The sequence below is a fragment of the Zobellella maritima genome, assembly GCF_003075035.1.
Taxonomy (GTDB): Bacteria; Pseudomonadota; Gammaproteobacteria; order Enterobacterales; family Aeromonadaceae; genus Oceanimonas; species Oceanimonas maritima.
In genome coordinates this window covers 114519-172189 of sequence record NZ_QCZE01000003.1, presented here as the reverse complement: position 1 = coordinate 172189, position 57671 = coordinate 114519, and the positions used below count along the sequence as shown (strand labels likewise).

Here is a 57671-nt window from a genome sequence, read left to right as displayed (position 1 = left end):
ATGGTTTCCTTTAGCGCATGGGAGTTGAAGTCGCAATAGGGGCACTTCTGCACACACCAGGGGATATGCACATACAGGCTGAGGGGGGGCAGCTGCAGCATCAGGCTTCCTGTTGCAGTAACGCCTGCAACTGCTGTAACGCCTTGGCCCTGTGACTCAGCCGGTTTTTTTCGGCCGGCGTCAGCCGTGCCGAGGTGGTGCCGGTTTCGGATACCAGGAACACGGGATCATAACCGAAGCCATGGTCACCGTCGGCTCGCTCGGCAATGGCGCCGTGCCAGTGGCCGGTGCAGATCAGCGGCGTTGGGTCCTCGGCGTGGCGCAGATAGACCAGCACACACCAGAAGGTGGCCTGGCGTTGGCTGGCCGGCACGCCCTGCAACTCGGACAGCAATCGCTCGATATTCTGTTGATCCGTGGCATCCGGGCCGGCAAAGCGTGCCGAATAGACGCCGGGACGGCCGTCGAGGGCTGCCACCGTCAGCCCCGAGTCATCGGCGATAGCTGGCAGGCCGGTGATGCGGGCCGCATGGCGGGCCTTGATAATGGCGTTTTCCACAAAGGTGGTACCGGTTTCTTCGGCATCATTCACCAGGAACTCGCTCTGGGGCAGCACCTGCATGCCCAATTCATTGAGCAGGCTCTGCAGTTCGGCAACTTTCTTGGCGTTGCCGGAGGCCAGTACTATCTGTTTCATCTCTGATCCGTTCGAACACAGTAATGGACGTGATGATAACACCGGGGGCGGGGGGATGGGGAGAGCAGCATTTATACCTGAGCCCGTGCTGGCACGGGCTCAGGTACGTCTGGGAACTCAGTCTACGTAGAAGGTATGTCGGAAAGAGAAGCTGGCGCCTTGCCCCGGGCCCTGGATATCGATGCTGAACAAGACGTTGTCTTCGTTACGATAGGGATATTCGGCGATATAGTAGATGGCATCTCCCTCGCGTACTTCCTGAAACTCAAGGTTACGCACGGTACCGAGCAGATTTTTGCCTTCTCCCGACAGGTTGACCGATTGGGGGGCTCCGCTTGCATCCAATACCGCTATGTTGAGCAGGCCATTGAAGCGGCTGCGTTCTATGTTATAGCTACGGGCAACCTCGGGGGTTAAAAAGGTTGAGGCAAGGGCACTGTAATGAACCGTCCAGTTACCCACCTTGGTTTCGGTGGCCTGGCTAAGGGGGGCACTCAACAGCAACACCAGGGGGAGAACAAATTTCCACATAACGGCTCCTTGATGAAACATTTATCAGTATGAGTTTAGGCGCTATCGGCCAGGAGGTCAGCAAGCTCAGCGGGGATTTCCCTGGGCCGGATGACCTTGAGTCGTTTATGCCGGCTGGTCTCGCCACTGATGATGGTAACCTGGGATTTGGGTACCCGGCAGCGCTTTGCCAGCCATTTGAGCAGATAGGCATTGGCCTGGCCATCGACCGGTGGTGCGGTAATGGCCAGCTTCAGTTCGTCCCCGTGGCGGCCGGCAAACTGGTCCCGGCTGGCCTTGGGCTGCAGGTACAGGCTGAGCAGCAGCACATCGCCTTCCAGCCTGACGGCCTGACTCAAAGCTGCCACCAGAGCGGGCCGAACATGTCACCCATCAGCCAGTTCAGGGCCTGCAGGGCGATAAAGGCCACCAGTATGGATAAATCCAGGCCACCCATGGGGGGGATCACCCGACGGATCGGCGCCAGCAGAGGCTCGGTCAGCTGCAGCATCACATACTCGATCTGGCTGCGGCCCTGGCTGACCCAGCTCAGCAGGGCGCGGATGATCAGGATCCAGAACAGCATGACCCCGGCCTTTTTCAGCACCGTCACCAGGCTGACCAGGGCGACCGTCGGCCAATCCGCATAGAGCAGGTTCATGGCTTTGAAGATCAACAGCTTGGCAAGGGCGACCAGCACCGCCAGCAGCACGGCGGCGAAGTCGATGCCGAAGAAACCGGGCACCAGGCGACGCATCGGGGTCAATACCGGGTTGGTGGCCTTTACCACGAACTGGCTGAAGGGATTATAAAAATCGGCCCTGGCCATCTGCAGCCAGATGCGCAACAGCACCACCATCAGATAGAGGTCGAACAGGGTGTTGATCAAGTAATAAGCGGTATTCATCTGGGGTCCTTAGAGTTGCGCTTCCAGTTCCCGCGCACGGGCCACCGCCGCGGTCATGGCCTGGCTGACCACTTGATTCAGGTCCTGCTCCTGGAAACGGCGGATCGCTTCGGCGGTGGTGCCGCCCTTGGAGGTGACCTGGGCCCTCAGCTCGGCCAGCGACAACTGCGGATTAGCTTCCACCATATGGGCCGCGCCCAAGGCGGTCTGTTGTACCAGCAGGCGAGCCTGTTCGGCACTGAAGCCTTGTTTTTCGGCGTGCTCGGCCATGGCCTCCATAAACAGGAAGAAATAGGCCGGTGCGCTGCCGGCGGCGCCGATCACCTGATTGATGCCGTCTTCTTCGGCAACCCACAGTGTCTTGCCCACACATTGCATCATCTGTTCACAGTAGCGGCGGTCGGACTCGCCGATATGCGCCCGGGCGTACAGGCCCGTCATGCCCAGCCCCAGCAGCGAGGGGGTATTGGGCATGGTACGCACCAGTTTGTTATGGCCACCGGTCATCTGTTCCAGGCGATCCAGGCTGACACCGGCGGCGATGGAGATCAACAGCTTGTCACCGAAGCCGCCCAGAGACTGGCTAAGGGTGGTCAGCATGGCGGCCATCATCTGCGGCTTGACCGCCAGCACCAGGGCCTCGCATCGGCTGGCTGCCTCGGCATTATCCTGGGTGACATGGATGCCGAAATCCGCAGCGAGACTATCCAGTTTCTCCCTCGATGGGTTGGCGGCCCAGATTGCATCGGCCGGATAGCCGGCCTGGATCAGGCCGGAGATCAGGCTGCGGGTCATGTTTCCCGCGCCAATAAAGGCAAGTTTTCTTTGTTCCATTGATGATCACTTTAGTTGCGGGTACCAAATATGGCCGTTCCCACCCTCACCAGGGTGCTGCCACAGGCCACGGCCATTTCCAAATCTTCGCTCATACCCATCGACAGAGTATCTACATCTGGGTAGATTTCTGCCATTCTATCAAAGAGTTGCTTTAACTCCAGGAACTGGGACTCGAGTCTGGCTACTTCATCTGTGTGCTCGGGAATGGCCATTAAACCCCGTAGTCGGAGTCCGGGCAAGTCGCTTATCGATGCAGCCAGGCTAAGCGCCTCGGCCGGGGCCAGGCCGGATTTACTGGTTTCACCGCTGACATTGACCTGTAGACAAATATTCAGGGGGGGTAAATGTGACGGCCTTTGCTCGCTGAGTCGCTGGGCAATCTTGAGCCGGTCTACCGTTTGTACCCAGTCGAAGTGCTCCGCCACCTGGCGGCTTTTGTTGGACTGTAGCGGCCCGATCAAATGCCAGCACATATCCGGGTATTTATGCGTTAATTGCTGGATTTTTTCAATTGCTTCCTGCACATAGTTTTCACCGAACTGCCGTTGGCCGGCGGCATAGGCTTGTTCGATATCGGCGATGGGCTTGGTTTTACTGACGGCCAGTAGATGAATGTCATCAACAGGGCGACTAGACTCACTTGCAGCCTTCGCAATTCTGTCCTGAACTAGCTGTAAGTGCTGTGCGATGTTTTTCATATCATTGATAACCAAAAGAGACGGGGACCCTTTATGGATATTACGGAATTATTGGCGTTTAGTGTAAAGCATAATGCATCGGATCTGCATCTTTCATCTGGGGTTCAGCCCATGATCCGGGTAGACGGAGAGGTGCGCAAGCTGAGCCTGCCGGTACTCGATCATCGGGAAGTGCACCGGTTGGTCTACGACATCATGAATGATCGTCAGCGCAAAGAGCTGGAAGAAAGCTTAGAAGCGGACTTTTCCTTCGAGTTGCCGGGACTGGCCCGTTTTCGGGTTAACGCTTTTCATCATGCCCGGGGACCGGCAGCGGTGTTCCGGGTGATCCCCAGTGAGATCCTCAGCCTGGAACAGCTGGGCGCCCCGGATATCTTTCGACGCATCGCCGAATACCCGCGTGGCCTGGTGCTGGTGACCGGCCCTACCGGCTCGGGTAAGTCGACCACCCTGGCAGCCATGGTCGATCACATCAACGAGAACTTCAACAAGCATATACTGACCATCGAAGACCCCATCGAATTTGTGCACCATAACAATAAAAAATGCCTGATCAACCAGCGGGAAGTGCACCGGGATACCCACTCTTTCAACAATGCCCTGCGTTCGGCCCTGAGGGAGGACCCGGATATCATACTGGTGGGGGAGCTGCGGGATCTGGAGACCATACGCCTGGCGCTGACCGCGGCGGAAACAGGGCATCTGGTGTTCGGCACCCTGCACACCTCCTCGGCTGCCAAGACCATCGACCGTATTATCGATGTGTTCCCGGGGGCAGAAAAGGACATGGTGCGTTCCATGCTGTCGGAGTCCTTGCGGGCGGTGATCTCCCAGGCCCTGCTCAAGCGTATTCCGGATGGCCGCATCGCGGCCCACGAGATCATGCTGGGGACCACCGCCATCCGCAACCTGATCCGCGAGGACAAGGTGGCGCAGATGTATTCGGTGATCCAGACCGGCATGTCCCACGGCATGCAGACCATGGATCAGAGCCTGAAATACCTGGTGACCAGCGGCCTGGTGGCGCCTGTGGATGCCAAGGTCAAGGCGGTGGATCCCAACGCTTTCTGACATTGGGCTCATAGCCCAGTAAATAGGAGGCGGTCAGCCAGTGCTGGCGTCGACCGGCCTTGTACCGCATGATCGCGGTCATATTCCATTCTGGAGGTGATGATGGAACTGAACTCCTTGCTGAGCACCATGGTGGAGCAGAAAGCATCGGATCTGTATATCTCGGTGGGGGTCGCGCCCACCATCAAGGCCTGGGGGCAGTTGCAGCGGTTGGGCACCGAGCCGTTGACGGAGGCCGAGGCCCTGACCCTGGTGGAGTCGACCATGAATGTCGAATGGCGGCAGCGTTATCACCAGCAGAAAGAAGCCAACTTCGCCATCACCCGGGACGGCATAGGCCGGTTCCGGGTTAGTGCCTTCTGGCAGCAGGACAGGGCCGGCATGGTGCTCAGGCGTATCGAGAGCAGCATACCGACCTTCGAAGAGCTTTGTCTGCCCGAGGTGCTGAGAGAAGTCACTATGGCCAAACGGGGGCTGGTGCTGTTCGTCGGTGGCACGGGGGCGGGCAAGTCGAGCTCCCTGGCGGCGATGATCGGTTACCGCAACCGCTATGCCGACGGCCATATCCTGACCATCGAAGATCCGGTGGAATTTGTACATCAGCACGACCGTTCCATTATCACCCAGCGGGAAGTCGGCATAGACACTGAATCTTTCGATGCGGCTCTGAAAAGCTCCCTGCGCCAAGCGCCCGATGTGATCCTGATCGGCGAGATCCGCTCGGAAGAAACCATGGGTTATGCCCTGTCCTTTGCGGAAACCGGCCACCTGTGCATGGCCACCCTGCATGCCAACAACGCCAACCAGGCGCTGGACAGGATTATGCACCTGGTTCCCCAGGACAAGCACCGTCAGCTGCTGTTCGATCTGTCCTTCAATCTTAAGGCGATTGTGGCCCAGCAGCTGGTGCCCTGCATGGACGGCAGTCAGCGGCGCGGTGCCTTCGAAATCCTGCTCAATACGCCGCTGGTGGCGGATGTGATCCGCAAGGGAGACATGCACCGGCTCAAGGAGATCATGTCGAAATCCAGGGAGCAGGGTATGCAGACTTTCGATCAGGCATTGTTTGACCTCTATAGCCAGCGCCATATAGGCTACACCGAAGCGCTGGCCTATGCCGACTCGCCCAATGATCTGCGGCTGATGATCAAGTTGCACGGCGGCGGCGGCGGGCTGGATTCGGGTTTGCTCGACAATATCACCATAGAGTCTTAGAGGATTTGCATGCTGATTGTGGTTTCTCCGGCCAAGACGCTGGATTTCGATACACCGCCGGTGGTGGCCGACCATACCCTGCCGGCCCTGCTGGATCACTCGATCCGCTTGATTGAACGGGCCAGACAGTTGACGCCGGTGCAGCTGAGCCGGTTGATGGGGATCAGCGACAAGCTGGCCGGGCTGAATGCGGCCCGCTTCGCAAGCTGGCAGCCCGACTTTACTCCGGACAACGCCAAGCAGGCGCTGCTGGCATTCAAGGGGGATGTCTACACGGGGCTGGATGCGGAGACCCTCGGCAAGGAGGATTTTGCCTTTGCCCAGCGGCATCTGCGCATCCTGTCCGGACTGTACGGTCTGTTGCGGCCGCTGGATCTGATGCAGGCCTACCGGCTGGAGATGGGGACCCGGCTCGACAACGAACGGGGGAGCGATCTGTATCAGTTCTGGGGGGATATTATCACCGAGCAATTGAATCGGGCGCTGGCGAGCCAGGGAGATCGGTGGCTTATTAACCTGGCTTCCAACGAATATTTCAAGGCGGTACGCCCGGGGCAACTGGACGGCCAGATAGTGACGCCCGTGTTCAAGGATTGCAAAAATGGTCAGTACAAGATCATCAGCTTCTACGCCAAGAAGGCCAGGGGCATGATGGCCCGTTACATTATTGAGCACCAGCTGACCGAGGTGAGTCAGCTGACCGGCTTCGATACAGCCGGTTACTACTTTGCGGAGCAGGAATCGTCCGCCACCGAGCTGGTATTCAAGCGGGACGAACAGTAACGGGGATAAAAATGAAGAAGAGTTGAACCTTTCTTTCCGGCAGCGCTCTTATAGTCAGTGTCTACTGAATTTTATTGTTCCTCTTCTTCATTTTTGACCGGCCGATTGGCCGGTTTTCTTTTTTAGAGTAGATAGCCTCTTGCAAGCTGCTGCTGTCTGGCTTCTGCCAATCCAACGAAACCAATGAGCCCTTTTACTGGGATTGGTATTATTCTTCCCCGGTGTCTTTGGGAGTCTTGGTTGCAGCGGATGGTTTGCCAGTTGCCCATTTCGGCTTGCCCTTGGCCTTGCGATCCTTGAGCCGCACCTTCTTCTTTTCCTGGGGCTTGTCGGCCACCTTCTTGCCGGTCAGCTCTTTTTTCTTGCGGGGAGCCACGCTGGCTTCCTTGTGCCTGGGCCTGAGCTCGTCGATCACCCGGCGTTTGAGCCTTTGTTCCGTATAGCGCTCGACCTTGACCACCATAGGCATGTCGTGGGCCTCGACCAGGCTGATGGCGGTGCCTTTGCGTCCGGCGCGGCCGGTGCGGCCGATGCGATGTACATAGACATCGGCGGTGCGCGGCATGTCGTAGTTGATCACATGGCTGACTTCGGGCAGATCTATACCCCGGGCCGCTACATCGGTGGCAACCAGGATATTGACCTTGCCATTACTGAACCGGCGAAGGGCTTCAAAGCGCTTGTCCTGCTCCATCTCGCCCCTTAACCAGGCGCAATCCAGGCCTTCCTGCTGCAGGCGGCTGGATAATTCGGTCAGGCGATCGCGGGTTTTCACAAAGACGATGCTGCGGGTCACGTCTTCATGGGTCAGCAGGTGCTTGAGCAGGGCGAACTTGTGTTCGGGGTTATCCGCCAGGTGCAACCACTGGGTGATTTTCTTGCGCTCACTGCGCGGTGGTTCGGCGGTGATATTGACCGCCTCCTTGAGCAGCTCGTCGGCGAAAGACATCAGCCCCTTGCCTTCGAGAGTGGCAGAAAACAGCATGGTCTGACGGCGCCAGCGGGCCTCGGCGGCAATGCGGTCGACATCATTGATAAAGCCCATATCCAGCATGCGGTCTGCTTCATCTAGGATCAGGATCTCGATATCCCGACTGTCGAAGGACTCTTCTTCTATATATTGCAGCAGGCGGCCGGGGGTGGCGACGACGATATCCGTGGTCTTGGTCAGGGCCGGCAGGTGGCTGTCGGCCTTGACGCCGCCGGTGATCACCTCGACCCGCAGTGGGGTATCCTGCAGCATGGCCTTGGCATCATCACCGATCTGCTTGGCCAGCTCCCGGGTCGGGGTCAGCACCAGCACCCGTGCCGGACCGGCCTGGCGACGGGGAAAATCCAGCAGGTGTTGGCAGGCGGGCAACAAAAAGGCGGCGGTTTTGCCGGTGCCGGTTGGCGCCGATGCCATGATATCCCGCCCGCTCATGGCTTCGGGAATGACCTGGCTCTGAATGGTGGTCGGCTTGGTATAGCCCATGCGCGTCAGGGCGCGTACCAGTATGGGGTCTAACTCCAGTTGCTCGAAGGTCAAACTGCTCATGGTGGATCTCGTCGGCCTAAAAGGCGGGTATTATAGGCGAACTCGAACAAAAAAGCCTGACAGGAATCACCGACAACCATGGCCGGCAGAGGTTTTACTTTTAAACAATTTCATATCAATCACGATCAATGTGCCATGAAGGTGGGGACCGATGGCATCCTGCTCGGCGCCTGGACGCCGCTGGGGGGAGCCCGGCGCATCCTGGATGTGGGCACCGGTTCCGGCCTGGTCGCCTTGATGCTGGCCCAGCGCGGCGGTGCCCGGGCCCATATTACCGGTATCGAGCTGGATGCCCGGGCGGCGGCGCAGGCCAGGGATAATGTGGCGGCCTCTCCCTGGCCGGACAGGGTCGAGATAGTGACCGGCGATCTGCAGTCCTACCAGGCGGCCCCTTTCGAGTTGATAGTCTCCAATCCGCCTTACTTCAGCCACGGCCAGTCCTTCGACTGTGCCGCCCGGGCCGGGGCGCGCCACACCGGTAGCCTGGATTATCCCTCCCTGTTCCAGCACTGCAATCGTTTGCTGGCCGAAGATGGTCGATTGTCTCTTGTTTTGCCCTACCAGGCCTTGGATGATGCTTTAGCCCTGGCGGAGGTAAATGGCCTGCATCTGATCGAAAAACAAAATGTGATAACTAGGAGTGGTAAACCGCCTAGAAGGTTTTTATTGCACTTATCCAGAGTTAAAGGCTGTCTATTTGAGGATTGTATGGTTATTAATTCTGCAAATGGTGGTCAAGGTGAAACATTTACTAAGATGGTCTCGCCCTTCTATTTGAAGATGTAAATTTCGTCTTGAAGATAATTTTCATATCATTATGCTACCTCCAGCTTCGACGTGTGCCGGTTTTTAGTATTTTCCAAGCAAGAACCGGTAGCACGTCGTTTTGTTTTTAGTGTTTGGTTTCCAAATGAAACAGGCCGCACGCGAATAGCCAAAACCGAGGTGCTCCTTGAACAAGTCGTTATCTACCTTCGATGTATTGGGCTTAGGCTTTATGACCTTTGCCTTCTTTTTGGGTGCCGGAAATATTATTTTTCCGCCCCTGGCCGGGTTCCTGGCCGGTGAAAACCTTGGCAGTGCCATGTTCGGTTTCCTGATCACGGCAGTCGGTCTGCCGCTGGCGGGGCTGGTCGCCGCTGCCCTGGCCGGTGGCGGCCTGCCGACCATGGGGCGTGATTTGCCACCTGTGGTGATCGCCATCATGGGAAGCGCTATTTTCATTATTATTGGCCCGGCGTTTGCCGCTCCCCGTACCGGCCTGGTGGCGTTTGAGATGGGCGTCAAACCCTTCCTCGATAATCCGGGCCAGGCTAGCCTGACGCTCTACACCATTGTCTTTTTTGGTGTGGCATTGCTGCTGTCCCTCAGTCAGGGTCGGTTGCTGGAAGCGGTGGGCAAGCTCCTTACCCCCATACTGCTGCTGTTGCTGGTGGTGCTGGCCGTCTCCGTCTTCGTCAATCCCCAGGGTACCCAGCCCGAGGTGACCGAAGCCTATCTGAGTCAGCCGTTCGTGAAGGGCTTTATCGAAGGCTACAATACCATGGATACCTTCGCTTCCCTGCTGTTCGCCATTCTGATCCTGGATGTATTGCGCAAGAAAGGAGTGACCGACAGCAAGGCTCAATCCCGCTATCTGTTGATGGCTGCATTGATCGCCGCCGCCGGCCTGGGCTTCGTCTATACCTCTCTGTTCATCCTGGGTGGCACCAGCCTGGGTGTTGTGGAGTCTGCCGGCAATGGTGGCGAGATCATCAGCGCCTATGTGCTGGCCCTGTTCGGGACCCCGGGTCTGTGGGTGCTGGCGGCCATTGTCACCCTGGCCTGCCTGACCACGGCGGTGGGGCTGATCTCTTCCTGCGCCGATTATTTTCATAATCTGACCGGCAAGGGCAACTATCGGGGCTGGGTGGTGCTGATTGCCGCTGCTTGTGCCCTGGTGGCCAACGTGGGCCTTAATACTCTGATCAGCGTCTCCATTCCTATACTGGTGGCGCTCTACCCTGTGGCCATTGCCCTGGTGCTGGCGACTTATCTGCGTCCGTTGATGAAGTCGCCGGTATTTGCCTTCCGTCTGATCATAGCGGTGGCCTTTGTCTTCGGTCTGCTTGACGGCATGCAGGCCGCCGGCCTGAATATGAGTGCTTTCGACTTCCTGCCTATGTTCGGCGTTGGCATGGCCTGGGTACTGCCCACCCTGGCCGCCGCTGTGCTGGGGCTGGTGACCGGCAAGACCGAGCAAAAAGCCGTCGCCTGACCTCATTAGTACTTCGGCTTTACCCTCAAGGGCGGCGCAAGCCGCCCTTTTCAATGGCTGCTTTCTGGCGCTGTTTGTTATGGATCCAAGGTCTGCGTGGATATACCTCATTAAAATACTCGCTGTGACTCGTACCGGCAGCTTAACCTGCTGGCCTGGCTCTCAGTGCGCCCCCCTGTGCAGGGGTGGCCGAAAGGACCCTAGCCTAAAATCGGAAACTAAACGCTGTAGTCGTGGCGGGTAGGCTAAAATTGGCCTACCGGGCGCGGAAAGTGGCCGCGGTGTCAGCCGAGGCGCTGGCTTATTGCGCAATCACCAGGGATGACATATGAAAGCAAATGCCTGTGCCTCATTGGGCAAGTATATGGATCTCTTGCTCGATGCCATTTGTGTGGTGGATAAAGAAGGGCGCTTTGTCTATGTGAGCGCAGCGGGCGAGCGTATTTTTGGGTATTCCCCGGAAGAAATGATCGGCAGACCCATGATCGAACTGGTCTTTCCCGAGGACAGGGAACGGACCCTGCAGGCTGTCGACGAGATCATTTCCGGCGAGCCTCAGCCCCATTTTGAAAACCGCTATGTGCGCAAGGATGGTCAGGTAGTCAACATCATGTGGTCTGCCCGCTGGTCGGAAGCTGATCAGTTAAGGATTGCGGTTGCCAGGGATATTACCCGATGCAAGCATGCAGAGCAGATTCAGGCGGCGCTGTACGCCATCTCCGAAGCCGTTCATGAGGCGGATGACCTGGGTACCCTGTTTCAGCGAATTCACAAGATCATAGGCGCGTTGCTGCCGGCCACCCATTTTTACATTGCGCTTTATGATGAAGAGCATGGCAAGGTGAGCTTTCCCTATCATGCGGGTGAGCATGACTCCTTACCCTACCTCCAGCACATCGACTCGGTTACGCTCTGCAACCGGGTCATTCGGGGTGGCCAGGCCTTGCTGCTGAATCCGGAGGATGAGCCGGGGTTTCCCGAGGCATCGGGTGGCCATGATCTGAACAGTTCGTTGGGCGTTCCGCTTCAATCCCGCAATGGCACTATCGGTGCGCTGATTGTGCAGAGCCGTGCCGAGCATGCCCGTTATACGGAAAAGGATCGGGAACTGCTGCAGTTCGTATCCAGGCAGATTGCCGATGCCATCGAACGCAAACAGATGATGGCCCGCCTACAGCATATCGCCCTCTATGATCAGCTGACTCGCCTGCCCAATCGGGCCCTGCTCCATGATCGCATACAGCTGGCGCTGGCCAAGGCGCGGCGCAACCAGGGACAGCTGGCCCTGCTCTATCTGGATATGGACAAGTTCAAGGAGGTCAATGACACCCTGGGCCATGCAACCGGCGATCTGTTGCTTGACAAGGTTGCCCGCCGGCTCGAGCTGTGTGTGCGGGAGTGCGACACACTGGCGCGGCTGGGGGGCGACGAGTTTGTGATATTGCTGGAGTCGATTGAATTGCCGGAGCAGGCCGCCCTGGTGGCGGCAAAGATCCGTCATGCGTTCGACCGCCCCTTTGAACTTGCGGGGCGGCAGTTGCGTATGCTGGCGAGTATCGGTATCGCGCTTTTTCCGCTTCATGGCAGCAACGAGGAGCAGCTGTTGCGTTATGCGGATGAAGCCATGTACTCGGCAAAAAAATCAGCTGTTCCGGGGCGTAGGGCGATCTGGGCATCTTCAGGTCCCGGGGCCGGCAGCCGGTAAGCCGCGGCAGTTACAGGCTGGCCATTTCTTCCAGTATCTGCGCCACCCAGCCCTGGATGCGGGGGTCCGTATCGTCGTACTGGTTGGCTTCGTCCAGCGACAGGCCGACGAAGTACTCGCCATCCGGAGTCAGCGCCCTGGACGCCTCAAACTCATAGCCCCGGTTGGGCCAATAGCCGACCAGGGTGGCTCCGCGGGCGACGACCTTGTCATGCAGCATGCCGAGTGCGTCCTGAAACCATTCTCCGTAGCCGAGCTGATCGCCCATGCCAAACAGCGCCACTATGCGGCCATCCAGGTTCAGCTCGTCTACTTCATCCCAGTGGGACTCCCAGTCTTCCTGCAGCTCGCCGAAATCCCAGGTGGAAATACCCAGGATCAGGATGGGGTAATCTTCGGCACGCTTGAGCGGCGTATCCTTGATATTATGCAGGTCGACCAGTTCAGCACCGAGCTGGTCACGTATTTTTTCGGCGGCCATTTCGGTATAACAGGTGGTTGAGCCGTAAAATAATCCGATATTCATAGCCGTTGACTGATAAAAAAAGAATGGCCAATGATAACAGAAGCCTGCCGTTTGGGCAGGGGCCGGGAGCACAGATGTCTTATCCACTGGTAGATCAATTTGTCGATGCGCTCTGGCTGGAGAAAGGCCTGGCGGACAATACCCTGAGTTCCTATCGCAGCGATCTCAGCCATTTCGCAGCCTGGCTGGATGAACAGGGCTCCAGCCTGCTGGCGGTGGATGGCCTGGGGTTGCAGCAGTATCTGGCCCACCGGCTGGATCTGGGTTTCAAGGCCAGCAGCACGGCGCGCATGCTGAGCGTGCTGCGGCGTTTTTTTCAGTATCTGCACCGGGAGCAGCTGAGGACCGATGACCCCAGCGTGCTGATCTCCGGCCCCAAGTTGCCCAGGCGATTGCCGACCGATCTAAGCGAAGCCCAGGTGCTGCACCTGTTGCAGGCACCGGATATAGCCGAGCCGCTGGAGCTGCGCGACAAGGCCATGCTCGAACTGCTTTATGCCACTGGCCTGCGGGTCTCGGAGTTGGTGGGGCTGGGCATGGATAACCTCAGTCTGCGCCAGGGGCTGGTGCGGGTCACCGGCAAGGGCAACAAGGAGCGGCTGGTGCCGATGGGCGAAGAGGCACTGTACTGGCTGACCCTGTACCTGAAAGCGGCGCGGACAGAGTTGTTGGGTGGGCAGTCTTCGGATGTGGTGTTTCCCTCCCGTCGGGCACGGCAGATGACCCGCCAGACCTTCTGGCACCGCATCAAGCTGTATGCACTGCGTGCCGGCATCAACGTCGAACTGTCACCTCATACCCTGCGGCATGCCTTCGCCACCCATTTACTCAATCACGGTGCCGATCTGCGGGTGGTGCAACTGCTGCTGGGTCACAGTGACCTGTCGACCACCCAGATCTACACCCATGTGGCCACCCACAGGCTCAATGCCCTGCATGAAGAGCATCATCCGCGGGGGTAGTTCGGCTGTGCAGGCCCTTTTCCGATAAACGGGCCTCTGAGCCGAACCTGCCGGCGATTGCAAATCCCCCCCTGCAGGGTTAGTGTTGTGCGCCTGTATTCGTTAGCCCAGGCAAATATCCCCATGCTGCCCATTCGTCGTCGCCAGCCCGCGGCCCATCAGCTGCCCGCCGATCTTTCTCCCCTGCTGCAACGGTTGTACGCCAGCCGCGGTCTGGTGTATCCCGAACAGCTTAACCTGCAGGCTGGCGCCCTGCTCAAACCCGGTTTCAAGGGCATGGCGGAAGCGGTTCAGTTGTTGCAACAGGCCTTGAATGAACAGCGTAATATCCTGATCGTCGGCGACTTCGACTGTGACGGCGCCACCAGCTCGGCGCTGATGGTCCACGGCCTGCGGGCCATGGGGGCGCAGAAGGTCAATTATCTGGTACCCAACCGCTTCGATTATGGTTATGGCCTGAGCCCGCAGGTGGTGGATGAAGCGATCGGACTGGGCGCCGAGTTGTTGATCACCGTCGACAACGGTATCTCCAGCATCAGTGGAGTGGCGGCGGCCAGGGCGGCAGGCATCAAGGTGATCGTCACCGATCATCACCTGCCCGGCGAGGAAATCCCCGATGCCGATGCCATCGTCAACCCCAATCAGCACGGCTGTGACTTTCCATCCAAAAATCTGGCCGGGGTCGGGGTGGCTTTCTATCTGTTACTGGCGCTGCGTTCGGCGCTGAATGGCAGTGGCTGGTTTACGGAGCAGGGTATCACTGCACCCAATATGGCCGATTATCTGGATTTGGTGGCCCTGGGCACGGTGGCTGACGTGGTAGCGTTCGACGGCAACAACCGGGTGCTGGTGCATCAAGGGCTGCAACGCATGCGTGCCGGGCGGTTGCGTCCGGGCATACAGGCGCTGCTCGATATTTCCGGGCGCAGCCAGCAACGGCTGGTGGCTACCGATCTGGCCTTTGCCCTGGGGCCCAGGCTCAACGCGGTGGGCCGGCTTGACGATATGTCGATGGGCGTGGCCTGCCTGCTCAGCGAAAACCTGGATGAGGCCCGCAGGCTGGCGGCCATGATGGACGAGCTGAACCGGGAGCGCAAGACGATCGAGGCGAGCATGCAGCAGGAGGCGCTCGCTACCCTGGCGAAGATCAACCTGGGGGAAGGTGCCTTGCCGGCTGGCCTGGTGCTGCATCAGGACGACTGGCACCAGGGCGTGGTCGGGCTGGTGGCCTCACGCATCAAGGAGCGTTATCACAGGCCGGTGATCGCCTTCGCTGAAGCTGGCGACAACGAGCTGAAGGGCTCGGGGCGTTCTATTCCGGGAGTGCACCTGCGGGATCTGCTGGAAGCCATCAACAGCCGCCATCCGGGGCTGATCACCAAGTTCGGCGGCCATGCCATGGCGGCGGGACTATCGCTGAGCAAGGATGCCCTGGCGGACTTCAAGGCGGCATTCGAGGCGATCGTGGATGACTGGGTCAGCCCGGAACTGCTGGCCGGCGAGATCCTGACCGACGGCGAGCTGTCGGCCCATGAGTTGACCCTGGAGCTGGCCGAGCAGCTCAGGTTTGCCGGTCCTTGGGGACAGGCCTTTCCCGAGCCCCTGTTCGATGGCGAATTCCGGCTTGTCCAGCAGCGGTTGGTGGGGGAGAAGCACCTCAAGCTGGTACTCAGCCCGGACCAGGGGAAAACCCTGGTGGATGCCATTGCCTTCAACGTGGATCTGAGCGTCTGGCCCAATGCTGCCATCCAGAAAGCCGTGCTGGCCTACCGCCTGGATGTCAATGAATGGCGTGGCAAACGCCAACTGCAGCTGCTGGTGGAGCAGTTGGCGCCGGCCTGAGTTTATTGCCGTAAAAATCGCCGTGCCGTGCTGCGTTCGGGCGCTATTTTGGGTAGAATATGGGCCCTGTTTTGGCCCGGATGTATCTGCCGGCCAAATATTCATTTTCATGCAAGAGAAAGATCCATGTTTGAAGTAAACCCTGTGCTGAACAAACTCAAGGAGCTGTCTGAACGGGCAGGGCTCCTTAGGGGGTACCTTTGACTATGATGCCAAGAAAGAGCGTCTGGAAGAGGTAAATGCCGAGCTGGAACAGCCGGATGTGTGGAACCAGCCCGAGCGTGCCCAGGCACTGGGTAAGGAAAGGGCCAGCCTGGATGCGGTGATCGGCACCCTGGATGCATTGGCGCTGGGCATCGAAGACATCGGCGGCCTGGTCGAGCTGGCGGTCGAGGAAGAAGACGAAGAAACCTTCGAGGAAGCCAGGGCCGAGCTGGATACCCTGGAAAAACGCCTGGCCGATCTGGAATTCCGGCGCATGTTTTCCGGCGAGCATGACGCTGCCGATTGTTACCTGGATCTGCAGTCCGGCTCCGGCGGTACCGAAGCCCAGGACTGGTGCAACATGGTGCTGCGCATGTATCTGCGCTGGGGCGAGGCGCGCGGTTTCAAGACCGAAATCATCGAATTGTCCGAAGGTGAGGTCGCCGGCATCAAGTCTGCCACCGTCAAATTTACCGGCGAATATGCCTTCGGCTGGCTGCGTACCGAATCCGGGGTACACCGCCTGGTGCGCAAGTCACCGTTCGATTCGGGTGGCCGCCGGCATACCTCCTTCTGTTCTGCCTTCGTCTACCCGGAAATCGACGACGATATCGAGATTGAAATCAATCCGTCGGATCTGCGGGTCGATACCTACCGTGCCTCCGGTGCCGGTGGTCAGCACGTTAACCGAACCGACTCCGCGGTGCGTATAACCCACGAGCCGACCGGCATAGTGGTGCAGTGTCAGAATGACAGATCCCAGCACAAAAACCGGGATCAGGCGATGAAACAGCTGAAAGCCAAGCTGTATGAATTCGAGCTGCAGAAACAGAACGCCGAGAAGCAGGCGCTGGAAGACAGCAAGTCCGATATCGGCTGGGGCAGCCAGATCCGCTCCTATGTGCTGGATGATGCCCGCATCAAGGACCTGCGTACCGGGGTGGAAACCCGCAACACCCAGTCGGTACTGGATGGTGACCTGGACAAGTTTATCGAGGCTAGCCTCAAGTCCGGACTCTAATTTTCCATGCCGATCCGTCGGGAGCAGGCTCAGCCACGCCAACACGCAGCAACTACTTCCCAGTATGCTCGGCGATGGCAGCTGACCGCCATGGATGGCGGGAATGTCGAAAACGCAGGAGCATTTTTCGACCTGCCATCGACGGTTGGCTTAGGCAGATCCTGTACCCGCCTGGAGCAGGGTCTCCAATAAAGATTCAAACAAGGCTTTATCATGACAGAGCAGCTACAAGACGAAAACAAACTGATCGCCGAACGCCGCGCCAAGCTCGAGCAGATCCGCAAGGATTGTCCGGCCAACGGCCACCCCAACGATTTCCAGCGGGAGCACCTGGCTGCCGATCTGCAGGCCGAATTCGGCGGACAGGACAAGGATACCCTGGAAGGCCTGGCCAAACAGGTGTCGGTTGCCGGCCGGGTCATGGCCAAGCGCGGCCCCTTCCTGGCGCTGCAGGATATGTCCGGCCGCATCCAGGCCTATGCGACCAAGCAGGCCCAGCAGATCCTTAAAGATCAGTACGGTGGCCTGGATATCGGTGACATCGTCGGTGTCAAGGGGACACTGCACAAGTCCGGCAAGGGCGACCTGTACGTCAATATGGACGAATTCCAGCTGCTCACCAAGGCCCTGCGTCCGCTGCCGGAGAAATTCCACGGCCTGTCGGATCAGGAAACCCGTTATCGCCAGCGCTATCTGGATCTGATCACCAACGAAGAGTCGCGCAAAACCTTCCAGGTGCGCTCCCAGGTGATGGCGGCCATCCGTCAGTTTATGAGCAGCCACGGCTTTATGGAAGTCGAGACGCCGATGATGCAGGTGATCCCGGGCGGTGCCTCTGCCCGTCCCTTTATCACCCATCACAATGCACTCGACATGGACATGTATCTGCGCATTGCTCCCGAGCTGTATCTCAAACGCCTGGTGGTGGGTGGCTTTGAGAAGGTATTCGAGATCAACCGCAACTTCCGCAACGAAGGCCTGTCCCCCCGTCATAACCCGGAATTCACCATGATGGAGTTCTACTGGGCCTATGCAGACTACCGGGATCTGATGGACTTCACCGAGGATATGTTGCGGACCGTGGCCACCCAGGTGCTGGGTTCCAGCCTGGTGCCCTACGGCGAGGAAACCTTTGACTTCGGCCAGCCGTTCGTGCGTCTGAGCATGAAGGACGCCATCCTCAAGTACAACCCGGAAGTGACCCTGGACCAGCTGGCGACCTATGAGACTGCCTGTGAGGTCGCCAAGGATCTGAAAATCAAGGTCGAAAAATCCTGGGGCCTGGGCCGGGTGATCACCGAAATCTTCGAAGAGACCGCCGAACACCGCCTGATCCAGCCGACCTTTATTACCGAATATCCGGCCGAGGTATCACCGCTGGCGCGTCGCAACGATAACGATCCCAGCATTACCGATCGCTTCGAGTTCTTTATCGGTGGCCGGGAAATCGCCAATGGTTTCTCCGAGCTGAATGATGCGGAAGACCAGGCCCAGCGCTTCCAGGAGCAGGTCGAACAGAAGGACGCCGGCGATGACGAAGCCATGTTCTACGACGAAGACTATGTCACCGCCCTGGAGCACGGCCTGCCGCCGACCGCCGGTCAGGGTATCGGCATCGACCGTCTGGTGATGTTGCTGACTAACTCCCACACCATCCGTGACGTCATCCTGTTCCCGACCCTGCGCCCCCAGCGGTAAATTCGGGTCGTGTAGCGCTTAAAAAGCCGGTCGAGATGACCGGCTTTTTCTTTACCGCTACGGCATGCCCCTCATAGCCGCGACGGGTGGCTGTCCGGATCCCCCTCTTCGTGGGGCTTGTCGTCATGGGTGACCCCATGGTGAGGCGTTTCCGGCGTCTCCCAGCTGCCGTCCTCGGTCCAGGGATCGTCTTCCGGGAAGGCCTCTATATGGATCTCCTTGACCTCATAGTCGGGCTGATAGCGTAGATCGTAGTGGGCGGCCCTGACGATCGAGATACAGAGCAGCAGGGCGACCAGCAGTAGTGGAACGCCGCCGATCACGCTGGCCGTCTGCAGGGTCTGGAGCCCGCCGAGAAACATCAGCACAATCGGCATCACTGACAGCGCGAAGGCCCAGAACACCCGGTTCCAACGGACCGGTTCTTCGTCGACCTCCTTCTGGACCACGGCGGCGAGGATATAGGAAATGGAGTCGAAGGTGGTGGCGGTGAAGATCAGCGCCAGCAGGGTGAACACGAAGATCACCATATTACTTAGAGGCAGTGTCTTGAGCATGGCGAAGATGGCCGCCGTCGGGCTTTCGTTGTTGAGGATGGAGATCACATCCAGGGTACCGGAAAGCTGAAGGTAGATGCCGTAATTGCCGAGCACCATAAAGAAGGCGAAGCAGCCAAGGGTGCCGAAAAAAATAGAGCCGGCGACCATGGTCTTGATGGTACGGCCACGGGAAATACGGGCGATAAAGAGCCCGACACTGGGGGCAAATACCAGCCACCAGGCCCAGTAAAAAATGGTCCAGTCCTGAGGGAAATGGGTATCCTTGAAGTCTGCAAACTGGGCGAACGGCTCGGTCCAACTGGCCATGTGCACCAGGTTGTCCAGCACGCGGCCGAGTGCGTCCAGGCCCGTGTTGGCCATAAACAGGGTGGGGCCGGCGAGGAAGACAAAGACCAGTAGGGACAGAGCCAGCCAGAAGTTGATATCGGAGAGCAGGCGGATCCCTTTTTTCAGGCCGACGAAGGCGCTGTAGCCGAAGATGGCCGTGCACACCAGCAGCACTGCTATCTGGGTCGTCAGGTTTTTCGGCACCCCGAATAATTCGTGGACTCCCTCGTTGATCAGCGGCGCGGCCAGGCCCAGGGAGGTGGCGCCGCCACCGAGCATGCCGAAGATAAACAGCACGTCGACCAGCTTGCCGAGACCGCCACGGGCGTGTTTCTCCCCGAAAACCGGCATCAATGCTTCGCTTATCTTCAGCACGCTGTGGTTGCGGACATAATAGAAGTAGGCGATCGGCAGTGCCGGTATCAGGTAGATGGACCAGGCGAGGGGGCCCCAGTGAAAAATGCCGTAGGCCACGGCCCAGCGGGCGGCTTCTACTGTTCCGCCTTCCACCTGGAAAGGGGGAGCCTGGAAGTAATAGGCCCACTCGATCATTGACCAGTAGAGGATCGAGGCGCCGATGCCCGAACAGAACAGCATGGCCGCCCAGGAGAGGGTAGAGAACTCGGGATCTTCTTCCATATCGCCCAGCTTTATCTGGCCGATCTCGCTGAAGATGATGTAGACCATAAAGCCGCCGGCGCCCAGACCCAGCATCAGGTAAAGAATCCCCAGCTTGTCGGTGACAAAGCGCTTGGCCATCAGCACCCAGGCTTCACCTGTTTCCGGGAACAGGATCAGCGGCACCGTGACCGCGAGTAAAAGAAATAATGCACCGAAGAAAGTCGGTTTATCGATGACATGCCATCCTGTGTATGTACTCAAGGTCGCTCTCCCTGTCTGATGATTATTCGACGCATCCCGAGAGTAAGTTTAATCCTTCCGGCTGATTAATGGTGGCCCGGCTGTCCGGCCGCAAACCACATCCAAGGATGCTTTTCTCTGTCGGGATATCAACTCTTTCTGTAAACCTTAAAACTTTGTGAGGGCTCTCACGCTGCCGGTCATTTATTTGAATATCTGGTTGCTGTGCTGTTTTTAGAATGTAAAATCCTGCAGCTTGTTATCTGTCTGGTTTACCTATCTGTAAAAATAACTAATAGCAGATCGATTATTCAGGTTTTACTGAGGAATACATAATGAAAGGTTCACTGTCCACTCGTATCTTCGCCGGCCTGTTCGCCGGCCTGATCATCGGCAGCATGATCCAGTACCTGTTTACTGGAGTCACATTCCTGAATGAAAGTGTTGTCGGCCTGGCCGATGGGGTGGGCGGCATGTTTGTGTCGCTGATCAAGCTGATGGTGGTGCCCCTGGTGTATATCTCCATCGTCAGCGGCATCTGCGAGCTGCGCGACATCGCCAGCTTCGGCCGATTGGGCAGCAAAACTTTCGGCCTGTATATCATCAACACCATACTGTCGATAACCGCCGCCATTATCGTGGGGGTTGTGTTCCAGCCGGGAATGGGCGCCAGCCTGCCCAATGGTGCCGGCGGCGCGGTCGAACTGACCACCACCGAGACCCCGGATATCGGCGCCATGCTGGTCGGTATCGTACCCAGCAACCCGATCCAGGCCTTCGCCTCCGGTGATATGTTGCAGATCATCTTTATGGCGATCCTGACCGGTCTGGCAATCCAGGCCATGGGCAGTGCCGCGGCTCCGGCGATCAGGACCTTCCGTATCGCCAATGATGTGATGATGAAGTTGGTCGGCCTGGTGATGACCCTGGCGCCTTACGGGGTATTTGCGCTGATGATCAGTCTGGGGGCGACCCTGGAAGCCGATACCCTGATGTCGGTGGCCGGTTATGTGGCCCTGGTGGTTGCCGTGCTGGTGTTCTGGATCCTGGTGGTCTATCCGCTGGCGGTGTGGTTGACGACTGGCGTCAGGCCGGGTGAGTTCCGTCGCGCGACCCGTGAGCAGTTGCTGTTTTCCCTGTCGACCGCCAGTTCCAACGCCACCATTCCGGTGACCATGCGTACCCTGACCGAAAAACTGGGGGTTTCCAGGGCGATTGCCGGTTTTGGTGTTCCCCTGGGGGCGACCATCAATATGTCCGGTTCGGCTATCTATATCACCCTGGCCGCCATGTTCGCGGCCAATATTTCGGGCACGCCGATTGCCCATGGTGATCTGATCACCGTCGGTATTACCGTGCTGTTGATGTCCGTCGGAGTGGGCGGGGTACCCGGCGGGGCCGTGGTGATGGCCGGGGTACTGCTGCACCAGATGGGTCTGCCGGTAGAAGCCATGGCGATCATCATGGCGGTGGACCGTATCAACGATATGTTCTGCACTTCTTCCAATGTGGTGGGTGATACCGCCGTCAACACCATAGTGGCAAAGATGGAAGGCAACCCGGACAGCCTGGGTGAACCGGCCGGACAGACATCCGCAGCAAGCAAGTAAGCATAAAAAAACCGCCGGGAGGCGGTTTTTTTATGGGACAGAACGGGGTCAGGGTCGCGGCTTTTTTAACTTGTGCAGCAGCCGTTTTTCCTCATGATGGTATAGTCGGCTGATATTCTGATGGTGACGCAGGATGATCAGGCAGGAGAGCAATGCCACTGCCAGCGTGTATTCGGGTTTGATAAAATAGACATAGAGCGGGGCCAGCAGGGCGGTTATGATGGACGCCAGCGAAGAATAGCCGAACAGACCCAGGCTGAGCAGCCAGCTCAGTAGCAGCAAGCCGGCCATATCCATTCCCAGGGGAAGCAGTGTCCCCAGCGCAGTGGCGACTCCCTTGCCGCCCTTGAAATGAAAAAACAGCGGAAACATATGGCCCAGGCAGGCCGCCATGCCGACCAGGGCCAGATACAGGGGAGCGATATCCAGAAACCAGGCGAGATAAACCGGCAGGGTGCCCTTGAAGATATCCAGCAACAGTACCCAGGCGGCGGCGCTGCGGTTACCGGTACGCAACACATTGGTTGCGCCCGGGTTTCCCGAGCCGTGGCGGCGGGGATCGGGAAGGCGATAGAGACGGGATATCAGGACAGCGCTGGAGACAGAACCGCCTAAATAGGCAAAGATGATCATCAAGACTGTGATGGCCGTCATCTAATCGGTTTATACCCCTGAGTCATTCGGTTATTATGGCGGCCAAGTTCAGGGCACTGTTACAGTGTCACGCGCCGCAGCTCGCCACAGCTTAACAGAAGATATTGATGATGGATAAAGTGTTTGTACAAGGTCTGGAAGTGCTGACCACCATAGGCGTCTATGAGTGGGAGAAGGGCATTCGCCAGAAAATCCGGTTTGATCTGGAGATGGGATTCGATAACCGTCCAGCTGCCGCAGACGATGATATTCACAAGACGCTCGATTATGCCGCCCTCTCCCACAAAGTCTCGAGCTATAGCGAGCAAAACCATGTGGAGCTGGTAGAGACCATGGCCGAGCGCATTGCCCAGCTGATCCTCGATGAATTTCCGGTGCTGTGGGTCAAGGTGCGCTTGACCAAACCATCCGCGGTGGCCAATGCGGCCGGGGTCGGTGTTGAGATTGAACGTTTTGCCGCCCGCGTGAGCAAGTTGTAACGCCGGTCATTAAAGTGTCATCCCCCGTCATTAGTATCCTGTTGTCGCAGGAGCCTGGAGTATTGTAATCATGGAAGTGCATGTGGTGTTACTGGCCCTGATCCAGGGCATAACCGAGTTTTTGCCGATCTCCAGTTCGGCCCATCTGATCTTGCCCTCTGTCTTGCTTGGCTGGCCGGATCAGGGCCTGGCCTTCGATGTGGCCGTACATCTGGGCAGCCTGCTGGCAGTCATCTATTATTTCCGGGAGGAAGTCAGGTCCATGGCCTCGGCCTGGTGGGCGTCGCTGAGGGGCAAGGAGCTCAATGCGGAGGGACGGCTGGCCTGGTGTATCCTGCTGGCCACCATCCCGGCCTGTGTGGTCGGTGTCTTGTTTGGTGACCTGATTGGCCTGTATTTGCGATCCGGCTGGGTGATTGCGGGCGCCACTATCGTCTTTGGCCTCCTGCTGTGGTGGGCCGATCGCATGGCCCGCCTGCAGAAGGATGAGTATCAGTCCGGTTGGCGTGGTGCCTTTATCCTGGGGTGTGCCCAGGCGCTGGCTTTGATCCCGGGTACCTCGCGCAGCGGCATCACCCTGACCGCCGGTTTGATGCTGGGGCTGACTCGCAAGGCCGCCGCTCGATTCTCCTTTTTGATGTCGATCCCCATTATCTTCCTGGCGGGCAGTCACCAGGCCAAGGGTCTGTCTGCGGTGGACATGACCATGGCCTGGTCTGCGATGGGCCTGGGAGTAGTGGTATCCTTTCTCAGTGCACTGGCCTGTATCCACCTGTTTATTGCGTTACTGTCCCGTATCGGCGTGCTGCCTTTCGTACTCTATCGTCTGGGCCTGGGAGCGCTACTCATCTGGGTAATGTCGACCCAGGCTTAAGTTAACAATTCGGTCAGCTTCTGCCTGCGGGCAGCCTCGATGGCCTCGCCAATGGCGGGGCCTTTCAGTCCCTGGGCGACGAACGGCCGGGCAACAATGGTCCTTAGTTGAGTCAAGAGTTGCCATAGGTGTTCGCGCTGGGGGAAGGGCAGCTGTCCGAAGCCGGTGCGGCCCTGCCAATCGGATTGTACGCAGATCAGCAGTTCGGCAAAGCGCGCCGGCTTGCGCCAGGCGTCGGTGCCGTTGAACAGCTGCAGGATCGACTCAACCTGAGTCGGACCGGGCTCGGTCAACTGATGGAACAGCACATGCCAGCGGCTCATCAGTAGCGCCAGCTCTCTGTGTTCATTCGGCACTTTCAGCCGGTCGCACAAGTCATTGATGGGGACCAGCCCCAGCTCACCGTGCCGATGATGGCTGGGCCATTTTTCCGGAGGCGTCAGGGCCTTGCCGAAATCATGGCAGAATGCGGCAAAGCGGCAGGCCTGGCTGCCACCCAGCTCGGCGGCTCGCTTGAGTACCATCAGGGTGTGCAGCCCAGTGTCGATCTCCGGGTGCCATCTCTTCGGGCCCGGTACCCCAAACAGGGCGTCCAGCTCGGGAAACAGCAACTTGAGGGCTCCGCACCGACGAAGGGTTTCGAAATAGACCTGAGGATCTGTGCAGGCCAGGGCTTTTTCGGTTTCCCGCCATACCCGCTCCGGCGTCAGGGCGCCCAGCTCACCGCCGGCGGCCATCTGGCCCATCAAAGCCAGGGTTTCGTCTGCAACCACAAAACCCAGGCCGGCAAAACGGGCGGCAAAGCGGGCCACCCGTAGCACCCTCAGTGGATCCTCGGCGAAGGCGGCTGACACATGGCGCAATACGCGGGCCTCCAGATCGGCCTGGCCCCCATAGGGGTCATGCAGCCGTCCCTGAGTGTCCCGGGCGATGGCGTTAATGGTCAGGTCTCGCCGCATCAGGTCATCTTCCAATGTCACTTCGGGGCCGAAGTCGCAGATGAAACCGGTATATCCCAGTCCCGATTTGCGCTCGGTGCGGGCCAGGGCATATTCCTCTTTGTTCGCGGGGTGCAGAAAAACCGGGAAATCCCTGCCAACCTGGGTGTAGCCCAGTTCAAGCAGCTGTTCCGGTGTCGCACCCACCACCAGATAATCCCGCTCTTTGACCTGCAGGCCCAGCAGTTCATCCCTTACTGCGCCCCCCACCAGATAAACTTCCACGATTTCAGGCCTCCTCTCGGAAAAGGATCATTATAACGACTGGCGTTGAAAAAAGGCGCCTTGGCGCCTTTTCTTCTTGCGGCTGGCTTGTAGCACAAAGACAGCCTTGGCGCTCAACGCTTTCGCTTTATACCATTCCCGCTCAGCCTTCACCCAATGACAGCAGGGTGGCGTTGCCGCCGATCGCCGTGGTGTTGTTGGATATGGTCTTCTCGGTGATAAAACGGGTCAGGTAGTGGGGACCCCCCGCCTTGGGGCCTGTGCCGGACAGACCCTGGCCTCCGAACGGCTGGACGCCGACCATGGCGCCGATCTGATCCCGGTTGATATAGACGTTGCCGGCATCTATGCCTTGTGCCACATACTCGGCAAAGGACTCGTTGCGGCTGTGGATACCCAGGGTCAGGCCGTAACCGGTGTTATTGATATCCTTGATCACCTTGTCGATATCCTTGGCCTTGAAGCGCACCACATGCAGTATGGGGCCGAACTGTTCTTTCTCCAGCTCGCCGATGGTGCCGATTTCCAGCGCCGTGGGTTGAATATAGAAACCCTTGTCGCAATTTTTCCCGAGCCTGGCCTGAGCGATGACTTTCTTGCCGGCGGACTGCATCTTGTCCAGGTGAGCCTGCAGGCCTGCCTGGGCGTCACGGTCGATCACCGGGCCCACGTCGGTGGACCAGAGTGCCGGATCGGTCACACTCAGCTCATGCATGGCGCCTTTCAGTATGTCCAGCACCCGCTCGGCAATGTCTTCCTGCAGGTAGAGTACCCGCAGGGCGGAGCAGCGCTGACCGGCGCTCTGGAAGGCGGCGCGAACCACGTCCCGTATCACCTGCTCGGGCAGGGCGGTGGAGTCGACGATCATGGCATTCTGACCACCGGTTTCGGCGATCAGGGGAATGATGGCACCTTGCCGTCCGGCCAGGGTCTGGTTGATCAGCTGGGCGGTATCGGTCGAGCCGGTGAAGCAGACCCCGGCGATGCGCGGATCCGCGGTCAGCGTCGCCCCGACGGTGGCGCCGTCGCCGGGCAGCAGCTGGAGTACATCGGCCGGGATGCCTGCCTTATGGGCCAGGGTGACCGCCAGGTGAGCAATCAGACTGGTTTGCTCCGCCGGTTTGGCCAGTACCGTATTACCGGTGGCCAGGGCGGCGGCGACCTGGCCGAGGAAGATGGCCAGGGGAAAGTTCCAGGGACTGATACAGACGAAGGGGCCGCGGCCCTGGGAGAGCAGCAGGTTCAGCTCGCCGGTGTATCCGGGCAGTTGTCTGGGCTCCATCAGTTTGCGGGCTTCAACGGCATAATAACGGCAGAAATCCACCGCCTCGCGAACCTCGTCGATACCGTCCTGCAACAGCTTGCCGGCTTCCCGGGTGCACAGGGAGATAAACTCGGCCTGGTGCTCTTCCAGCAGGTTCGCCAGCTTTTCCAGTGCCCGGGCCCGCACCTCCACCGGGGTGTTGCGCCAGTCCTTGAAGGCTGCCCGAGCTCGGGTGACGGCAAGCTCGACCGTGGCCTTGTCGGCAAAATAGACCTGACCGACTTGCTGGTCCTGGTCCTGGGGGCTGAGTACCGGATTGGCGGGCCCGGTGGTCAGGGTCTTGCCGCCGACGAGGGGCCCCGCCTGCCAGCTTCTGGTGGTCAGCTCATCCAGCGCCTTGAAGAAAGGGGTGCGAATGCCCTCGATATTTAAGTTCAGGCCCCGGGAGTTGGTCCTGTCCGGGAAGATGGCCAAGGGCAGGGGGATCTTGTCGTTGGCCAGGCTGTCGTATTCCGCCAGGCTGGTCAGCGGGTGGGTGATCAGGGTGTCGATGGGGGTATTGGGATCCACCAGCTTGTGCACGAATGAGGTGTTGGCGCCGTTTTCCAGCAGGCGGCGCACCAGGTAGGGCAGCAGATCCTTATGGGCGCCGACGGGGGCATAGATGCGGCACACCAGGCCCGGGTTTTCGTTCAGCACCGTGTTGTATAGCTCTTCGCCCATGCCGTGCAGACGCTGAAATTCGAACTTCCGTTCACCGGCCATGGCCATCACCGACACCACAGTATGGGCGTTATGGGTGGCGAACTGGGGATAAATGGCCCCCTTGGTGGCGTCACTCAGCAGGTAGCGGGCGCAGGCCAGGTAAGACACATCGGTACCGGCCTTGCGGGTATAGACGGGATAGCCGTCAATCCCAGCCTGCTGGCAGAGTTTTATTTCACTGTCCCAGTAGGCGCCTTTCACCAGGCGTACCGGTATTTCGTCGCCCTGGCTGCGGGACAGGGCGGTCAACCAGCACAATACCGGCAGGGCACGTTTGGAGTAGGCCTGGATAACCAGCCCCAACCCGCCCCAGTCCTTGTTTACATCCGAACGATAAAGGGCTTCGAACAGATCGAGTGACAGCTCCAGCCGATCCATTTCTTCCGCATCTATGGTGATGAAGACGTCAAGCGCGCGTGCCTGCTCCAGCAAGCCGAGTACAGTGCCGTACAGCTCGCTCAGTACCCGCTCCCGGTTGGCTTCTTCATAGCGGGGATGCAGGGCCGACAACTTGATGGAGATGGACGGTCTGGGCACGGCAGTGTTGTTGAGCTTTTCGGCCCCAACGGTCTTGATGGCATTGGCGTAGTCGCTGCGGTACTTTTCCGCATCATCGGCGGTCATCGCCGCTTCGCCCAGCATGTCGTAGGAATGGGTATAGCCGAGCTCGCGGGATTTACGACTGGCTTTGAGCGCCTCCTTGATATCCCGTCCCAATACGAACTGCTTGCCCATAATCTTCATGGCTGCATACATGGCCGAGCGCACCATGGGCTCGCCCAGGCGGTTGATCATACGATTGAGTACATTGGCCGGGTTGCCATCCAGCTTCTTGTCCATGCGGATAATTTTACCGGTCAGCATCAGGCCCCAGGTGGATGCATTGACAAAGGTGGAGTCGCTCTGGCGAAAATGTTTGGCCCAGTCGGCACCGGAGAGTTTGTCTTTAATCAATTCATCGGCGGTGTGGCTGTCGGGAATGCGCAGCAGGGCTTCGGCCAGGCACATCAGGATGATGCCCTCCTGGGTATCCAGGCTGTATTGTTGCAGGAAGGCGTCTATACCGTCACCACCGTCGCTTTGTTCACGCACCTTGGTCACCAGACGACGGGCCTTTTCATTGATTTGCGCGAGCGTCTGGCCGGTGGCGGGAACCTGTTCCAGGAGCGAAGCCAGGTAGGCATTCTCGTCGACGGTATAGTTATGGGTGATGTCCCGGCGCAGGGCCTGGAGATCCTTGGGGGCATAGCCTGGGGCAAAGGCGGTGGCGGCAGTAAACATAACGATACTTCCTGAGGTTGCTTGGGATCAAGGCGGCCCAGGCGGGCAGGCCGCTATAGCGCCGGCAATGCATACCGACGGCGATAAAAACCCTGCTTGGTTTGTAACGCCCTGGGTGCCGGTGTTCATGCTTACAATCCCATTGCTAATGGGGTTAATGGACGACCACGGATAATTTTCGTATACGATTCACTCTTGTAATTCATTATCAATATAGCCCAAGTATCAGCCTCGGGGAGGCGACATGCTCGCTGTTACAGGGTGTGCTTGTCGGGGGCGCAGTGGATACATCAAAGTGATAGCGTCCGACGCGACAGGCTCCGTTCCCTCGGTTGAAAATGGTGCTGATCGCTGCAAGAACCACCAGATGCTCCCCATTGCCTTGCCAGCGGATCCCGCCTCCCTATAATGCCCGCTCATTCCTGTCTGTGGTGAACAAACAAAGTGCACTATCAACGTTTTCCCAAGGGGCTGTTTGCCCTGTCTGTGGTTTATCTGATCACCGGTGCCTCCATCGCCGCTTCCATGGTCTTTTCCCTGCTGTTGTTCCTGTCGCTGGAGCAGGGGATCCTGATGAAGCTGATGTTTGGTGGACTGGCGCTGGTGTTCGAGGTGGGTAAATTCTACATCTGGTATGAGATGGGCGAACGGATCAGCCGTAGAGATCCGGTTGGTGCCCTAAAGGCGCTCTGCTTCTACGGGGTGCTGGCTGGCCTTTCCATTGCCGGCAGTGTCGGGGGCATCAACGCCGCCACTAATACCCTGTTGAAAGGGGATGAGGCCAAGGCCGCGCTGGTGCAGAGTTATAACGACAAGATCGTCGGTCTGGAGCGGGAAATCCAGATAAACGAACAGGCGGCTCAGGCTTATATCGATATGGCGCGGATCGCCAACGGCATGACTCCCATGCTTCAACGCAACCAGGCCCTGCGGGCCAGGCAGGATGAATTGCGGCGGGAGCGAGACCAGCTCGCCATCGCCAGCCAGAGTTCGCTGATGGGGTTGATGACCGGACTGGCCGACGGCCTGGGGTGGCCACTGGCCCGGGTCCAGTTCGGCGTGGTGGCCGCACTTTCCATCCTGCTGGATTTCTTTGCCGCCTTCTTTATTTCCTTGCTGGGAGACGAGCTTCGCTTCCGACAGACCCTGAAGGCCGGCTCAAGCGAGGTGGATAGGGTGCCGGCTGGGGGGAGTAACGAGCCCGGGGTCGGACCGGTACCGGCAGAGTCCGATGCCCCCGCGTCATCATCGACGGCTCGGCCAGATTACTATCATGAGTTGGTGAGTCGATTGCGGTCCGGCGAGCTGCGTTGTGCCAAGGGAGCTGTCGCCCGGGGGCTGGAGAAGCCGCTGCATGAAATGGAGGAGGTCTTTCACTGGCTGGTTCAGGACGGTATCGTCTATCGCAAGCCGAACCGGCATTTCGCCCTGAGTCAACCGGAACCGGGGCCGTCAGCGCTAAGCTAGAAGCTGGAAGAAAAAACTGCAGGTACGCTCGGTACCTGCAGACAATGGCTTACGGCTTATGCGCTTCAGTTCATCCAGCGATCCCGGCCACGCCTGCGGCGCAGGGGGAGCAGCGGCAACAGCAGTCCGAACAGGGCGCCGGCACCGGCCACCAGGCCACCGCGCAGCAGCCAGTCCATGCGCATGCTGTGCTCGCGGTCATCGACCTTACTGGCCAGACGGCGGTTGTCTGCGGCCAGTTGATCGTTGTCCCGGCGCACCTCGTCGAGCTGGGCCCGCAATGTGCCCAGCTCGGCCTGTTGCTGTTCGATCAGGTTAAGCTTGTCGGCCACATCCTGGCGATGGCTTTCATCCAGACCGGCCAGCTGCTGTTTCAATACGGTCAGCTCCTGTTCCAGCCTGGGAGTACGGGATTTGTAACTTTCCTCTGTCTGGATGAAGTCGGCCTTGATCCAGCCGGTGCGCCCGTCTTGATCGCGGATCTGCACATAGTTGGTATCACTATTCTGTGTCAGGAAGGTCACGACTTCACCGGCGTTGATGGAGCCCATGATCCGGTATTTATTGCTGGGGCCGGTATGCATATAGGCATATACATTGTCGGAGACATAACGGGTTTCGGCAACGGCATTGAGCCAGGGCAGGCTGCACAGCAGCGCAAGCAGGAGTTTTAATTTCACCTGGTTTTCCTTCGATGCGGGTCAGATTGTCGATGGTAATGGCGTTCGGTGGACAGGACAAGAAGCAGGAAGGGGGCCTAAGCCCCCTCTATCAGCTGAATGACCACTGAATAATGTAGAAGAATACAATGGCCAGTATGGCACCGGCGGGCAGGGTGACTATCCAGGAGACGGCGATATTGCGCACCACATTGAGGTTCAGGGCGGCAATACCCCGGGCCATGCCAACCCCAATCACGGCCCCCACCAGGGTCTGGGTGGTGGAGATGGGCAGGCCGGTACCGGAGGCGATCACCACTGTCGCAGCGGTGGCCAGCTGGGCCGCGAAGCCACGGCTGGGAGTCAGGTGGGTGATACCGGTACCGACCGTGGCCATCACCTTGTGGCCCAGGGAGGCCAGGCCGATCACGATACCGATACCACCCAGCGGCAGTATCCACCAAGCGATGGTCGCCTTGCTGGCAATCTGGCCGGCACTTTCAACGGTACTGACCACGGCGGACAGGGGACCGATGGCATTGGCCACATCGTTGGAGCCGTGGGCAAAGGCCATGGCACAGGCGGTGATGACCATCAGGATGCCGAACACCTTTTCCACATTGGAGAAGTGCATGTCGGCGTCATCCCGGGGATGGTATTGTTGCCGCTTGATGTAGAAGGCGCTTAATACCGCCAGCACCAGGGAAACCAGTACCGACAGGCCCCAGCTCTGCACATCCGTCATCTCCAGGCCCACATGCTTGAGCCCCTTCTTCATGGTGACCAGGGCAACCACCATGGCGGTAAAGAAGATATACATGGGGACATAGCGCTTGGCGGCTTCCAGCGGCTGGTCGGCATTGAAGATCAACCGCTGCACGCTGACAAAGGTGAAGTAGGCCAGTACGCCGGACAGGGCCGGGGTGACTATCCAGGAGCCGACGATACCGAGCACCATGGTCCACTGAATGGCCTCGGTGCCCAGTGCCACCAGGGCAAAGCCTATGATGGCGCCGACAATGGAGTGGGTGGTGGACACCGGCCAGCCAAAGCAGGAGGCCAGCAGCAGCCAGGTACCGGCCGCCAGTAGCGAGGCGATCATGCCAAACACCAGCAGATCCGGATGGCCGTCGAACGCGCTCACATCTATGATGCCCTTGCGGATGGTGGAGGTCACCTCACCACCGGCCAGATAGGCGCCGGCAAATTCGAAGATCATGGCGATGATGATCGCCTGCTTGATGGTCAGTGAGCGGGTGCCCACCGAGGTGCCCATGGCATTGGCGACGTCGTTGGCGCCGATACCCCAGGCCATGAACAGGCCGAAAACGGCGGCGACCAGGATCAGGGTGGTGCCGTAGTTAGCGATGATATCCATTATTAGCAGCTACCTTGTTTTTCGCTTAGGAACGGGACAGCATCAGCTCCAAACGGGAACCAACCCGCTCGGCCTGATCTGCCAGGTCACCCACCCATTCAAGGATGTTGTACAAGAAGATGACATCGATCGGGTTATAACTGTTCTCGATGGCCTGCAGCTGTTTGCGCAATTTGGCCTGCATCACATCGGTGTCGTCTTCGATCAGATCGAGCTGATGGATCATCTCGCCGACCAGATCCATCTCCCGGCCCTTGAAGCCGGTTTCCAGCAGCTCGTCCAGTTCGTCGATAGCCTTGGTCGCCTGGGCGGTAGCATCGATGCAGCGGTTGAGGTAGGCCATAAAGGAGGTTTTCAGCTCGGTGGGGATTTCCATCTGGCGACCGATAATGCGGCCGGCGATGTCTTTGGCCCTGTTGGCAATCTTGTCCTGTTGGGTGAGCAGTTCCAGCATGTCGGTCCTGGCCACTGGCATAAACAGGCCGCGGGGCAACTTGAGACGGATTTCACGTTTGAGGGTATCTGCTTCCTTTTCCAGGTGCGAGATATGCTGCTGGATCTGTTCAGCTTTGTCCCAATCCTGCTCCCACATGGCGTCGAAGAAGGGGACCAATTGCTGGGCAGCCTCATGCACTTTCATTACATGCTTCTGCAGCGGTTTGATGGGGGACTTGGCAAAGAGTCCCAAAATGGTATTTACTGGCATAGCCAATCCTGTGTCGGTGAAAAAACACTCGATACTTCAATGTGGCGCGCATGGTAACTTAACTACCAAGGCAAGAAAACCGCATTTTCATCAAACTGTCATTTATGCCTGCTGTTAATTTCGGCATTTACTATTAAATCAAAAGGTTGGTAACGTCGGATACCCTTATGGATACAGAAATAGAGATCAAGTTTCTTGCCCTGCATGATATCTCGGGCCGCCTGCCCGAATTGTTGCAAAATTACAAGACCCTCAAGCAAGACCAGCTCCACCTGTCCAATACCTACTATGATACCGCCGACTTGGCCCTGCGCCGGGCCGATGCCGGCCTGCGCATCCGCAGCAAGGACGGGGCGCTGGAGCAAACCGTCAAGCTGGCAGGCAGCCAGATCGGCGGCTTGCATCAGCGACCCGAATATAATGTGGAGCTGGTCGAACACAGCCCGGATTTAGGCCTGTTCCCCGCTCATATCTGGCCCGAAGGGTTGGCGGTTGATGCCGTGCAGCAGGCGCTGTTACCCCAGTTTAGTACCGATTTTGTGCGCCGCCGCTGGCTGCTTGGCTGCGATGACGGCAGCGAGATCGAACTGGCATTCGACATGGGCGAGGTACGTGCCGGCGAGGGGTGTGAGCCGATTGCCGAGTTGGAACTTGAGCTGTGCCGTGGTGATGCCTCGCAACTGTTTGAGCTGGCGGAAGTGTTGATAGCCGAGGGCGGATTGCGATTGGGGGCCGTATCCAAGGCCCAGCGAGGCTATCAGCTGGCGGGATTGAGCCCGCTGCCGGGGCTGCGGCCCCTTGAGCATGTGCCACTGGCGGCGACCGACTCTTGCGAGCAGGCCATGGCGCGCATGCTGCACCAGGGGCTGGCTCACTGGCAGTATCATGAAGAAACCTGGCTGGCGCGGCCCGGCACCGACCTGCTGGTGCAGTTGCGAGAGGGGGTTTCCCTGGTGCACCAGCTCCTGCTGATGTTCGGCCCCCTGATTTCGCACAAGGTCAACAGCAGCTGGATCGACGACCTGCTGTGGTTACAACAACAGCTGTCCTGGCTGGATCGGGCCCAGATGCTGGCTCAGCTGTGTCAGGAGAAAGGGCATTACCTGCGCAAGCTGGACTGCCAGAAGGAGGTGCTGCAGCTGCTGCAGGAACAGGGCAGTGTCCTGCCCGATGAGGATAAGCTGCAACAATTGTTCTACAGCGCCCGCTATGCCCGACTGATGTTGAGGCTGACCCACTGGCTGTATCGCCAGGATTGGCGCTCCGGGGCAAGCCAGGAGCAGCTGACCGGCCTGGCCGCGCCGGTTCAGGGGCTGGCCGATCACCTGGTTGAGGACAGCTGGCAAACCCTGCGCCGTAGTGCCTTGGGTAATTTCGAGCTGAACCGGAGCGAATATATTCAGCAGAAAGGCAAGCTCAGGCGCAATCTGACGGTGGGCCTGTGTTTCGGCGACCTCTACCCGGAGGCCGAGCGACTGGCGTTTCGCATGCCCTGGCTGGACATCCTCCGGGGTATCGAGGATCTGGACATGTTGACTCCCCTGGAAGAGGTATGTGACCAGTTGGCGCCCGAACAGCAGCAGGAGCTCACGCTCTGGCTGGTCCGCAAGCAGGATTTCCTGCTGGAAGCCCTGGAACAGTCCCGAGGCCAGGCGTTACAACAGTCGCCTTACTGGCTGGAGGCTGAGTGACACCATCAGGCCGGGCTCCTGTTGCCCGCTGCTTGTCGAGGCGCGCTCCGAGGATTGGCCAGGGGGGCGCCCTGCGGTCGCTCACCGCCCGCGCTTGTCGGCCTGCCGGCTGTGGGCGAGCAGCTCGTCCATCACCCTGTGCTTGATCTCCAGCTGTTGCCCGGGCTCAAGACCATAGCGCTCGGCCAGGTAAGCGTAGTCTTGCGGGCTTAGGGACACGGTTAACCTGGGCCGCTTGGGCTTGGTGGGGGTGGGCAGGGTTAGGATATGGCGGATCTGGTCCGAGGGACTCAGGCCATTATCCAGGGCCTGTCGCCGGATATGGTATTGCAGCGCTTCATCCATATCGAACGCCACCTGCACCGCCTTGGCCGCCCGTACCGAGCTCTGCCATTTTTCCGGCAGTTTGCGCTGAGTCATGGGCGGGTATCCAGCTGACGCTGCAGGCGAGCCAATACCTGATCGGCGCTATGGACGTCGGCAGTCGTATCTTCGGCTGCCGTTTCGGCAGGCTGGGCCGCCTGTTCTTGTGCCTGTTCCCGGGCACGTATTTGCCGTACCGCCTGCCTGGCGTTGAGCAGCTTCACCTGGGGGTTGCGGCGAATGGCAGCCATGGTTTTCTGTACACAGGAGGTGGCCTTTGCCATCGACAGCTGGCGGCAGAGATCATGGTAATGGCGTTCGGCCTGCAGCCGGCGGCCCTGATAATAAGCGAGTTGTCTCTGGATGGTGGCCTGTGCGAGCTGAGTGCCGGCCAGCTGCTCTTCCAGCTCCGCTACCCGGACCGCCAGTTGCCTGGCCAGTTCGGACTCGGCGGCCGCGAGAGCGGTGAGTGCCGCCTGCTCCAGCCGATCGATCTCATGATGTTGCTGGTTCCGGCTGCCGTCCAGTGACGCCTGCTCCTGGCGCAGCTGACGGCACTGACGGTCCAGGCCCGCCAGGTGCTGTTCCGCATGGCGACAGGCGCGAACCAGTTGCACACACACCTTGTCCGGATCCAGTCGACCATCCTGTGAGTCTTGCAGGCTGCGCAGGATCTGGCCCAATACGCTCATATTCCCCTCCTCACAGTAAAAACTCGACCATGTCCTCGATCACCTCGAGGCAGTTATCGCTCAGTACCACAAGTTCATGCTCGATATCGGCGAGGCTGGCGTGGCGGGACAGGGCGCCGAACACCACATACCAGTCATCCAGTCGGGCAAAGGCCGACAGCGGCATGGGAATATTCATATCCAGCATGGCTTCCAGCATACCTTGCCGGAGCCCGGGGTTGACCTGGCTTTCATCCCACAGATAGCTGATACAGAGTATCTGATCATCGGAGATGGATACGAACAGTGGCAGCTCTTCGCGACCGCCCACAGTGACCTTTAATACATCTACATCACCGGGGATCGGCAGGCACTGGAAGGCAAAACCGGTACTGGTATGCTCTCCCAGTTGCTCAAGGTGGCGGCCAATAACGGACAGATCCATATAAACATCCTGACATAATAAGTCATACAGACTAATCAGCCACCGCCATCAGTGCAAGCTTCACTGGCCAGCAATGGTTCAAAGCCGCTGGCCGACAAAGGGGTCGGGGCAAGGCGAACTGTGCGGATCCCCTCTGTTCAAGCGCGTTAACAGTGGTAGTCTGAAGCCAGACAATTACCGATAAGGATATGTAGATGGTTGAGATGCCCGCCCTGTTGAATGCCGAGGCCGATAAACACTGGGCCCGCTTTGAAGAAAGAGCGGCCGAGTTGCTGCCGCGGCTGTCCGCCGACCGTTGCAGGCAACTTAAAGCCCTGTTTGCCTGCAGCGACTTTGCCGCCGACAGCCTGTGTCAGCAGCCGGAGCTGGCACTGACCCTGGAGCAGGAGGCGGATCTCAACTGCAGCGACAGGGCCGGACGTTATCGTCCGACCCTGGTCGACCAGCTGGCCGGGGTGAGCGATGAACCCGGCATGATGCGCATCCTGCGCCGGTTCCGTCGCCGCGAGCTGTTGCTGATCGCTTGGCGAGAAATGCTGCTGGGTGCCGAGGTAGAGGAGAGTTTCGTGCATATATCGGCACTGGCCGATGCACTGATCATGGAAGCCTATCACTGGCTGTATCGACGCCAATGCGCCGAACTGGGCACACCGACCGATGCCGAGGGCAAGGCGGTTCCCATGTTGATCCTGGGCATGGGCAAGCTGGGTGGCTTCGAGCTGAATTTTTCATCCGATATCGATCTTATCTTTACCTTTCCTCATAACGGGGTCACCCAGGGGGGGCGCAGGGAGCTGGCCAACCAGCAATTCTTCATCCGCCTCGGGCAAAAGCTGGTCAATGCCCTCAATCAGACCACCATCGACGGTCAGGTGTATCGGGTGGATATGCGGTTGCGGCCGTTCGGCGAGTCGGGCCCCCTGGCGGTCAGTTTTGCCGCCATGGAAGATTACTACCAGCACCACGGTCGGACCTGGGAGCGCTATGCCATGGTCAAGGCGCGCATTCTTAATGACGAGGGGGAATACAGCAGCGAACTGAAGGCCATGCTCAGGCCCTTTGTATTCCGCCGCTATATCGACTTCGGGGTGATCGATTCATTGCGCCAGATGAAAGCGATGATCGCCGCCGAAGTCAGGCGCAAGGGGCTGAAGGACAATATTAAGCTGGGCGCCGGCGGTATTCGCGAAGTGGAGTTTATCGCCCAGGTATTCCAGCTGATCCGCGGTGGCCGGGAACCGGCGCTGCAGGTGCGGCACCTTCCCGATGCGCTGGCGGCTACATACGAGTCTGGTGCCTTAACGGCAGAGATCGCGGCACGGCTGCACCAGAGTTATCGTTTCCTGCGGCGGGTGGAGAACTTCCTGCAGGGTTTTGCCGATCAGCAGACCCAGACCCTGCCCCAGGACGAACTGAATCGTACCCGCCTGAGCTGGTTGATGGGCTTTGGCTGCTGGGACGATTTCTACCAGGCCTTGAATGACGCCATGGCCCGGGTGCATGAGCAGTTTACCGGGCTGATCGGTGACACAACAGAAGCCGAGGAGGAAGGCGTCGCCCAGATCTGGATCGATATCTGGCAGACCGAATGGGAACAGGATGAACTGGGTAAGCTGCTGCAGGAGCAGGGATTGGATGCCGACAAGGCCGGCCGGTTGGCGACCGCCATCCTCGCCCTCAAGGAGGAATGCGCCCGGCGCCCTGTGGGTCCCCAGGGCCGGCAGGCGCTGGAAAAACTGGTGCCGGTGCTGCTCGACAAGGTCAGTCAGTCGGCCAAGCCGGGCATACTGTTTGAACGGCTGCGCCAGTTGCTGAGCCGTATCATCACCCGCTCCGCCTACCTGCAGTTGTTGGTGGAGAACAGCGGTGCCCTGACCCAGCTGGTCCGCCTGTGCGAGGCCAGCTCGCTGGTGGCCGAACAGCTGGCCCGTTATCCGATCCTGCTCGACGAGCTGCTGGTGCCCCAGCTGCTCTATAACCCGATGCCGCTTGAAGCCTACAAGGACGAGTTGAGGCAGTTCCTGCTGCGGGTGCCGGAAGAGGATATGGAGCAGCAGATGGAGGCCTTGCGCCAGTTCAAGCAAATTCAGCTGTTGCGCATCGCCGCCGCCGATATCGCCGGCGCCCTGCCGTTGATGAAGGTGAGCGATCACCTGACCTGGTTGGCGGAGGCGATAGTGGAAGAAGTTGTTAATCAGGCCTGGGCGCAGCTCACCGCCCGGCACGGTGTGCCCGAATGCCTGGCCGACAGCACCAGCAAGGGATTCGGGGTGCTGGGCTACGGCAAGCTGGGCGGCATAGAGCTGGCCTACAGCTCGGATCTGGATATGGTGTTTGTGCACGACAGCGCCATCAAGGGCCAGACCAACGGTGCCAAGCCCCTGGATAGCCGTCAATTCTATCTGCGCCTGGCCCAGCGGATCATCCACCTGTTCGGGACCCGTACCGCCAGCGGTATCCTCTATGAGGTGGATATGCGGCTGCGCCCCAGCGGCAATTCCGGGCTGATGGTCAGCCCCCTGGATGCCTATCACAGCTATCTGCAGCAACAGGCCTGGACCTGGGAACATCAGGCGCTGGTGCGCAGCCGCATGATAATGGGCGATGCCGAGCTGTTCGATTCTTTTGGCGACATCCGCCGGCAGGTGCTGAGCCTGCCCAGGGACAGGGCGCCCCTCGCGGACGAGGTAATCAAGATGCGCGAAAAGATGCGCAGCCACCTGATCAAGGCAGGCCCCGGTGAGTTCCATCTCAAGCAGTCGGTGGGGGGGCTGGTCGATATCGAGTTTTTGACCCAGTACCTGGTGCTGGCCTATAGCCACCAGTATCCGGCCCTGACCCGCTGGTCGGATAATATTCGCATTCTGGAGACTGCGGTAGAGGTCGAACTGCTCGAGGAAGATGAAGCCGGGCGGCTGAAAACCGCCTATTGCGCCATCCGCGACCGGGGCCACCGTCTGAGCCTGTCGGATCTGCCCGGCCGGGTGCCGGACACCGAACTGACCCGGGAGCGGGAGTGGGTGACGGAAAGCTGGAATAAATGGCTCATAACAAAGCGGTAAGCTGTAAGTTATAAGCTGTAAGCGAAAAGAGATAAGTGCCGAGCCACACTCAAGCCGTCATCCTGACGAACGTCAGGAAATTGCTGCTGTTCGTCAGAAGGGACCGGGGCAAGCCCGGTACGACGGTGGTTTTTTTGGATTTTTTATCTCTAGCTGACAGCTTATAGCTGCTTTTAATACCGGTACACGACGCCTTCGGGAGTGGTCTTGAAGCGCCGGTGCAGCCACATGTACTGGCCCGGAGCCCTGCGGATGGCGGCTTCCAGTACCCGGTTGCTGGCGCGGGCGTCCTGTACATCATCCCCCAGGGGAAAGTCGGCCATGGGCGGTTGGATGATCAGCCGGTAGCCCCGGTTGTCGCGCAGGGTAAAGCAGGGCAGGGTGACGGTATTTTTCACCCGGGCCAGGGTGGCGGTCCCGGTGATGGTGGCGGCCTGCTGCACCGCAAAGAAGGGGACAAAGACGCTGGCATGGCTGCCGTAGTCATGATCCGGTGCATACCAGAGCGCATCCCCCTGACGCAGCGCCCTGAGCATGCCCTTGATATCCAGCCGGTCTACCAGGTATTTGTTGGAGCGGCAGCGGCCATGAACCTGTGCATATTCCAGCACCGGGTTGGTATTGGGCCGATAGACACCGACGCCCGGACGATACAGGCCGAATTGGCGGGCATTGAGCTCCAGGGTCAGAAAATGGGCCGACAGCAGCAGCATGCCCTGGCCCCGCTCGGCCGCCGCGTCTACATGTTCGGTACCTTCCATCCGGGTCAGGGAGCGCATGCGCCAGTCGGGCCAGAACCAGGCCATGCCGGTCTCGAAGATGGCGCAACCCACGCTTTCGAAGTTTTCTCGCAGCAGATGTTCCCGTTCGGCCAGGCTCAGCTCGGGGAGGGCCAGCTCCAGATTGCGGCGCGCCACCCGGACCCTGGACTTCAGCAGCGCCATCGAGCCCCGTCCCAGGGCTCGGCCCAGGGCCATCTGTGCCCGCCAGGTCAGCAGGGTGGTCAGCAGCCATAACAGGCCCAGGCCGCACCAGGTGAACAGATACTTGGGATGCAGCAGTCGCCTGCTGAATGGGGGAAGCCGTGAGTCGCGCATAGGGTCTTGTCGCCGTTGGAAATGGTTGAATTCTAATTAACTACGGCCGGAATGACCACCGACAGGCAGTCGACGGGTGCGATTCTCGGCGGCTGTGATAAAATTTGGCCTCTTTCATGTCACAAGAGTCTAGGCGATGAAGATAACGTTACCGGAGTTTGAGCAGGCAAGGGTGCTGGTAGTCGGGGATGTGATGTTGGACAAGTACTGGTCCGGCCCCACCGGACGTATCTCCCCCGAGGCGCCGGTACCAGTGGTCAAAGTCGAACACAATGAAGAGCGCCCGGGCGGGGCGGCCAACGTAGCCTTGAACGCCGCGGCCCTGGGCGGCCGTGCTCGTCTGCTGGGGTTGACCGGCGATGACGAGGCCGCCAATACCTTGCAGGACAAGATGAGCGGGGTCGGGGTGGAATGCGATTTCGCGCGCCTGAAGACCCATCCGACCATCACCAAGCTGCGCATCATCAGCCGCCACCAGCAGCTGCTGCGGCTGGACTTTGAAGAAGGTTTTGCCGGCGATGACGCCGCGCCCCTGCTGGACAAGACCCGCAAGGCCCTGGGCGACGCCGGAGTGCTGGTGCTGTCCGACTATGCCAAGGGGGCCCTGAGCCAGGTACAGGCCCTGATCCAGGCCGCCAACCAGGCCGGGGTACCGGTGCTGGTGGACCCCAAGGGCTCGGATTTTGAAAAGTACCGGGGGGCGACCCTGCTCACGCCCAATATGAGTGAGTTCGAGGCGGTGGTCGGCAAGGTCCGGGACGAGCGGGATCTGGTGGCCAAGGGCCTGGAGCTGGTGTCCCGCTTCGAGCTTGATGCCCTGCTGGTGACCCGCTCTGAGCACGGCATGACCCTGATCCGCCCGGGCCAGGACGAATTGCACCTGCCGGCCCAGGCCCACGAGGTGTTCGATGTCACCGGCGCCGGTGACACTGTCATCGCCACCCTGGCCACCAGCCTGGCCGCCGGCCTGCCGCTGGACGAGGCCTGTGCCCTCGCCAATGTGGCCGCCGGCATAGTGGTTGGCAAGCTGGGTACCTCTACCGTTTCCGCCATCGAACTGGCCAATGAACTTTATGGCGCGCCCGAATCCGGCATGGGGGTGGTGACTGAGCAACAGCTGAAATACGTGGTGGACGCGGCCCGTCGCCGGGGCGAGAAAATCGTGATGACCAACGGCTGCTTCGATATCCTGCATGCCGGTCACGTATCCTACCTCAACCATGCCCGCCAGCTGGGCGATCGGCTAATCGTCGCCGTCAACAGCGATGCTTCGGTGCGTGGCCTCAAGGGCGAGGGACGCCCGGTGAACACGGTGGACCGACGCATGGCTGTGCTGGCCGGCCTGGGGGCCGTTGACTGGGTGGTGCCCTTCGGCGAGGAGACCCCGCGCCGGCTGATCGCCGAAATTCTGCCGGATGTGCTGGTCAAGGGCGGCGACTATGAGCCCGAGCAGATCGCCGGTTTCGCGGAAGTCACCGCCAACGGCGGCGAGGTGAAGGTGCTCAACTTCGAGGATGGTTGCTCCACCAGCGCCATTATCGAGGCTATCCGCACCCGTTAACAAGCCATTGGCGGAAGGTAAAAACAAAAAGGCTTCCCCGATGGGAAGCCTTTTTGTTATTTGGTCATGTGTGAATGTCGGAGGCTCGACCCGGGGCGATGAACTGTGCCATATATCATCGCGGCGAGGTCGCCGCTCCCACAGGCTAGACTACTGCGCTAGCCACAGTTGGCCGTCCCTGGCGACCAGAGGCCAGACCTTGACGCTAACCTCCTCCTGCTCCAGGCAGCGACCATCTTTCAGGGAATAATGGTGTTTGTAGAGGGGAGAAGCGACGCAGGGCTCGCCCTTGATATCGCCCAGTATGCCCCGGGACAGCACCTGGGCATGGCCAAGCGGGTCCCAGTTATCGAGGGCGAAATAGCCCAGGCCCGGCAGGTTAAACAGGGCCAGTTGCCGGCCCTCGACCAGGGCGGCCATGCCGCCGTATTCCGGGATCTCATCCAGTTGGCAAAGACGCATGAGGCTCATGATAGCTCCTTGATTTCAATCATTTCAGTGGGTCGGATCTGACCGCGCTTGCGGTCGAAGACGATGCTGTCATCGGCCTGATCGGTGTTGACAAAGCTCTTGAAGCGCTTGAGTTTTTCCGGACTCTCGAGGGTCGTCTTCCATTCACACTGGTAGCTGCCGATAACATGGGCCATGCGCCCTTCCAGCTCTTCTGCCAGGCCGAGGGAATCGTCAATAACCACCTGTTTCAGGTAATCCAGGCCGCCCTCCAGGTTCTCGGTCCAGACCGAGGTCCGCTGCAGTCGCTCGGCGGTGGCTACATAGAACATCAGCAACCGGTCGATGTAGCGGATCAGGGTATCGGTATCCAGATCGGTAGCGAACAAGTCTGCATGGCGCGGACGCATGCCGCCATTGCCGCCGAAATACAGGTTCCAGCCTTTCTCGGTGGCGATCACACCCACATCCTTGCTCTGGGCTTCGGCGCATTCGCGGGTACAGCCGGACACGGCAAACTTGAGCTTGTGCGGCGAGCGCAGACCCTTGTACCTGTGCTCCAGGGCTACCGCCATATCCAGCGAATCCTGCACGCCATAGCGGCACCAGCTGGAGCCAACGCAGGATTTGACCGTACGCAGTGACTTGCCGTAGGCATGGCCGGTTTCAAAGCCGGCGTCAATCAGTTCCTGCCAGATCAACGGCAGCTGTTCCAGGCGGGCACCGAACAGGTCGATGCGCTGACCGCCGGTGATCTTGGTGTAGAGGTCGTAACGCTTGGCTACCCGGCCTATGGTCAGCAGTTGATCCGGGGTGATCTCCCCTGCCGGTACCCTGGGCACCACCGAGTAGGTACCGTTTTTCTGGATGTTGGCGAGAAAGGCATCATTGGTGTCTTGCAAGCCCGCATGCTTGGGTTCCAGCACATGCTCGTTCCACAGGGAGGCAAGGATGGATGCGGCCGCCGGCTTGCAGATATCGCAGCCCAGGCCATGACCATGTTTGGTCAGCAGCTCATCAAAGCTTTTGATCTGGCCGACCTTGATCAGGTGAAACAACTCCTGGCGGCTGTAGGAGAAGTGTTCACAGATACTCGTGTCGGCGGTGATGCCCTGTTCTTCCAGCGCCTGGTTGACGACTTGGCCAAGCAGGCCGCTACAGCCGCCACAACCGGTGCCGGCCTTGGTGCAGGCCTTGATCGCGGATACATCGCAGGCGCCGCCCTGAACTGCCTCGACAATGGCACCCTTGGTGACATTGTGGCAGGAGCAGATGGTGGCCGTGGCGGGCAGGGCTGCCTTGGAGGATGCGCCACCCTCGGCTCCTTCCGGCACCAGCAGGGCCAGCGGGTGATCGGGCAGCGGCATGTCGTTGAGATAGGTCTGCAGCAGGCTGTCATAGTCGCTGGTGTCACCCACCAGCACGGCGCCGAGCAGGCGATCACCCGCTTCGTTCAGCACCAGTTTCTTGTACAGATCCTTGCTCCGATCGAGCAGCAGCACTTCCTGGCTGCCCGGGGTCTGGCCGTGGGCGTCACCGATGGCGCCGACTTCCACTCCCAGCAGTTTGAGCTTGGTACTCATGTCGGCACCCTGGAAGGCACCTTCGTTGCCCAGCAGCCGGGCAGCAGCCACCCGCGCCATCTGATAGCCGGGGGCTACCAGCCCGAACAGTTTGCCTTCCCACAAGGCACATTCGCCGATGGCAAAGATGGCCGGATCCGAAGTCTGGCACTGGTCATTGACGCAGATGCCGCCGCGCTCGCCAAGCTCGAGACCGGCGCTGCGTGCCAGGGCATCCTGGGGACGGATACCGGCGCTGAACAACAGCACATCGGTTTCCAGTACGGCACCGTCGGCAAATTCCAGGCGGTGGAGGGCGTTTTCGCCGTCAATAATATGGCGGGTGGCTTTTTCGGTATGAACCTGCACGCCCAGGCGCACGATTTTTTCCTTCAGCAGGGTGCCGCCCTGCTCGTCCAGCTGTACCGGCATCAGCCGCGGGGCAAACTCCACCACATGGGTTTCCAGTCCGAGCAGGCGCAGGGCGTTGGCGGCTTCGAGGCCGAGTAGACCACCGCCGATCACCACCCCTGTCCTGGCCTGCTGGCAGGCAGCCTGGATTTCGGCCAGATCATCCAGGGTACGATAGACAAAGCAGTTGTCTCTGTCGTTACCGGGAATGGGCGGTACAAAGGGAATCGAGCCGGTGGCCAGTACCAGTTGGTCATAGCTCAGGCTGTGGCCGAGGGAGGTGGTCAGGATTTTAGCTGCCCTATCGATACCGGTGACTTCCTCGTTCAGGCGCAGGGTGACGCCATTGGTGGCGTACCAGTCGGCGCCGGCCATGGACAGCTGATCCGGGGTCTTGCCGTCGAAAACTTCTGACAGGTGCACCCGATCGTAGGCGGCATGTTTCTCTGCGCCGAACACAGTGAGCTCGTAATGCTCCAGACCTTGCTGATCAACCAGTTGCTGTACCAGGTGGTGGCCGACCATGCCATTGCCGATTACGATAAGTTGCTGTTTCATCATCTTTAATCCTTAAGCCACCTTGGACTTGCTGGTGAGTTGATTGAATCTTGTCCTGATCCTCTGCTGCCGGCTGGCGGTGTTATGACATGCTCTTGCCGGCGCATATGACGTTTGAATAGAGACAATCAAGATACGTGCCAGAAGTTACTTTTTTGATTATTAAGGTTTTTTTTGATTGATAGGGAAACGCTCTGCCCATTTCGAGAGCATGGCTTTCACCATGATGATGCAGCTGGCATAAGCAGGGATAATAGGAATTGCCATATCAGGGAGATATAACGGCAGCGCGGGACTGTGTACCAGCGGGAGGCTGGGAGCCTGCATGGGGCGGAACGGGACCGGGGGGAGGGGCGGAACAAGGGGATCCTGGCAGCCAGTTTCCGTGGAGTAGGTGGAAACGGCTACCAGGTCCGGGGATCAGGCCACTCTGGCACCCAGCTGGCTGACCTTGTTATGGCCTTCGTACAGGAAGCTGAGTACCTGCCGGCGCAGTTTGTGATACTGGGCGTCGTCACTGAGCTGAACCCGGTTGCGCGGCCGCGCCAGGGGGATGTCCAGGATCTCGCCGATGGTGGCCGAGGGACCATTGGTCATCATCACGATACGATCCGACAGCAGCACAGCTTCGTCCACATCGTGGGTGATCATGATCACCGTATTACCCAATTCGGCCTGGATCTCCATCAGTGAGTCCTGCAGGTGGGCCCGTGTCAGGGCATCGAGGGCACCGAAGGGTTCATCCATCAGCAGCACCTTGGGATCCACCGCCAGCGCCCGGGCGATGCCTACCCGCTGTTTCATGCCGCCGGAGATCTCGCCGGGCAGCTTGTGTGCCGCATGGTTCATGTGCACCAGCGCCAGAAAATGGGCTACACGTTCCTTGCGTTCGGCCTTGCTGTGCCGAGGAAAGGTATTGTCCACTGCCAGGGCAATATTCTGCTCCACCGTCAGCCAGGGCAGCAGGGCGTGGTTCTGGAATACCACGGCTCGCTCGGGACCGGGGCCGTCCACTTCCCGACTTTCCAGGATGACGCCGCCGGTGCTGGGCGCGTAGAGCCCTGCCACCAGGTTGAGTACCGTACTCTTGCCGCAGCCGGAGTGACCGATAAGCGAGACGAATTCGCCTTTGTGCAGCTTGAGATTGATGTTTTTGAGGGCTTCGAATTCGCCCTTGTCGGTGCGAAAACGCATGTCCACACCGCTCAGCTCCAGGTAATGCTTGCTCATGTCGGTCTCCTTAGCGGCTGGCGCTGCTTTTGTCCCAGGACAGTTGTTGCTGCAATGCCAGCATCAGGCGATCAAGCAGGTAGCCGATTAAGCCGATAACCACCACCGCCACCATAATACGGGCCATGGAGTCACTGCTGCCGTTCTGGAATTCATCCCATACGAATTTTCCCAGCCCCGGGTTCTGGGCCAGCATTTCGGCGGCGATTAGCACCATCCAGGCCACGCCCAGGGACAGGCGCATGCCGGTGAAGATCATGGGAATGGCGCTGGGCAGTACAATCTGGCGTACATGGGTCAGGCTACCCAGGCGTAGCATCTTGCTGACGTTGATCAGGTCCTTGTCCATGTTGGCCACCCCCACGGCGGTGTTGATCAGCATGGGCCACAGGCTGCACAGGGTGACGGTAACCAGGGAGATCAGGAATGACTTGGATACCAGCGGCTCCGGGGTGACATAGAGGGCGCTGACCACTATGGTCACCAGCGGCAGCCAGGCTAGGGGGGATACCGGCTTGAGCAGCTGGACCACAGGGTTCATCGCCTGATACAGGTTCCGGTTCAGGCCCAGGGCGATACCGGCCGGGATGGCGACAAACATGGCCAGGACAAAGCCGGCGGCCACTGTTTTCAGGCTGGTAAAGATCTGATCGAAGAAGGTCGGGCGGCCGGTAAAGGCCCGCACCCGTACCTGGGCGTCGGGGTCTTTTGCCTTGATGGCCTGGTTGCGGGCAGCCTGGCGGTCGTAGAAGGCCCGCTCCCGATCCCGCTCGGCCTGATGCTCCTGCACCAGGTTGACAAACTGCTGGCCGGTTTGCACCGGGCCGGGCAGGGCACCGAGGGAGGTGGTGACCTGAGCCGCCAGCAAGTGCCACAGCAGCAGGAAACCGGTGAGACCAAGCATGGGTATCAGGGCCCTGGACCAGAGACGCGGCGAAGCCAGGCCTGCGAGTCGGGGATGGGGGATGATGTTCATCATGATGCCTCCTTAGAGCTGACTATCGCCGGTAAGACCGATGGCAAACTGGTCGATGTAAGCATTGGGATGGCGGCCATCAAAGGTGTTGCCATCGATAAAGTTGCTGGTGGCCGGGCGGAAGCCGTCGCGGTTGTCCAGCCCGGGGAAGTCATCGGCAGACAGCTTGCCTTCGGCGATCAGCGCCCTGGCGGCCAGGGTATAGATATCGGGGCGATAGACCCGCTTGGCCTGCTCCAGATACCAGTCGTCGCTTTGTGCCTGGGGGATCTGGCCCCAGCGGCGCATCTGGGTCATAAACCAGATGGCATCGCTGTAGTAGGGGTAGGTGGCGTTATGGCGGAAGAAGACATTGAAATCGGGAGCAGGACGCACGTCACCAGGCTCGTATTCGAAGGAGCCGGTCATGCTGGCGGCGATCACCTTCTTGTCGGCGCCCACATAATAGGGCTGGGACAGGATATCGACCGCTTGTTGACGGTTGCCGTTCTGGTCCGCATCCAGCCAATGGGCGGCGCGCAGCAGCGCCTTGACCAGGCGGAGGTGGGTATTGGGATTGGCGTCGCTCCAGGCCTTGCTTACCGCAAAGACTTTTTCCGGGTTATAGGGCCAGATGTCGTGGTTGGTGATCACCGGCACGCCGATTTTCTTGAGTACCGCCTGCTGGTTCCAGGGCTCACCCACGCTGTAGCCGGCGATGGTACCCGCTTCCATGGTGGCCGGCATCTGCGGTGGCGGCGTTACCGACAGCAGCACGTCTGCCTGTAATAGGCCGCTGTTGTCGCCCTTGTGCGGAGCATAGAAGCCGGGATGGATGCCGCCGGCGGCAAGCCAGTATCTCAGTTCGTAGTTATGACTGGACACGGGGAATACCATGCCCATCTGTAGTGCCTTGCCCTCCTGCTGGTACTGAGTCAGGGCCGGCTTGAGCGCGGTAGCGGAAATGGGATGCAGTGGTTTGCCGGCATCGTTCTGGGCAACGTGGGGCTTCATCGCATCCCACAGCTCGTTGGATACGGTAATGGCATTACCGTTCAAGTCCATGCTGAAGGCGGTGATCAGTTCGGCCTGGGTGCCGATACCGAGGGCCGCCCCAATGGGTTGGCCGGCCAGCATATGGGCACCGTCCAGCTCACCGGAAATGACCCTGTCCAGTAGTACCTTCCAGTTGGCCTGAGCCTCGAGGGTGACATACAGACCCTCGTCCTCGAAAAAACCCTTTTCATAGGCGATGGCCAGCGGTGCCATGTCGGTCAGCTTGATAAAGCCAAGGGTCAGCTCGTCTTTTTCTGCCATGCCGATCGCCGTTTCGGCCGAGGCCTGGGCTGTCAGGCCGAGGCTTAGTGCCCCGACCAGGGCGGTTTTTTGCCATAACTGCATCTTGATACTCCTTGATTATTACAATCCATTACCGTGCTGGGCCGGCTGATAGATATGGAGCATCAAGATATATGCCAGTTTTTATAATATTGATTTGTAAGTAATTATTTTTTATTGATGAATGTTCGGAGCATTTCTATGGCTGCGCTTCACCAGGATAAGGCAGAGCTGCACTATTACCCACCATGATCCGTGAGCAAAAAAAACTCCCATGCAGAACATGGGAGTTGCCAACCGGCAGAGGATGGAGAACGCACCAGGGGGAAAGGCCTGTCTTCAGGCCGGTAAACAAATATAGCGAGGTCAGTGTCAAGCCACTGCCAGGGTATCCAGGGTGGCGGTCAGTTCGGCCCTCAGGGCGACCACTTCACCAATCACCATCAGCACCGGGCCTTCCGGTGTCAGGCCGGCGGCGGTCTCGGCCAGCCGGCCCAGCTCGGTGACGTGGATCTGCTGGAATCGGGTGGTGCCCGATTCGATCAGTGCTACCGGTAGCCGCCCGGGGCAGCCTTCGGCGAGCAACTGTTGTTCAATACAGGCGGCCTGCTCCAGACCCATATAGAACACCAGGGTCTGACCTGCCTGGGCCAGGGCGGACCATCCCCTGAATTCGCCGCCTTTTTGCAGGTGGCCGGTGACCAGGGTCACGGCCCGGGACAACCCTCTGTGGGTGAGCGGGATCAGACTGGATGCGGCACAGCCCAGGGCGGCGGTGATGCCGGGCACCACACTGAACGGAATCTGATGCTGCCGCAGGTAAAGGGCTTCTTCACCACCGCGACCAAAGATAAAGGGATCACCACCCTTCAGCCGGACGACTCGGTTGCCGGCCCTGGCCAGGCGCACCAGTACGGCACAGATATCCTCCTGGCGGGCACTGTTTTTGCCACAACGTTTGCCCATTTCCAGCCGTTTGACTCCGCTCGGGATCAGCGTCAGTATCTCAGGGCTCACCAGGCTGTCATAGACCACCACGTCGGCCTGCTCCATTGCCCGCAGGGCCTTGATAGTCAACAGTTCGGGATCGCCGGGGCCGGCGCCTACCAGGGTGACATGCATGGTCTTTTTCATGACTTTTCTCCTATCGGCTGGCCCTGACAGGCCGCCATCAACTGCTTTAATTCGGGGACGCAGGAGCCGCAGCGGGTTCCGCACTTCAGTTGCTGTTGCAATTCGTCAAGCTGGTCGACGCCATCGGTGATGGCCTGACGGATACGTTCCTCGGTCACGCTCCAGCAGCTGCAAACCATTCGGCTGTTGCCCGCCAGGGCCTGGCTCAACTGGCCGAGCAACAGGCTGGGTTGCAATATGCTGCCCAGCAGGGCAGTCAGCGGCTCGAGATTGAGCTGCCAGGGTGATTGACCGAACAGCAGCAGGTGCTCGATCTTGCCCGCTTTCAGCCCGATCAGCAGCCGTCCCTGAGGTAGCGGCCAGTCCAGCCAGTTGCCGTCGCGGGTCAGGGCAGCCCTGGCCTCGGTCATCGAGGTCTGTGAATCGATCAGACTCCAGCACTCGCCGTTTTCCAGGGGGCGCTGACTCCACCATTCCGGCAGCCAGGAGGGCGGGGTCAGACTTATCCAGCTGGCCTGCCATTGATGGTGTACCGCAGCCACCTGCACCAGGTTCTGTTTGAAGGCCGGCTGGCCCGAGGTGGGGCAGCCGCGGGCGGTGACCAGATCGTTGACCCGACCGCCCGAGCTGAACTCGTCGCTCCAGTGCATGGGAACAAATACCTGGCCGGGAGTGATATTGTCGTCGGCGACGACCCGTAACAGGGTATGGCCACGCTCATTGTGCAGCTGGACAAGCTGCGCCTTATCGAGGCCGGCCCGGGCCAGGGTGTCAGGGTGTATCTGTGCCCGGGGCTCGCTGACCGTGGCCATCAGACGCGCCACATGGCCGGTGCGGCTCATGGTATGCCATTGATCTCGCAGTCTGCCGGTATTGAGCAGCAGGCGGGCACCGGTCGACTCGAGCAAGGCCTGGGGGCGTTCCAGATACAGATGGGCCTTGCCGTCGGGGGTAGCGAAGCCGCCGTCGGCAAACAGTCGGGCTGGCCCCGCCTGCTGACCGGACAGGGGCCAGCTGCGCGGCGTCAGCTGTTGATACTGCTCATCGCTCAGGGCGCTCAGGGCCGAGATATCGAACAGCCGCTCGCCGCCGTTCTCGAAGCCGGAGAGGGCTGCATGCTCACGGAAGATGGCAGCAGGCGAGTCGAAGTCAAAGGCCTGTTCAAAGCCCATGGCCCTGGCCACCTGACAGATGGCCCACCAGTCGGGCTTGGCAGCGCCGGGGGCTGGCTTGAATGGACGCTGGCGGGAGAGGGTACGGGCCGAGTTGGTGACGGTACCGTCCTTCTCGCCCCAGCCGGCGGCGGGTAGCAGGACCCTTGCCAGCCGGGCGGTATCTGTGTTGGGGCTGATATCCGACACCACCAGCAACTCGCATTTTGCCAGGGCGCGACGGGCGCGGACGCTGTCCGGAAGCGATACCGCCGGGTTGGAGCCCATCACCCACAGCGCCTTGATCTCGCCCCGCTCTAAGGCGTCGATCATTTCCATGGCTTTCAGGCCCGGACCCGTTGCCAGCCTGTTACTGCCCCAGAAGCGGGCGACTTTGTCGCGGTTGGCGGGGGAGAAGTCCATATGGGCAGCCAGTTGGTTGGCCAGACCGCCGACTTCACGGCCGCCCATGGCGTTGGGCTGACCGGTGAGAGAGAAGGGGGCGGCCCCCGGTTTGCCGATGCGGCCAGTCAGCAGGTGGCAGTTGATGATGGCGTTGGCGTTTGCGGAACCCTGCATGGACTGGTTGATGCCCATGCAGAACAGAGTCAGGGTTTTGGGATTATCGATAAAGAGCTGATAAAAGCGGTTCAGTTCTGCGATGCTAAGGCCGGTGGCTTCGGCCACCCGATCCGTTCGGTATTCGGGGCCGCTTAGCGCCAGGCTGAGTTCGGCAAACCCGGTGACATGTTGCTTTATAAAGGCGCTGTCCAGGACGGGGCTCTCGAAGATACGGCGGGCCAGGCCATTGAACAGCAGCAGGTCCGAACCGGGCTTGATGCGCAGGTGCAAATCCGCTTGCTGGCTGGTGGCAGTGCCCCTGGGATCTATTACTACCCATCGCTGCTTGGGGTTGGCTGCCCTGGCCTGCTCCAGCCGGCGGAAGATTACCGGGTGGGTCCAGGCGGTATTGGCTCCCACGATCACCACTAGCTCGGCCTCGGCCAGATCCTCATAGCAGGCGGGCACCGCATCCTCGCCAAAGGCTCTTTGCTGGGCAACAACGGCAGATGACATGCACAGCCGGGAGTTGGTATCCATGTTGGCGGAGCCGATAAAGCCCTTCATCAGCTTGTTGGCCACATAATAGTCTTCGGTCAGCATCTGGCCCGAACCATAGAAGGCCACGGCCCGGGGGCCATGCCGCTCGATGATCTCGCGAAAACCGTTGGCGACGGTGGCAATGGCCTCGGGCCAGTCCAGCTGCCTGCCGTCGACCCTGGGATAGAGCAGACGATTGGGAAGGGTCTGGCTTTCGCCCAACGCCATGCCTTTGACACAGAGGGCGCCCCGGTTGGCGGGGTGAAGCTGGTCACCGGTGACGGCGCCCTGGCCGTCGACCTTGACGCCGCAGCCAACGCCGCAGTAAGGGCAGGTGGTATGGATCGAAGCTGTCATAATGGCCTTGTGATTAGATGCGTTTATATCTATCAAGCAAGGCCTGTGCCATTTGTGTAATTTATTGCTAATCAGCCTGTTATAAGCCTGGTGAGGCTGGACCCTGCACAATAACAAGGCAAGAAGGCCATGATGGTGCAGAACGGCCGCCGGATTGATGGTGGCAGTGAGCCGCGTCATCCCTGATCATTTCTTGATCGATTCGTTGGCCTGGAAGGGATTAACAGGTACCTTCAGATATACCTGGCCATTGTCTTCTGCGGTTGGCAGGCGGCCCGCACGCATGTTGACCTGAACCGAGGGCAGCAGTAATCGGGGTGTGTTCAGTCCGGCATCCCGTTCGCGGCGCATGCGCACGAACTCGGCCTCGGTAATGCCTTGATGGATATGAAGGTTATGCAGACGTTCTTCTTCCACCGTGGTCTGGCAGGCATACCGCTCTCGTCCCGGTGCCTTGTAGTCGTGACACATAAAGAGGCGGGTTGAGGCGGGCAGGGCAAAGATTTTGTGCACCGATCGGTAGAGGCTGGCGGCGTCGCCGCCGGGGAAGTCGCAACGGGCGGTGCCATAGTCGGGCATAAACAGGGTGTCACCGACAAAGGCGGCATCGCCGAAGACATAGGTCATGCAGCCGGGAGTATGGCCCGGGGTGTGGATGGCTCGGCCGCTCAGCTCGCCGATGGTGATGGTGTCACCGTCATGAAACAGCCGATCGAACTGGCTGCCGTCCCGGGAAAAGTCGGGGCCGGCATTGAACAGTTTCCCGAAGGTTTCCTGGACCCGGGTGGTGAGGGCGCCGATGCCGAGCTCGGCCCCGGTTTTCTGCCGCAGGTAGGACGCGGCCGACAGATGATCCGCATGGACATGGGTTTCCAGGAGCCACTCGGTCACCAACCGGTGTTTGTTAATAAAGGTCAGTATGGCATCGGCGGCGTCGGTGGTGATGGTGCCTGAGGCATAATCGAAGTTCAGTACCGGATCGATAACGGCGCAGCGGGCTGAGAGCGGGTCCTGAACCACATAGCTGAAGGTGAAGGTCGAGTCATCGAAAAAGGGCGTGACGAGCGGTTGCATATCACCTCCGACCATTCGTTTACAGCAGCAGACACCAATATGCTGTTAAGTGTAATCCAGATAACCGAACTTGATTATCGTCCACTATGATTGGCGGCAGGGCTGGGTATCCGGATTTCAGGGAAGTCGGTCAAGGAGAGAGCTGTTCACTTAAGCAGAAAGGGGTCTTCAAGCATATGCAGACGCGTCGAGCTTCTATCCCTGAGGGCTCGACGGCGTCACTGACCGCCATGGGGGGCGGGAATGCCGGAACGGCAGGAGCACTTTTCGGCCATGACGCCAAGGGTCGACTTAGTCGAGCGCCCCCTTAACTGAACAGTGTCAGGTCAAGGGGAGGGCGAGCTGAATGACCGCCCCGGCTTTCCGGTTACTTGCGCAGGCCGGCGTTGATGTCCAGCAGATCCTGTTCGGTCAGGTTGCCGGCGGCCTGCTTCAGCTGCAGTTGGCTCAAAATATAGTTGTAGCGGGCCTCGGACAGCTTCTGCTTGGCGTCATACAGCTGGCGGGTGGCGTTGAGTACATCCACTATGGTGCGGGTACCCACTTCATAGCCGGCTTCGGTGGCACTGAGCGCGCTTTCGGCCGATATCACCAGTTGCTCGAAGGCGCGTACCGAGCCGATGGCACCATTGACATCATTGAAAGAGGAATAGACCTGGCTCTGCACCGAGCGGAAACTGCGCTCGAGCCGTTCGCTGGCGGCCACATAGTTGTGTTGGGCCTGTTTCACCTGGGAGCTGGTTGCGCCACCGGTATACAGCGGCAGGGAGAAAGACAACCCGACCGTCCCCTCGTTGATGCTGCCGTCACTGGTACCGAAGCCGCTTTGCTCGGTGTCGGTATAAGTGCTGTTGAGTCCCGCATTCAGATCCAGGGTTGGTTGATGACCGCTCTTGGCCAGGCTGATTTGTTCATTGGCGATATCCTTGAGGATACGCTGGCTGTGCAGCTCCAGGTTCTGCTCCAAGGCGATCTCCAGCCAGGTGTCGGCACTGTTTTCCGGTTTCTGCGGGCTGAAGGTGTCGGTATTGAGCGGCTGTAACGAGGCATAATTCATGCCGGTCAGTTCACGGAGTACTTCCTTGCTGTTGTTGAGCTGGTTTTCCGCCACTATCTCGTCGGCCAGGGCCTGATCATACTGGGCCTGGGCCTCGTGCACATCGGTCATGGCGCTCAGGCCCACCTCGAAACGTTGTCTGGTCTGCTCCAGTTGGCGGCCGACCGCTTCCTTGTTGGACTGGACAAAACTCAGGGTGTCTTCTGCCTTGAGCACATCGAAATAGGCTTGGGTGGCGCGGAGGATCAGGGTCTGTTGGGTCTGTTTGTAGGAGACCTCGCCCTGGGCCGCGGTTTTTTCGGTAATATCCAGGTTGACCCAGCTGGAACGGCGGTACAGGGCCTGACTCAGGTTGGCCCCCACGTTGGCCGAGGTACGGGTGGTTCTGTCGTCGTGGTTGCTTTTGGTATAGCCGGTACCGGCGTCCAGGTTGATCTGGGGCAGCAGGGGCGCGCGGGATTCGTTGATTTTTTCAAAGGCGGCGTCCCGGTTGGCCTTGGCCTCTCGCACCAGGGGGTCGTTGAGGGTAGCTTGCCGATAGACATCCAGCAGATCCTCGGCCTTGGCCGTGCCTGTCGCGAACAATAATATCAGGGTAGATAAAAGCGATTTTTTCATCTGAAAGTAGCCTTAATGGTGAAGCTCTACCGTACGGGCGCCGACTGTCGGCAGGCACTGTATTTTTAGCGTGCTCAGTATAGCGATAACATAGCTGGATATGCCCGTTATTCGACCCGGGGTTGAGTGTAAATGAACGTTCATTCATTACCGCTAGTCTAAAATCTGCGGTTTAAATGTCAAGCAGGAGTCAGTATGACAACGAAAGATGACCCCCAGGCGACCGCCTTTGGTCGGGATGATATGCAGATAGTTGGGCGGGAAACCGCCTACCGGGGGTTTTTTCGCATGTTGAGGCTGCGTCTTAGGCACAAGCTGTTCGGCGGGGGCTGGAGCCAGATATTGACCCGTGAACTGTTTGAGCGGGGTCATGCGGTGGCTGTGTTACCCTATGATCCTGTCCGTGATGAAGTGGTGTTGGTCGAGCAGTTCCGAGTGGGTGCCATTGAGCAGGGTGACTCGCCCTGGCTGCTGGAGATAGTGGCCGGCATTGTGGAGGCGGGTGAATCTGAAGAGGAAGTGGCCCGGCGGGAGGCCGGGGAGGAAGCCGGCCTGACCATCACTACCCTGACCCGGGCACTGGGTTATTTTTCAAGCCCGGGTGGCTGCAGCGAACGCATCACAGTGTTTATTGGCGAAGTGGATGCGAGCCAGGCGGCAACCCATGCGGGTCTGGCCACCGAAGGGGAAGATATACGGGTACTGCGGGTCTCCCGCGAGCTGGCGATGACCTGGCTGCTGGCTGAAAAAATTGATAATGCCGCCAGCGTGATCGCATTACAATGGTTGGAGCTTAACCGCAATCGGCTGTGGGGAAAACGGTAAGGAGGAATTACCACTTGGTTACTACCGCAACGGCACGCAGATATGTGCCGGATCTAAAGGCGTTGCAGCGCACCTGTGATACCAACTATCTGGCGCTGATGAAACTCCTGCCCCCTGGTGCAGCGGCGGGCGAGAGCCGGTCCGTGGGGATCAATGATCAGCTGCTGTTTGTACTCAAGGTGCTGGAAACCGCCCCCTATACCTGGCATGTTTCCGTGGAGCAGTGCAGTCCGAACCTGCCCTGTTTTATGCGTATGCGGGTGAAAGTCCGCCTGTACCACGATGTGCGCATGGCCGAAGTGTGTGCCAGCCAGCAGATTTTTGTGCTCAAGCCAAGCTATCATTACCCCAATAAAAACATGCACCATCCTAATGAAAAAGAACAAGTTAACTTCTTTCTCGCCGAATGGTTGAGATGTTGCCTACACCACGGATTCAGCACGGTTAAACAAGTTTGAACGACGCCTTTTGCCTTAACACAGCCCACGCCACCGCCCACCGAGCAGACGGGGTGGTCGAGCTGCTGCAGATCACCGATACCCACCTCTTTGCCGATAAAGACACCGACCTGTTGGGCATTGCCACCTGGCACAGTTGCCGGGCCGTGGTGGATGCCGTGCGTGCTGATCCGACTCCCAGGGATGCGATCCTGGCGACCGGCGATCTGTCCCAGGATCACAGCCCAGAGTCCTATGCCCATTTTACCAACCTGATGAGTGAGCTGAGCCCGCCTGTCTATTGGTTGCCGGGCAACCATGATGATGCCCCCGTGATGCAACAGATGCTGGAGCTGGCCGGGATCAGCGATGCCAAGCACCTGTTGTTCGACCATTGGCAGCTGCTGTTGCTGGACACCCAGCTTGGCGGTAAGGTCCATGGCGAACTGTCAGAGGGGCAGCTCACCCTGCTGGAACAGGCGATCAGCCAATTCCCCCGGCATCACCTGCTGGTGGCGGTACATCATCAGGCGGTGCCGGTAGGTTGTGCCTGGCTGGATCAGCATGATCTCAAGAATGCCGGTGCCTTCAGGGCCCTGCTGGCGCGGCATCAGGCCAGTACGGCCGTGTTGTTCGGTCATGTGCATCAGGGCTTTGATGAGGTGCATGAGGGGGTACGTTACCTGGCCAGTCCTTCGACCTGTATCCAGTTCAAGCCCCTGTCCGATGAATTTGCCCTGGATACCACGGCGCCCGGCTGGCGGGCCCTGTCACTCTATCCCGACGGTCGCCTCAGTACCCAGATATGGCGCTTGCCGCCGGCAACCTTTGTGCCGGATTTTAGTGCCAAGGGATATTGATTATGGCTAACATGCTTTACCTGCACGGCTTTAATTCCTCGCCCAACTCGGTCAAGGCCCGGCTGATGCAGGAGCATCTGCAACAGCACAGGCCCGACATCCGTTTTGTCTGTCCGCAGATAGCGGCCACGCCGGCGCTAGCCTGGTCCCAGATAGCAACCCTCTGTGAAGAGCTGGAGGGGCCTTTCGGCGTGGCCGGCAGCTCGCTCGGCGGTTTCTGGGCCACCCGGGTGGCCGAGCAGTTCGGGGTGCGGGCCGTGGTAATCAATCCGGCGGTCAATCCCCATATCCTGTTGCGTGATTATCTGGGCGCGCAGCAAAACCCCTACACGGATGAGCGTTATCAGCTCAGCGAGGCGCATATGGCCGAGCTGGAAGCCCTGCGGGTTGATAAGCCCTCCTGTCTGGATCGTATCTGGCTGCTGCAACAACAGGAGGATGAGGTGCTCGACTACCGCGAGGCGCTGGAGTACTACCGCTTCGCCCGGGTCTGCATCCAGAAGGGCGGCGATCATTCCTTTGTCGGCTTCGAACACTACTGTGCCCAAGTCGTCCGGTTTTTGCAGCTCTAGGCTCCGGTAAACGAAGACTTCCTCGTTCCCAGGCTCTGCGTGGGAATGCATACCGTCATTAATCTGGTCCCGCTGTAAAACGAAGCAGCAGCGCGGTTGCACTCCGCCGTCACGCTTCAAGCACCTCCCTGTGTCGCTCGGCACATGCCATCCGACCGCCATGGAAGGCGCAACGGAGCCCCCAGGGAGGGGTTTATGGCGTGCCGGCGAAGCAGTGCGCTTTGACCGACGGTAGTGCACTGCCCTGCAAACGACAATATTTCCGGCTTTCACTTTCAGCCGGCTGTTTTGCTTCCCGCTTCCCGCAATGGGCTGCGAGTAGTAAGATCCGCCGATAACCCCTGATTACCGAAGGTCAACATGACATCGAGCCAATATACTGCCGACGCCATTGAGGTACTCAATGGCCTGGAGCCGGTGCGACGTCGCCCCGGCATGTATACGGACACCACCCGTCCCAACCACCTTGGCCAGGAAGTCATCGACAACAGCGTGGACGAGGCCCTGGCCGGC

51 protein-coding genes (2 of these 51 cut by a window edge) are annotated in these 57671 nt (G+C 59.3%); 22 read left to right on the top strand and 29 right to left on the bottom strand.

What is annotated here, in order from left to right; translation table 11 throughout:
* From hemW to DCS96_RS14740, 7 genes are all read right to left on the bottom strand, one after another.
* On the bottom strand, positions 1-101 hold the start of the coding sequence (gene hemW, locus DCS96_RS14770; protein ID WP_116475177.1) for a radical SAM family heme chaperone HemW. It extends 1045 nt beyond the left edge of the window; 101 of the gene's 1146 nt are visible here — the first part of the coding sequence; its start codon is at positions 99-101; its stop codon lies off the left edge, out of view.
* Entirely contained in the window at positions 101-697 is a 597-nt protein-coding gene (gene rdgB, locus DCS96_RS14765; RefSeq protein WP_116475176.1) for an RdgB/HAM1 family non-canonical purine NTP pyrophosphatase, read from the bottom strand. Before rdgB ends, hemW begins: the two co-directional genes overlap by 1 nt.
* A 117-nt stretch (positions 698-814) precedes the next feature.
* Positions 815-1228 (bottom strand): DUF4426 domain-containing protein, encoded by a 414-nt coding sequence (locus tag DCS96_RS14760; protein ID WP_116475175.1) that lies wholly within the window; start codon positions 1226-1228, stop codon positions 815-817.
* Positions 1229-1263: 35 nt separating this feature from the next.
* The gene (locus tag DCS96_RS14755) at positions 1264-1575 is read right to left on the bottom strand and encodes a DUF167 family protein (RefSeq protein ID WP_198650093.1); all 312 of its coding nucleotides are present in this window, start codon (positions 1573-1575) and stop codon (positions 1264-1266) included.
* Positions 1563-2114, bottom strand: coding sequence for a YggT family protein (locus DCS96_RS14750; RefSeq protein WP_116475173.1), 552 nt, complete (start codon positions 2112-2114; stop codon positions 1563-1565). Before DCS96_RS14750 ends, DCS96_RS14755 begins: the two co-directional genes overlap by 13 nt.
* Before the next feature lie 9 nt (positions 2115-2123).
* On the bottom strand, positions 2124-2948 hold the full coding sequence (gene proC, locus DCS96_RS14745; RefSeq protein WP_116475172.1) for a pyrroline-5-carboxylate reductase: 825 nt from the start codon (positions 2946-2948) through the stop codon (positions 2124-2126).
* Between the two features lie 11 nt (positions 2949-2959).
* On the bottom strand, positions 2960-3649 hold the full coding sequence (locus DCS96_RS14740; protein WP_116475171.1) for a YggS family pyridoxal phosphate-dependent enzyme: 690 nt from the start codon (positions 3647-3649) through the stop codon (positions 2960-2962).
* Positions 3650-3682: 33 nt separating this feature from the next.
* On the opposite strand from DCS96_RS14740, the gene DCS96_RS14735 reads away from it, so the two are divergent.
* The 3 genes from DCS96_RS14735 (at position 3683) to yaaA (ending at position 6718) form a co-directional block, all read left to right on the top strand.
* Positions 3683-4720 carry a type IV pilus twitching motility protein PilT gene (locus DCS96_RS14735; protein WP_116475170.1) on the top strand — a complete coding sequence of 346 codons (1038 nt, stop codon included), beginning with the start codon at positions 3683-3685 and terminating at the stop codon, positions 4718-4720.
* A 102-nt stretch (positions 4721-4822) separates the two neighbouring features.
* Positions 4823-5935, top strand: coding sequence for a PilT/PilU family type 4a pilus ATPase (locus tag DCS96_RS14730; protein ID WP_116475169.1), 1113 nt, complete (start codon positions 4823-4825; stop codon positions 5933-5935).
* 9 nt (positions 5936-5944) lie between these two features.
* On the top strand, positions 5945-6718 hold the full coding sequence (gene yaaA / locus DCS96_RS14725) for a peroxide stress protein YaaA (protein WP_116475168.1): 774 nt from the start codon (positions 5945-5947) through the stop codon (positions 6716-6718).
* 208 nt (positions 6719-6926) lie between these two features.
* Here the strand turns inward: yaaA and srmB are convergent, their stop codons facing one another.
* Positions 6927-8255 carry an ATP-dependent RNA helicase SrmB gene (gene srmB, locus DCS96_RS14720; RefSeq protein WP_116475167.1) on the bottom strand — a complete coding sequence of 443 codons (1329 nt, stop codon included), beginning with the start codon at positions 8253-8255 and terminating at the stop codon, positions 6927-6929.
* A gap of 78 nt (positions 8256-8333) precedes the next feature.
* On the opposite strand from srmB, the gene DCS96_RS14715 reads away from it, so the two are divergent.
* The 3 genes from DCS96_RS14715 (at position 8334) to DCS96_RS14705 (ending at position 12217) form a co-directional block, all read left to right on the top strand.
* The gene (locus DCS96_RS14715; RefSeq protein ID WP_116475166.1) at positions 8334-9041 is read left to right on the top strand and encodes a tRNA1(Val) (adenine(37)-N6)-methyltransferase; all 708 of its coding nucleotides are present in this window, start codon (positions 8334-8336) and stop codon (positions 9039-9041) included.
* Positions 9042-9207: 166 nt separating this feature from the next.
* Positions 9208-10512 (top strand): branched-chain amino acid transport system II carrier protein, encoded by a 1305-nt coding sequence (gene brnQ, locus DCS96_RS14710; RefSeq protein WP_116475165.1) that lies wholly within the window; start codon positions 9208-9210, stop codon positions 10510-10512.
* Between the two features lie 328 nt (positions 10513-10840).
* Complete coding sequence (locus tag DCS96_RS14705) at positions 10841-12217, top strand: sensor domain-containing protein (RefSeq protein WP_116475164.1); 1377 nt, start codon at positions 10841-10843, stop codon at positions 12215-12217.
* 10 nt (positions 12218-12227) lie between these two features.
* Here DCS96_RS14705 and fldB read toward each other — a convergent pair whose 3' ends face one another.
* A complete protein-coding gene (gene fldB, locus DCS96_RS14700) occupies positions 12228-12743 on the bottom strand; it encodes a flavodoxin FldB (RefSeq protein ID WP_116475163.1) in 516 nt (171 codons plus the stop codon).
* A gap of 74 nt (positions 12744-12817) precedes the next feature.
* Here fldB and xerD point away from each other — a divergent pair, with 74 nt between their 5' ends.
* The 4 genes from xerD to lysS all read left to right on the top strand — a co-directional run bounded on the left by xerD (position 12818) and on the right by lysS (position 18470).
* Positions 12818-13705, top strand: a complete 888-nt coding sequence (xerD, locus tag DCS96_RS14695; protein WP_116475162.1) for a site-specific tyrosine recombinase XerD — start codon at positions 12818-12820, stop codon at positions 13703-13705.
* A gap of 117 nt (positions 13706-13822) precedes the next feature.
* Positions 13823-15547, top strand: coding sequence for a single-stranded-DNA-specific exonuclease RecJ (gene recJ, locus DCS96_RS14690; protein WP_408646014.1), 1725 nt, complete (start codon positions 13823-13825; stop codon positions 15545-15547).
* Positions 15548-15673: 126 nt separating this feature from the next.
* A protein-coding gene (gene prfB / locus DCS96_RS14685) for a peptide chain release factor 2 (protein ID WP_116475160.1) occupies positions 15674-16772 on the top strand; the annotation gives its coding sequence in 2 pieces (ribosomal slippage) (positions 15674-15748 and positions 15750-16772; 1098 coding nt in all).
* 213 nt (positions 16773-16985) lie between these two features.
* The gene (lysS, locus tag DCS96_RS14680) at positions 16986-18470 is read left to right on the top strand and encodes a lysine--tRNA ligase (RefSeq protein ID WP_116475159.1); all 1485 of its coding nucleotides are present in this window, start codon (positions 16986-16988) and stop codon (positions 18468-18470) included.
* Positions 18471-18541: 71 nt separating this feature from the next.
* Here the strand turns inward: lysS and DCS96_RS14675 are convergent, their stop codons facing one another.
* Positions 18542-20239 (bottom strand): BCCT family transporter, encoded by a 1698-nt coding sequence (locus DCS96_RS14675; protein WP_116475158.1) that lies wholly within the window; start codon positions 20237-20239, stop codon positions 18542-18544.
* A 314-nt stretch (positions 20240-20553) separates the two neighbouring features.
* Between DCS96_RS14675 and DCS96_RS14670 the strand changes: the two genes are divergently transcribed.
* On the top strand, positions 20554-21828 hold the full coding sequence (locus DCS96_RS14670) for a dicarboxylate/amino acid:cation symporter (protein ID WP_116475157.1): 1275 nt from the start codon (positions 20554-20556) through the stop codon (positions 21826-21828).
* A 48-nt stretch (positions 21829-21876) separates the two neighbouring features.
* Here DCS96_RS14670 and plsY read toward each other — a convergent pair whose 3' ends face one another.
* Positions 21877-22482, bottom strand: coding sequence for a glycerol-3-phosphate 1-O-acyltransferase PlsY (plsY, locus tag DCS96_RS14665; RefSeq protein ID WP_116475156.1), 606 nt, complete (start codon positions 22480-22482; stop codon positions 21877-21879).
* A 110-nt stretch (positions 22483-22592) separates the two neighbouring features.
* On the opposite strand from plsY, the gene folB reads away from it, so the two are divergent.
* Both folB and DCS96_RS14655 read left to right on the top strand, forming a co-directional pair.
* Entirely contained in the window at positions 22593-22961 is a 369-nt protein-coding gene (folB, locus tag DCS96_RS14660; RefSeq protein WP_116475263.1) for a dihydroneopterin aldolase, read from the top strand.
* A gap of 70 nt (positions 22962-23031) precedes the next feature.
* Positions 23032-23835: an undecaprenyl-diphosphate phosphatase gene (locus DCS96_RS14655; protein ID WP_116475155.1), complete on the top strand. Its 804-nt coding sequence runs from the start codon at positions 23032-23034 to the stop codon at positions 23833-23835.
* Here DCS96_RS14655 and DCS96_RS14650 read toward each other — a convergent pair.
* Both DCS96_RS14650 and putA read right to left on the bottom strand, forming a co-directional pair.
* Positions 23832-25058, bottom strand: coding sequence for a multifunctional CCA addition/repair protein (locus tag DCS96_RS14650; protein WP_116475154.1), 1227 nt, complete (start codon positions 25056-25058; stop codon positions 23832-23834). The genes DCS96_RS14655 and DCS96_RS14650 overlap by 4 nt on opposite strands.
* A 142-nt stretch (positions 25059-25200) precedes the next feature.
* Positions 25201-28368 (bottom strand): bifunctional proline dehydrogenase/L-glutamate gamma-semialdehyde dehydrogenase PutA, encoded by a 3168-nt coding sequence (putA, locus tag DCS96_RS14645; protein ID WP_116475153.1) that lies wholly within the window; start codon positions 28366-28368, stop codon positions 25201-25203.
* 444 nt (positions 28369-28812) lie between these two features.
* Between putA and DCS96_RS14640 the strand changes: the two genes are divergently transcribed.
* Positions 28813-29835 carry a hypothetical protein gene (locus DCS96_RS14640; protein ID WP_116475152.1) on the top strand — a complete coding sequence of 341 codons (1023 nt, stop codon included), beginning with the start codon at positions 28813-28815 and terminating at the stop codon, positions 29833-29835.
* A gap of 65 nt (positions 29836-29900) precedes the next feature.
* On the opposite strand, the gene DCS96_RS14635 is transcribed toward DCS96_RS14640, so the two are convergent.
* From DCS96_RS14635 to DCS96_RS14625, 3 genes are all read right to left on the bottom strand, one after another.
* Positions 29901-30515: a TIGR04211 family SH3 domain-containing protein gene (locus DCS96_RS14635; RefSeq protein ID WP_116475151.1), complete on the bottom strand. Its 615-nt coding sequence runs from the start codon at positions 30513-30515 to the stop codon at positions 29901-29903.
* 91 nt (positions 30516-30606) lie between these two features.
* Positions 30607-31872, bottom strand: coding sequence for an inorganic phosphate transporter (locus tag DCS96_RS14630; protein WP_116475150.1), 1266 nt, complete (start codon positions 31870-31872; stop codon positions 30607-30609).
* A gap of 25 nt (positions 31873-31897) precedes the next feature.
* Positions 31898-32578 (bottom strand): TIGR00153 family protein, encoded by a 681-nt coding sequence (locus tag DCS96_RS14625; RefSeq protein ID WP_116475149.1) that lies wholly within the window; start codon positions 32576-32578, stop codon positions 31898-31900.
* Between the two features lie 167 nt (positions 32579-32745).
* Between DCS96_RS14625 and DCS96_RS14620 the strand changes: the two genes are divergently transcribed.
* A complete protein-coding gene (locus DCS96_RS14620) occupies positions 32746-34269 on the top strand; it encodes a CYTH and CHAD domain-containing protein (protein WP_116475148.1) in 1524 nt (507 codons plus the stop codon).
* An 81-nt stretch (positions 34270-34350) separates the two neighbouring features.
* Here the strand turns inward: DCS96_RS14620 and DCS96_RS14615 are convergent, their stop codons facing one another.
* From DCS96_RS14615 to DCS96_RS14605, 3 genes are read right to left on the bottom strand one after another with little or no spacing between them, the layout of a single operon-like run.
* Entirely contained in the window at positions 34351-34689 is a 339-nt protein-coding gene (locus tag DCS96_RS14615) for a hypothetical protein (RefSeq protein WP_116475147.1), read from the bottom strand.
* Positions 34686-35324, bottom strand: a complete 639-nt coding sequence (locus DCS96_RS14610) for a hypothetical protein (protein WP_116475146.1) — start codon at positions 35322-35324, stop codon at positions 34686-34688. The genes DCS96_RS14615 and DCS96_RS14610 overlap by 4 nt, the downstream gene beginning before the upstream one ends.
* 10 nt (positions 35325-35334) lie before the next feature.
* Positions 35335-35748: a YjfI family protein gene (locus tag DCS96_RS14605; RefSeq protein ID WP_116475145.1), complete on the bottom strand. Its 414-nt coding sequence runs from the start codon at positions 35746-35748 to the stop codon at positions 35335-35337.
* A 194-nt stretch (positions 35749-35942) separates the two neighbouring features.
* On the opposite strand from DCS96_RS14605, the gene glnE reads away from it, so the two are divergent.
* A complete protein-coding gene (glnE, locus tag DCS96_RS14600; RefSeq protein WP_116475144.1) occupies positions 35943-38810 on the top strand; it encodes a bifunctional [glutamate--ammonia ligase]-adenylyl-L-tyrosine phosphorylase/[glutamate--ammonia-ligase] adenylyltransferase in 2868 nt (955 codons plus the stop codon).
* 173 nt (positions 38811-38983) lie between these two features.
* Here the strand turns inward: glnE and lpxL are convergent, their stop codons facing one another.
* Positions 38984-39907, bottom strand: coding sequence for an LpxL/LpxP family Kdo(2)-lipid IV(A) lauroyl/palmitoleoyl acyltransferase (gene lpxL, locus DCS96_RS14595; RefSeq protein ID WP_116475143.1), 924 nt, complete (start codon positions 39905-39907; stop codon positions 38984-38986).
* Between the two features lie 136 nt (positions 39908-40043).
* Between lpxL and hldE the strand changes: the two genes are divergently transcribed.
* Positions 40044-41468: a bifunctional D-glycero-beta-D-manno-heptose-7-phosphate kinase/D-glycero-beta-D-manno-heptose 1-phosphate adenylyltransferase HldE gene (gene hldE / locus DCS96_RS14590; RefSeq protein ID WP_116475142.1), complete on the top strand. Its 1425-nt coding sequence runs from the start codon at positions 40044-40046 to the stop codon at positions 41466-41468.
* Between the two features lie 150 nt (positions 41469-41618).
* Here the strand turns inward: hldE and nirD are convergent, their stop codons facing one another.
* From nirD to tolC, 9 genes are all read right to left on the bottom strand, one after another.
* Positions 41619-41939 carry a nitrite reductase small subunit NirD gene (gene nirD / locus DCS96_RS14585; RefSeq protein WP_116475141.1) on the bottom strand — a complete coding sequence of 107 codons (321 nt, stop codon included), beginning with the start codon at positions 41937-41939 and terminating at the stop codon, positions 41619-41621.
* On the bottom strand, positions 41936-44452 hold the full coding sequence (nirB, locus tag DCS96_RS14580) for a nitrite reductase large subunit NirB (protein ID WP_116475140.1): 2517 nt from the start codon (positions 44450-44452) through the stop codon (positions 41936-41938). The genes nirD and nirB overlap by 4 nt, the downstream gene beginning before the upstream one ends.
* A gap of 417 nt (positions 44453-44869) precedes the next feature.
* On the bottom strand, positions 44870-45679 hold the full coding sequence (locus DCS96_RS14575) for an ABC transporter ATP-binding protein (protein WP_116475139.1): 810 nt from the start codon (positions 45677-45679) through the stop codon (positions 44870-44872).
* Between the two features lie 10 nt (positions 45680-45689).
* Complete coding sequence (locus tag DCS96_RS14570; protein ID WP_232818285.1) at positions 45690-46658, bottom strand: ABC transporter permease; 969 nt, start codon at positions 46656-46658, stop codon at positions 45690-45692.
* Positions 46659-46667: 9 nt separating this feature from the next.
* Positions 46668-48035: a CmpA/NrtA family ABC transporter substrate-binding protein gene (locus DCS96_RS14565; RefSeq protein WP_116475138.1), complete on the bottom strand. Its 1368-nt coding sequence runs from the start codon at positions 48033-48035 to the stop codon at positions 46668-46670.
* Positions 48036-48344: 309 nt separating this feature from the next.
* Complete coding sequence (gene cobA, locus DCS96_RS14560) at positions 48345-49106, bottom strand: uroporphyrinogen-III C-methyltransferase (protein WP_232818284.1); 762 nt, start codon at positions 49104-49106, stop codon at positions 48345-48347.
* Positions 49103-51715, bottom strand: coding sequence for a nitrate reductase (locus tag DCS96_RS14555; RefSeq protein ID WP_232818283.1), 2613 nt, complete (start codon positions 51713-51715; stop codon positions 49103-49105). Before DCS96_RS14555 ends, cobA begins: the two co-directional genes overlap by 4 nt.
* 186 nt (positions 51716-51901) lie before the next feature.
* Entirely contained in the window at positions 51902-52789 is an 888-nt protein-coding gene (locus DCS96_RS14550) for an MBL fold metallo-hydrolase (RefSeq protein WP_116475137.1), read from the bottom strand.
* Positions 52790-53156: 367 nt separating this feature from the next.
* The gene (gene tolC, locus DCS96_RS14545; RefSeq protein WP_116475136.1) at positions 53157-54464 is read right to left on the bottom strand and encodes an outer membrane channel protein TolC; all 1308 of its coding nucleotides are present in this window, start codon (positions 54462-54464) and stop codon (positions 53157-53159) included.
* A 195-nt stretch (positions 54465-54659) separates the two neighbouring features.
* Between tolC and nudF the strand changes: the two genes are divergently transcribed.
* The 5 genes from nudF to parE form a co-directional block, all read left to right on the top strand.
* The gene (gene nudF, locus DCS96_RS14540; protein WP_116475135.1) at positions 54660-55289 is read left to right on the top strand and encodes an ADP-ribose diphosphatase; all 630 of its coding nucleotides are present in this window, start codon (positions 54660-54662) and stop codon (positions 55287-55289) included.
* A 14-nt stretch (positions 55290-55303) separates the two neighbouring features.
* Positions 55304-55747 carry a DUF1249 domain-containing protein gene (locus DCS96_RS14535; RefSeq protein ID WP_116475134.1) on the top strand — a complete coding sequence of 148 codons (444 nt, stop codon included), beginning with the start codon at positions 55304-55306 and terminating at the stop codon, positions 55745-55747.
* Positions 55744-56586, top strand: a complete 843-nt coding sequence (cpdA, locus tag DCS96_RS14530; RefSeq protein ID WP_116475133.1) for a 3',5'-cyclic-AMP phosphodiesterase — start codon at positions 55744-55746, stop codon at positions 56584-56586. Before DCS96_RS14535 ends, cpdA begins: the two co-directional genes overlap by 4 nt.
* A gap of 2 nt (positions 56587-56588) precedes the next feature.
* A complete protein-coding gene (locus DCS96_RS14525) occupies positions 56589-57158 on the top strand; it encodes a YqiA/YcfP family alpha/beta fold hydrolase (RefSeq protein ID WP_116475132.1) in 570 nt (189 codons plus the stop codon).
* A gap of 360 nt (positions 57159-57518) precedes the next feature.
* On the top strand, positions 57519-57671 hold the 5' end (the start) of the coding sequence (parE, locus tag DCS96_RS14520) for a DNA topoisomerase IV subunit B (protein ID WP_116475131.1). 1743 nt of this gene lie beyond the right edge of the window; 153 of the gene's 1896 nt are visible here — the first part of the coding sequence; it begins with the start codon at positions 57519-57521; its stop codon lies off the right edge, out of view.

Coding starts and splice junctions, on each gene's coding strand:
- rdgB (WP_116475176.1), bottom strand. CDS start 697: ATGAAACAGATAGTACTGGCCTCCGGCAACGCCAAGAAAGTTGCCGAA.
- DCS96_RS14760 (WP_116475175.1), bottom strand. CDS start 1,228: ATGTGGAAATTTGTTCTCCCCCTGGTGTTGCTGTTGAGTGCCCCCCTT.
- DCS96_RS14750 (WP_116475173.1), bottom strand. CDS start 2,114: ATGAATACCGCTTATTACTTGATCAACACCCTGTTCGACCTCTATCTG.
- proC (WP_116475172.1), bottom strand. CDS start 2,948: ATGGAACAAAGAAAACTTGCCTTTATTGGCGCGGGAAACATGACCCGC.
- DCS96_RS14740 (WP_116475171.1), bottom strand. CDS start 3,649: ATGAAAAACATCGCACAGCACTTACAGCTAGTTCAGGACAGAATTGCG.
- DCS96_RS14735 (WP_116475170.1), top strand. CDS start 3,683: ATGGATATTACGGAATTATTGGCGTTTAGTGTAAAGCATAATGCATCG.
- DCS96_RS14730 (WP_116475169.1), top strand. CDS start 4,823: ATGGAACTGAACTCCTTGCTGAGCACCATGGTGGAGCAGAAAGCATCG.
- yaaA (WP_116475168.1), top strand. CDS start 5,945: ATGCTGATTGTGGTTTCTCCGGCCAAGACGCTGGATTTCGATACACCG.
- srmB (WP_116475167.1), bottom strand. CDS start 8,255: ATGAGCAGTTTGACCTTCGAGCAACTGGAGTTAGACCCCATACTGGTA.
- DCS96_RS14715 (WP_116475166.1), top strand. CDS start 8,334: ATGGCCGGCAGAGGTTTTACTTTTAAACAATTTCATATCAATCACGAT.
- DCS96_RS14705 (WP_116475164.1), top strand. CDS start 10,841: ATGAAAGCAAATGCCTGTGCCTCATTGGGCAAGTATATGGATCTCTTG.
- fldB (WP_116475163.1), bottom strand. CDS start 12,743: ATGAATATCGGATTATTTTACGGCTCAACCACCTGTTATACCGAAATG.
- xerD (WP_116475162.1), top strand. CDS start 12,818: ATGTCTTATCCACTGGTAGATCAATTTGTCGATGCGCTCTGGCTGGAG.
- lysS (WP_116475159.1), top strand. CDS start 16,986: ATGACAGAGCAGCTACAAGACGAAAACAAACTGATCGCCGAACGCCGC.
- DCS96_RS14670 (WP_116475157.1), top strand. CDS start 20,554: ATGAAAGGTTCACTGTCCACTCGTATCTTCGCCGGCCTGTTCGCCGGC.
- plsY (WP_116475156.1), bottom strand. CDS start 22,482: ATGACGGCCATCACAGTCTTGATGATCATCTTTGCCTATTTAGGCGGT.
- folB (WP_116475263.1), top strand. CDS start 22,593: ATGGATAAAGTGTTTGTACAAGGTCTGGAAGTGCTGACCACCATAGGC.
- DCS96_RS14655 (WP_116475155.1), top strand. CDS start 23,032: ATGGAAGTGCATGTGGTGTTACTGGCCCTGATCCAGGGCATAACCGAG.
- putA (WP_116475153.1), bottom strand. CDS start 28,368: ATGTTTACTGCCGCCACCGCCTTTGCCCCAGGCTATGCCCCCAAGGAT.
- DCS96_RS14630 (WP_116475150.1), bottom strand. CDS start 31,872: ATGGATATCATCGCTAACTACGGCACCACCCTGATCCTGGTCGCCGCC.
- DCS96_RS14625 (WP_116475149.1), bottom strand. CDS start 32,578: ATGCCAGTAAATACCATTTTGGGACTCTTTGCCAAGTCCCCCATCAAA.
- DCS96_RS14620 (WP_116475148.1), top strand. CDS start 32,746: ATGGATACAGAAATAGAGATCAAGTTTCTTGCCCTGCATGATATCTCG.
- DCS96_RS14615 (WP_116475147.1), bottom strand. CDS start 34,689: ATGACTCAGCGCAAACTGCCGGAAAAATGGCAGAGCTCGGTACGGGCG.
- DCS96_RS14610 (WP_116475146.1), bottom strand. CDS start 35,324: ATGAGCGTATTGGGCCAGATCCTGCGCAGCCTGCAAGACTCACAGGAT.
- DCS96_RS14605 (WP_116475145.1), bottom strand. CDS start 35,748: ATGGATCTGTCCGTTATTGGCCGCCACCTTGAGCAACTGGGAGAGCAT.
- glnE (WP_116475144.1), top strand. CDS start 35,943: ATGGTTGAGATGCCCGCCCTGTTGAATGCCGAGGCCGATAAACACTGG.
- lpxL (WP_116475143.1), bottom strand. CDS start 39,907: ATGCGCGACTCACGGCTTCCCCCATTCAGCAGGCGACTGCTGCATCCC.
- hldE (WP_116475142.1), top strand. CDS start 40,044: ATGAAGATAACGTTACCGGAGTTTGAGCAGGCAAGGGTGCTGGTAGTC.
- nirD (WP_116475141.1), bottom strand. CDS start 41,939: ATGAGCCTCATGCGTCTTTGCCAACTGGATGAGATCCCGGAATACGGC.
- nirB (WP_116475140.1), bottom strand. CDS start 44,452: ATGATGAAACAGCAACTTATCGTAATCGGCAATGGCATGGTCGGCCAC.
- DCS96_RS14575 (WP_116475139.1), bottom strand. CDS start 45,679: ATGAGCAAGCATTACCTGGAGCTGAGCGGTGTGGACATGCGTTTTCGC.
- DCS96_RS14570 (WP_232818285.1), bottom strand. CDS start 46,658: ATGATGAACATCATCCCCCATCCCCGACTCGCAGGCCTGGCTTCGCCG.
- DCS96_RS14565 (WP_116475138.1), bottom strand. CDS start 48,035: ATGCAGTTATGGCAAAAAACCGCCCTGGTCGGGGCACTAAGCCTCGGC.
- cobA (WP_232818284.1), bottom strand. CDS start 49,106: ATGAAAAAGACCATGCATGTCACCCTGGTAGGCGCCGGCCCCGGCGAT.
- DCS96_RS14555 (WP_232818283.1), bottom strand. CDS start 51,715: ATGACAGCTTCGATCCATACCACCTGCCCTTACTGCGGCGTTGGCTGC.
- DCS96_RS14550 (WP_116475137.1), bottom strand. CDS start 52,789: ATGCAACCGCTCGTCACGCCCTTTTTCGATGACTCGACCTTCACCTTC.
- tolC (WP_116475136.1), bottom strand. CDS start 54,464: ATGAAAAAATCGCTTTTATCTACCCTGATATTATTGTTCGCGACAGGC.
- nudF (WP_116475135.1), top strand. CDS start 54,660: ATGACAACGAAAGATGACCCCCAGGCGACCGCCTTTGGTCGGGATGAT.
- DCS96_RS14525 (WP_116475132.1), top strand. CDS start 56,589: ATGGCTAACATGCTTTACCTGCACGGCTTTAATTCCTCGCCCAACTCG.